The sequence below is a fragment of the Paenibacillus sp. FSL k6-2145 genome (genome assembly GCF_037976585.1).
Taxonomy (GTDB): Bacteria; Bacillota; Bacilli; order Paenibacillales; family Paenibacillaceae; genus Paenibacillus.
The window spans coordinates 2,998,691-3,056,361 of sequence record NZ_CP150267.1 but is presented as its reverse complement, the minus strand read 5'-3'; the positions used below and the strand labels follow the sequence as shown (position 1 = coordinate 3,056,361).

Annotated in this window: 46 protein-coding genes (1 of these 46 cut by a window edge); 17 read left to right on the top strand and 29 right to left on the bottom strand. The window is 45.6% G+C overall.

Going from position 1 to position 57,671, the window contains the following annotated elements:
• A protein-coding gene (locus NZ043_RS13570) for an RNA polymerase sigma factor (protein ID WP_240768323.1) crosses the window boundary here: on the bottom strand, window positions 1–151 show its beginning. 422 nt of this gene lie to the left of the window's left edge; only the first 151 of its 573 coding nucleotides appear in the window; the start codon lies at window positions 149–151; the stop codon falls past the left edge of the window.
• 238 nt (window positions 152–389) lie between these two features.
• On the opposite strand from NZ043_RS13570, the gene NZ043_RS13565 reads away from it, so the two are divergent.
• The gene (locus tag NZ043_RS13565; RefSeq protein WP_339312209.1) at window positions 390–992 is read left to right on the top strand and encodes a hypothetical protein; all 603 of its coding nucleotides are present in this window, start codon (window positions 390–392) and stop codon (window positions 990–992) included.
• A 240-nt stretch (window positions 993–1,232) separates the two neighbouring features.
• On the top strand, window positions 1,233–3,473 hold the full coding sequence (locus NZ043_RS13560) for an S-layer homology domain-containing protein (protein ID WP_165980440.1): 2,241 nt from the start codon (window positions 1,233–1,235) through the stop codon (window positions 3,471–3,473).
• Window positions 3,474–3,616: 143 nt separating this feature from the next.
• Here NZ043_RS13560 and NZ043_RS13555 read toward each other — a convergent pair whose 3' ends face one another.
• The 3 genes from NZ043_RS13555 to NZ043_RS13545 form a co-directional block, all read right to left on the bottom strand.
• On the bottom strand, window positions 3,617–4,603 hold the full coding sequence (locus NZ043_RS13555; RefSeq protein ID WP_339312206.1) for a phosphotransferase: 987 nt from the start codon (window positions 4,601–4,603) through the stop codon (window positions 3,617–3,619).
• Window positions 4,604–5,008: 405 nt separating this feature from the next.
• On the bottom strand, window positions 5,009–5,557 hold the full coding sequence (locus tag NZ043_RS13550; RefSeq protein ID WP_091038910.1) for a hypothetical protein: 549 nt from the start codon (window positions 5,555–5,557) through the stop codon (window positions 5,009–5,011).
• 4 nt (window positions 5,558–5,561) lie between these two features.
• Entirely contained in the window at window positions 5,562–7,145 is a 1,584-nt protein-coding gene (locus tag NZ043_RS13545) for a glycosyltransferase family 39 protein (RefSeq protein ID WP_339312203.1), read from the bottom strand.
• Between the two features lie 174 nt (window positions 7,146–7,319).
• On the opposite strand from NZ043_RS13545, the gene NZ043_RS13540 reads away from it, so the two are divergent.
• Window positions 7,320–8,771: a CAP domain-containing protein gene (locus NZ043_RS13540; protein ID WP_339312201.1), complete on the top strand. Its 1,452-nt coding sequence runs from the start codon at window positions 7,320–7,322 to the stop codon at window positions 8,769–8,771.
• A gap of 150 nt (window positions 8,772–8,921) precedes the next feature.
• Here the strand turns inward: NZ043_RS13540 and NZ043_RS13535 are convergent, their stop codons facing one another.
• Entirely contained in the window at window positions 8,922–9,320 is a 399-nt protein-coding gene (locus tag NZ043_RS13535; protein WP_091038905.1) for a DUF1801 domain-containing protein, read from the bottom strand.
• 140 nt (window positions 9,321–9,460) lie between these two features.
• Window positions 9,461–10,123, bottom strand: a complete 663-nt coding sequence (locus NZ043_RS13530; protein ID WP_091038903.1) for a SprT family zinc-dependent metalloprotease — start codon at window positions 10,121–10,123, stop codon at window positions 9,461–9,463.
• Window positions 10,124–10,276: 153 nt separating this feature from the next.
• On the opposite strand from NZ043_RS13530, the gene NZ043_RS13525 reads away from it, so the two are divergent.
• On the top strand, window positions 10,277–11,044 hold the full coding sequence (locus NZ043_RS13525; protein ID WP_091038901.1) for a GNAT family N-acetyltransferase: 768 nt from the start codon (window positions 10,277–10,279) through the stop codon (window positions 11,042–11,044).
• 114 nt (window positions 11,045–11,158) lie between these two features.
• Here NZ043_RS13525 and NZ043_RS13520 read toward each other — a convergent pair whose 3' ends face one another.
• The gene (locus NZ043_RS13520; protein WP_339312198.1) at window positions 11,159–13,537 is read right to left on the bottom strand and encodes a glycosyl hydrolase family 65 protein; all 2,379 of its coding nucleotides are present in this window, start codon (window positions 13,535–13,537) and stop codon (window positions 11,159–11,161) included.
• A 129-nt stretch (window positions 13,538–13,666) separates the two neighbouring features.
• The gene (locus tag NZ043_RS13515) at window positions 13,667–14,086 is read right to left on the bottom strand and encodes an ester cyclase (RefSeq protein WP_339312197.1); all 420 of its coding nucleotides are present in this window, start codon (window positions 14,084–14,086) and stop codon (window positions 13,667–13,669) included.
• A 305-nt stretch (window positions 14,087–14,391) separates the two neighbouring features.
• Here NZ043_RS13515 and NZ043_RS13510 point away from each other — a divergent pair, with 305 nt between their 5' ends.
• Window positions 14,392–16,914: a transglutaminase domain-containing protein gene (locus tag NZ043_RS13510; RefSeq protein ID WP_339312195.1), complete on the top strand. Its 2,523-nt coding sequence runs from the start codon at window positions 14,392–14,394 to the stop codon at window positions 16,912–16,914.
• A 126-nt stretch (window positions 16,915–17,040) separates the two neighbouring features.
• Here NZ043_RS13510 and NZ043_RS13505 read toward each other — a convergent pair whose 3' ends face one another.
• The gene (locus tag NZ043_RS13505) at window positions 17,041–17,943 is read right to left on the bottom strand and encodes an SDR family oxidoreductase (protein ID WP_017690578.1); all 903 of its coding nucleotides are present in this window, start codon (window positions 17,941–17,943) and stop codon (window positions 17,041–17,043) included.
• 279 nt (window positions 17,944–18,222) lie between these two features.
• A complete protein-coding gene (locus NZ043_RS13500) occupies window positions 18,223–19,602 on the bottom strand; it encodes an amino acid permease (protein ID WP_091019689.1) in 1,380 nt (459 codons plus the stop codon).
• A 377-nt stretch (window positions 19,603–19,979) separates the two neighbouring features.
• Here NZ043_RS13500 and NZ043_RS13495 point away from each other — a divergent pair, with 377 nt between their 5' ends.
• Both NZ043_RS13495 and NZ043_RS13490 read left to right on the top strand, forming a co-directional pair.
• The gene (locus tag NZ043_RS13495) at window positions 19,980–20,345 is read left to right on the top strand and encodes a DUF6713 family protein (protein WP_133387335.1); all 366 of its coding nucleotides are present in this window, start codon (window positions 19,980–19,982) and stop codon (window positions 20,343–20,345) included.
• A 205-nt stretch (window positions 20,346–20,550) separates the two neighbouring features.
• Window positions 20,551–21,543 (top strand): DUF4003 family protein, encoded by a 993-nt coding sequence (locus NZ043_RS13490; RefSeq protein ID WP_133387336.1) that lies wholly within the window; start codon window positions 20,551–20,553, stop codon window positions 21,541–21,543.
• 112 nt (window positions 21,544–21,655) lie between these two features.
• Here NZ043_RS13490 and NZ043_RS13485 read toward each other — a convergent pair whose 3' ends face one another.
• The 3 genes from NZ043_RS13485 to NZ043_RS13475 form a co-directional block, all read right to left on the bottom strand.
• Window positions 21,656–22,645 (bottom strand): phosphotransferase, encoded by a 990-nt coding sequence (locus NZ043_RS13485; RefSeq protein WP_133387337.1) that lies wholly within the window; start codon window positions 22,643–22,645, stop codon window positions 21,656–21,658.
• Between the two features lie 167 nt (window positions 22,646–22,812).
• On the bottom strand, window positions 22,813–24,588 hold the full coding sequence (gene sulP / locus NZ043_RS13480; RefSeq protein ID WP_133387338.1) for a sulfate permease: 1,776 nt from the start codon (window positions 24,586–24,588) through the stop codon (window positions 22,813–22,815).
• A gap of 165 nt (window positions 24,589–24,753) precedes the next feature.
• Entirely contained in the window at window positions 24,754–25,083 is a 330-nt protein-coding gene (locus NZ043_RS13475) for a metalloregulator ArsR/SmtB family transcription factor (protein ID WP_017690603.1), read from the bottom strand.
• Window positions 25,084–25,276: 193 nt separating this feature from the next.
• Between NZ043_RS13475 and NZ043_RS13470 the strand changes: the two genes are divergently transcribed.
• Window positions 25,277–26,221 (top strand): alpha/beta hydrolase, encoded by a 945-nt coding sequence (locus NZ043_RS13470; RefSeq protein WP_339312192.1) that lies wholly within the window; start codon window positions 25,277–25,279, stop codon window positions 26,219–26,221.
• Between the two features lie 123 nt (window positions 26,222–26,344).
• Here the strand turns inward: NZ043_RS13470 and NZ043_RS13465 are convergent, their stop codons facing one another.
• The 6 genes from NZ043_RS13465 to NZ043_RS13440 all read right to left on the bottom strand — a co-directional run bounded on the left by NZ043_RS13465 (window position 26,345) and on the right by NZ043_RS13440 (window position 35,181).
• Window positions 26,345–27,922, bottom strand: a complete 1,578-nt coding sequence (locus NZ043_RS13465) for a glycoside hydrolase family 43 protein (RefSeq protein ID WP_339312190.1) — start codon at window positions 27,920–27,922, stop codon at window positions 26,345–26,347.
• On the bottom strand, window positions 27,919–28,752 hold the full coding sequence (locus NZ043_RS13460; protein ID WP_081745822.1) for a carbohydrate ABC transporter permease: 834 nt from the start codon (window positions 28,750–28,752) through the stop codon (window positions 27,919–27,921). Before NZ043_RS13460 ends, NZ043_RS13465 begins: the two co-directional genes overlap by 4 nt.
• An 81-nt stretch (window positions 28,753–28,833) precedes the next feature.
• Complete coding sequence (locus NZ043_RS13455; RefSeq protein ID WP_289391167.1) at window positions 28,834–29,808, bottom strand: ABC transporter permease subunit; 975 nt, start codon at window positions 29,806–29,808, stop codon at window positions 28,834–28,836.
• Window positions 29,809–29,943: 135 nt separating this feature from the next.
• On the bottom strand, window positions 29,944–31,617 hold the full coding sequence (locus tag NZ043_RS13450) for an extracellular solute-binding protein (RefSeq protein ID WP_249913522.1): 1,674 nt from the start codon (window positions 31,615–31,617) through the stop codon (window positions 29,944–29,946).
• Window positions 31,618–31,792: 175 nt separating this feature from the next.
• Window positions 31,793–33,367, bottom strand: a complete 1,575-nt coding sequence (locus tag NZ043_RS13445; RefSeq protein WP_339312187.1) for a response regulator — start codon at window positions 33,365–33,367, stop codon at window positions 31,793–31,795.
• 11 nt (window positions 33,368–33,378) lie between these two features.
• Window positions 33,379–35,181, bottom strand: coding sequence for a sensor histidine kinase (locus NZ043_RS13440; RefSeq protein WP_339312185.1), 1,803 nt, complete (start codon window positions 35,179–35,181; stop codon window positions 33,379–33,381).
• Between the two features lie 373 nt (window positions 35,182–35,554).
• On the opposite strand from NZ043_RS13440, the gene NZ043_RS13435 reads away from it, so the two are divergent.
• Window positions 35,555–35,878, top strand: coding sequence for a hypothetical protein (locus NZ043_RS13435; protein ID WP_113055636.1), 324 nt, complete (start codon window positions 35,555–35,557; stop codon window positions 35,876–35,878).
• 137 nt (window positions 35,879–36,015) lie between these two features.
• Here NZ043_RS13435 and NZ043_RS13430 read toward each other — a convergent pair whose 3' ends face one another.
• The 3 genes from NZ043_RS13430 to NZ043_RS13420 form a co-directional block, all read right to left on the bottom strand.
• A complete protein-coding gene (locus NZ043_RS13430) occupies window positions 36,016–36,234 on the bottom strand; it encodes a hypothetical protein (protein ID WP_056692804.1) in 219 nt (72 codons plus the stop codon).
• A gap of 253 nt (window positions 36,235–36,487) precedes the next feature.
• The gene (gene gnpA / locus NZ043_RS13425; RefSeq protein WP_339312180.1) at window positions 36,488–38,662 is read right to left on the bottom strand and encodes a 1,3-beta-galactosyl-N-acetylhexosamine phosphorylase; all 2,175 of its coding nucleotides are present in this window, start codon (window positions 38,660–38,662) and stop codon (window positions 36,488–36,490) included.
• A 13-nt stretch (window positions 38,663–38,675) separates the two neighbouring features.
• On the bottom strand, window positions 38,676–39,695 hold the full coding sequence (locus NZ043_RS13420) for a glycoside hydrolase family 88 protein (RefSeq protein WP_339312178.1): 1,020 nt from the start codon (window positions 39,693–39,695) through the stop codon (window positions 38,676–38,678).
• A gap of 170 nt (window positions 39,696–39,865) precedes the next feature.
• Between NZ043_RS13420 and NZ043_RS13415 the strand changes: the two genes are divergently transcribed.
• From NZ043_RS13415 to NZ043_RS13405, 3 genes are all read left to right on the top strand, one after another.
• Window positions 39,866–40,813, top strand: coding sequence for an AraC family transcriptional regulator (locus tag NZ043_RS13415; protein WP_339312176.1), 948 nt, complete (start codon window positions 39,866–39,868; stop codon window positions 40,811–40,813).
• 231 nt (window positions 40,814–41,044) lie between these two features.
• Entirely contained in the window at window positions 41,045–44,176 is a 3,132-nt protein-coding gene (locus tag NZ043_RS13410; protein ID WP_339312174.1) for an ATP-binding protein, read from the top strand.
• A complete protein-coding gene (locus NZ043_RS13405) occupies window positions 44,173–45,291 on the top strand; it encodes a response regulator (protein WP_339312172.1) in 1,119 nt (372 codons plus the stop codon). The genes NZ043_RS13410 and NZ043_RS13405 overlap by 4 nt, the downstream gene beginning before the upstream one ends.
• A gap of 112 nt (window positions 45,292–45,403) precedes the next feature.
• Here the strand turns inward: NZ043_RS13405 and NZ043_RS13400 are convergent, their stop codons facing one another.
• Complete coding sequence (locus tag NZ043_RS13400; RefSeq protein WP_091038856.1) at window positions 45,404–46,588, bottom strand: DUF4317 domain-containing protein; 1,185 nt, start codon at window positions 46,586–46,588, stop codon at window positions 45,404–45,406.
• 222 nt (window positions 46,589–46,810) lie between these two features.
• On the bottom strand, window positions 46,811–47,518 hold the full coding sequence (locus NZ043_RS13395; RefSeq protein WP_249913532.1) for a DNA alkylation repair protein: 708 nt from the start codon (window positions 47,516–47,518) through the stop codon (window positions 46,811–46,813).
• Window positions 47,519–48,033: 515 nt separating this feature from the next.
• On the opposite strand from NZ043_RS13395, the gene NZ043_RS13390 reads away from it, so the two are divergent.
• Entirely contained in the window at window positions 48,034–49,197 is a 1,164-nt protein-coding gene (locus NZ043_RS13390) for a glycoside hydrolase family 27 protein (RefSeq protein WP_339312169.1), read from the top strand.
• Window positions 49,198–49,401 (top strand): hypothetical protein, encoded by a 204-nt coding sequence (locus NZ043_RS13385; protein WP_074093540.1) that lies wholly within the window; start codon window positions 49,198–49,200, stop codon window positions 49,399–49,401.
• A 2-nt stretch (window positions 49,402–49,403) separates the two neighbouring features.
• On the opposite strand, the gene NZ043_RS13380 is transcribed toward NZ043_RS13385, so the two are convergent.
• Complete coding sequence (locus tag NZ043_RS13380; protein ID WP_339312167.1) at window positions 49,404–50,213, bottom strand: AraC family transcriptional regulator; 810 nt, start codon at window positions 50,211–50,213, stop codon at window positions 49,404–49,406.
• 112 nt (window positions 50,214–50,325) lie between these two features.
• Between NZ043_RS13380 and NZ043_RS13375 the strand changes: the two genes are divergently transcribed.
• On the top strand, window positions 50,326–51,861 hold the full coding sequence (locus NZ043_RS13375; protein WP_339312164.1) for a carboxylesterase family protein: 1,536 nt from the start codon (window positions 50,326–50,328) through the stop codon (window positions 51,859–51,861).
• A gap of 129 nt (window positions 51,862–51,990) precedes the next feature.
• On the opposite strand, the gene NZ043_RS13370 is transcribed toward NZ043_RS13375, so the two are convergent.
• Window positions 51,991–53,334, bottom strand: a complete 1,344-nt coding sequence (locus NZ043_RS13370; RefSeq protein ID WP_339312162.1) for a HAMP domain-containing sensor histidine kinase — start codon at window positions 53,332–53,334, stop codon at window positions 51,991–51,993.
• Window positions 53,327–54,019 (bottom strand): response regulator transcription factor, encoded by a 693-nt coding sequence (locus tag NZ043_RS13365; RefSeq protein ID WP_339312159.1) that lies wholly within the window; start codon window positions 54,017–54,019, stop codon window positions 53,327–53,329. The genes NZ043_RS13370 and NZ043_RS13365 overlap by 8 nt, the downstream gene beginning before the upstream one ends.
• A gap of 159 nt (window positions 54,020–54,178) precedes the next feature.
• On the opposite strand from NZ043_RS13365, the gene NZ043_RS13360 reads away from it, so the two are divergent.
• A complete protein-coding gene (locus NZ043_RS13360) occupies window positions 54,179–54,940 on the top strand; it encodes a TVP38/TMEM64 family protein (RefSeq protein WP_133387356.1) in 762 nt (253 codons plus the stop codon).
• Between the two features lie 41 nt (window positions 54,941–54,981).
• Window positions 54,982–55,557: a GNAT family N-acetyltransferase gene (locus NZ043_RS13355; RefSeq protein WP_339312157.1), complete on the top strand. Its 576-nt coding sequence runs from the start codon at window positions 54,982–54,984 to the stop codon at window positions 55,555–55,557.
• Window positions 55,558–55,755: 198 nt separating this feature from the next.
• Here the strand turns inward: NZ043_RS13355 and NZ043_RS13350 are convergent, their stop codons facing one another.
• Both NZ043_RS13350 and NZ043_RS13345 read right to left on the bottom strand, forming a co-directional pair.
• Window positions 55,756–56,922, bottom strand: coding sequence for a 5-methyltetrahydropteroyltriglutamate--homocysteine methyltransferase (locus tag NZ043_RS13350; RefSeq protein WP_133387358.1), 1,167 nt, complete (start codon window positions 56,920–56,922; stop codon window positions 55,756–55,758).
• Window positions 56,923–57,092: 170 nt separating this feature from the next.
• The gene (locus tag NZ043_RS13345; protein WP_133387359.1) at window positions 57,093–57,662 is read right to left on the bottom strand and encodes a hypothetical protein; all 570 of its coding nucleotides are present in this window, start codon (window positions 57,660–57,662) and stop codon (window positions 57,093–57,095) included.
• Between the last annotated feature and the right edge of the window lie 9 nt (window positions 57,663–57,671).

Sequence of the window (57,671 nt, the reverse complement as noted above, 5' to 3'; positions counted from 1 at the left end):
ATACCTCTTGAGTGAGATCATAAGCAGTATGGTACTCTCCAGTTTTTCGGTAAACATAAGCAAATATCGACTTATAATGCCGTTTCACCAGTACTTCCATGGCAGCTCGGCTACCTTCACGAATTTCTTGAATAAGCTCTTCATCATTCAACGCTCCCTCACCCCCTCTACAAACAATTAACGAAATTTGGATTGTAAAAGATCAAAAATATAGAGTATATTTTTCTGAATATAACAAAATCTCAAATAAAGAAGTATTAATATACTGACTCTGATCTAAATTTTCTCAGGAGTGTGAACTACTGGCTCGATCTTTCATTTCCTTATTCTGGTGCAACTTTATTCTTACTCGTTCGTCTAACTACTGACCAACAACTAAGGAGATGACTATGCGAATAACTTGCAGCCGCGGTTTCCCAGGAAGCATGATTGGATCGATTGATCTTCAGCCATCGAAGTATTACACCCCACCTTCCAGTAACAGCCAGATTACAGATCATGTTGATCCTGAACTCGTTACCATTCCCTATGTGGAAGATCCGGAATTCGGATCACACTTTGACAACATGAAGGTCATGAACGGATCTTATAAAGATGAAATGCATGTGAGCTATGATGTGGAGTTTACGATTGATGTGGACAAAAAAGGTTATATTACGCAATTTGAGCATACGTTCCAGCTGGAACGTTATTTGGGTCTGGTGCGAACGCAATCCTATAAAGTGATCAAGACAAACTGGCGCGGACAAACATTTCACGTGATGACATACAGTTACCTGGAGGAAGTCATTCATCCGAAAAATGTTCTTTTTAAATGTAACAATGCCGAGGATGTCTTCGTCGTGGCTGAACTTATGCCCCATCGTGTTGGTAGCATTGTGGTACAGCACAATAATCTTTATCTACATTTCCGTGCATTAATCTCGGCCCGAGATGATCTGTACCCATTAGATTATATGTGTGAGCCTGATTTCGACCTGAGTCTTGACTGAAAAAGTAGATACATATGTAGAAAGAGCATAAGCTGTCCCGAATCAGCGGGGTAGCCTGTGCTCTTTTTTTTCACAAATGAATCACCAATTTCACTTATTTAAACGCCCTCCTTCACACGCTCGGCCTTATGCTCCCCATGCCTGGCTCTAAGCAAAACAAGCTGTAATGTCGATGAATATACCATAATGCTGTACATGCATATGTTCTTTGTACGTTCAGATATGAGAGGGGTTGGAAACATGATTTGTCGGAAAAATAAAATGCATTCGCTGTTCGCTCTGCCCTTGGCAGGCCTGCTGTTTCTGTTATGGGGTGCTCAAGATGCACATGCGGAACAGGTCGACAGTTTGTTGCCTGAGCGAAGTCAGCAGGAGATCGTTCAAAAGTGGAATCAGTGGATGAATGGCAATGATACATCTCCCCTGTATATAGAGACACCTTCGACAAGTGCTCCCTACTCTGCTGGTGTGGTAAGTGATGCCTATCTGGAACAAGGGCTGAACGCAGCCAACTTTTATCGTTTTATCACAGGGCTACAAGGCGATCTTGTCCTTGATCCGGCATTAAATCGTCAAGCCCAGCATGGGGCTGTTGTGGTCTCCACGGGTGGATACCTGTCCCATTATCCAGAGCAGCCAGGAGATATGCCAAAGGATTTCTTTGACACCGGTTCAAAGTCTGCCAGCAGCTCCAATCTGTACCTTACCAGTAGTGCCAAGGATAACGTCCTGACAAAAAGCATTCAGGCCTACATGAATGATTCAGACGCCTCCAATATTGATCGACTCGGTCATCGGCGCTGGATTTTGAGTCCACAACTGCAACGAATCGGATTTGGACTCGCCACTCGTAGTGGAGCAGGCAAGACATATGATCAGTACTATAGTGCCATGCAGGTATTTGATAAAAGCAGAACTGGGGGAACTTCGTTCAACTACAGCCTGTTCCCGAATCAGGGAGCTTTTCCAATCGAAGCCTTTGGCAGTACACAGGCCTGGTCTGTTCAACTGAATACAAATGTATTCGCGAAACCATCACTATCTGAGGTACAGGTCGAGATGACTCGGACTTCCGATCAACGTACGTGGACCTTTAATGCCAAGAATCAGAACAGTGGCTTTCCAACCGGTTATTACAACGTGGACCCTGCGGATAAACAATGGTTTAATCAAGCCTATTTCAATGTAGAGACAGGTGGATATGGATATGGCTACGCCATCATCTTCCGTCCCGACGATGTGCAATTGTTAAAGAACGGCGATACGTTCAACATTCGAATTACAGGTCTGCAAAAGAAAAACGGTACAGCAGCGGAAATCTCATACTCCACACGTTTCTTCCATGTTGACGGTGTTCAAGATACAACACTTACCCGTATAACGCCAGGACAACGGGACCTCAACGTTCGAGCAGGAGAACAGATTGATCTGCCCTCGATCACTGCCGTGAATGATAACGGAACATCCTATGTTCCACAGTCTAACGTTTCCTTCACCACAACGTCAGATCGCATTGCCATCAAGGATGGGAAAATCATTGGACTTCAGGCTGGTAAAGCCGAAATTCGGATTCGTTTTGAAGGGAAAGAAGCGGTTGTCTCAGTTACGGTAACGGGAATTCCCCAATTAACTGATGTCCGTACACATTGGGCGAAAGATGCCATTCAATGGGCCGTTCAACAGGAGATGGTCAGTGGATACGAGGATGGAACGTTCAAACCCAACAATCAGGTGAGTGAAGCCGAATTCCTCTCCATGTTGTTTAAGCTGTATGCGAATTCCCATGTCATTCAGAGCATCGATGCTGCACAGGGACAAGCTATCAAAGGAAACATCTGGAGTGATCGTTATTATACCTATGCTTCCGCGTTGAATCTAAATCTGGATGCCAGCAAACAGAATCCGAAGCTGCGCAATCATGCCTTGAACCGAACAGAAGTAGCCGTAATCGTGGCGGGGCTTGGCGGTAAAAATTATACCCAGGATGACGATGCCATCCGGTATCTGCTGAACATGGGATACTCTTCAGGAAAAACAGCAGCTACGGTGCAAGGTTATGCGGGACAAGAATCCTTGACCCGGGCAGAGGCCGTTGTATTTCTCCAGAACCTGAAGGAAAAAGGCTTCGAACTATGGAGCAGACCTAAGAATGCCACTGAAGCTACCGAGAATGAAAAGAACGGCGGATTACCGGATCAGACCATGAAAGCTGTATATTCTGCCGATCACACGCTGGTCCTTCAAGGTACGTTCCCGGCGTATGCCAACCAGACGATGCCGATCAAAATCCATGGTCCTTCGCCTGCTGTAGAGTATATCCAAACGCAGCAGGTTACAACAGATGCCTATGGCAATTTCAAATTAACGGTAAGTAACCTTGATGCAAAGGAACTTAACCTCTATGTGGACGTGCGCGAAGATTATGCCTACTGGATCAGTGTAGAGGCGGGGCGAACTGCGATAAGTGATTATACCGAGTAACATGTAAAAACCAGCTTAGGAATTCTACATTGAATTCCCAGCTGGTTTGTTTGTTATGAGGACTGATTTTGATATGAGACATGACATACGTTCAATGTTCAGTGTTCAATGTGTTGGTGGATATAACTTTTTACGTGTAGACTTTATATCGGATGACCAAATTGCCCTGCTTGTTCTGTCATCTTCCGACTCAATCTTGCTCTTAATCCATTCATCCAGTCCGGCTCATGCGAAAACTGCTCTGCAGCAGACCGAAGCACACGCACATATCCATATAGATTGGCAAAACGGCGACAAGCGGGGAACATACTCTCCAGATCATAACATTCTCCCGCCTTGGACCAATACCCGTTCAGGAACAATTGCTTCTTCTGCTCCCATTGTTCAGGCTCGATCTCCTCACGTAAACTATCCAGACTCTGTTCCACGTCCATCGCGTACCAGTGATACATCGAGTCATCAAAATCAATGGCATAACAAGACTGGCTACCTTCATCATAGAAGACATTATCCAGTTCAAAATCGTAGTGGATGAGTCCGAAATTTTGCTTGTTCACAGACCAGGCTGCAAAATATGTTCGGAGAAACTCCACCTCATTCAGAGCAGACGTCTCACCAGGAAAACCCTTCAGGATCTCCTGCATCCAATTCAAAACGTCTGTATAGGTCCAACGTTTCTCCTTCTGCTCAGGCATGAATGTACGTGATAAATGATGCAGCTCACCCAACGCCTGACCATAGCTGTACAGGATGGAGTCATTCAAATCAATGCTTCCTAACTGCGATCCGGGTACTCGCTTGAATACGGAAGCAAAGTACGTTCCCCATGGCGTGTGAGCCTCTACGAGTTCTGCCCCTGAATGGGCAGGTACAGGCTCCATGGCTCCATACTGTTTCGTTCGAAGATAACGGAGGAACTCCAGTTCAGCGCTGAGGTTGACTTGATTTTTCTCCTCTACCGGGGCAAATCGAAGTAATCTCACTTCTCCCTGATCTCTGAACGGATACACGGCATTGGAGGATATACGATAATACTGAAACATGTCCAGCGACTCAGGATCATAACTCCAATTCTTTAGAATCATCTCGGCAAGATCATTATGTTGAAATAAATATTTTAATGTTAACATGGGCATTTCTCCTTTTTAATCATTTCATGTGGATTGCTCGTAGCCAACGAAAGCCTATTTTTGCGCGCAAAAAGCCGCAGGCTATGCCTGCGGCTTTTAAAAATTCTGAGTGTATGAGAAATTTGCACAAGCAAATAAACCTCGCATACGCCAGAAAAAATGAGCAGTTATATCCCTATATATCGGCAGATCTCAGATCGACTGGGAAACTGGATGTGTCCCACACTGTATCTGAATGGTCTGCCGGAATTATTCAGTTTATGTTTACCTTCATTGTAGTGATAGAACATACCATCTTAGACCGTCGTTTCATGACGCTCACTCCCTTCAAAAAACCAGTTGTTACCATAATAGCCGATAAGCCAAATGTAAGCAATTACAAAATGACGATAATCCCATCGTTTTTTACTGGACAATCATCATCCGTTCGACTGTCTCGGTGTTGTCCTTATACCACACCATCACGATGTTTTCTTTTTGAAGATCAGACACTTGAATGGACGAAATCGCACGTGAGCTGGAATTGCCCGAGCGCGGCGTCCCCATGCCTTCCGTGATAGCAACATCATCACTTATATTTAATTTCATCTCCATTCCGGTATCCTTCCATTCCATGCTTGGGGATGAGGTGTCCTGCACCTCAAGTAACGCTAACGTGACTGTGTTTCCATTCACAGAAATGACTCTACCTATCATGTCGGCATTCATCATCCCCTGCGTCATGTCTGGACTGCCTGTACGGTCATTCATACCCGTGCCACCCCTTCCACCTCTAGGCGTTCCTCCATTCATGCCCAGGCCACCGCCATTCGGCATGCCGAATCCATTCATGCCTTGCACAGAACCGGTGTTGGTAATATTCTGGGCGGTTATAACATCGCAGGCCGTCAGCATAACCAAACAGCCCATCAGCAGGAGTGACGTAACCGATGTGAAATATTTATTTTTTCGCATATGATCACCTTTTTCTCAGGGAATATTGCTCCAAGGTACCTTTACGATGGAATATGAAGTCATACGTATCTTTGAACCCCATATAGGAGAGCACAACCAACAGTGGATATACAGGGTAGATATATCTGGACTTAATCTCCCACAGAATATAAAACCCAATGAATCCGAGAATAACCAGGATCAATGTAACTTCGTCATACCGTTTACGACGAATTCCAACGACCAACCGGATGAAAATAAAACAGTACATCAAGAAATTCATCACATATACGATCCAGAGTAACCCCGTCCGATAAGCCGAATCCCCTTGCAACAGTTCTGTTATCACATTCGTGTAACTATAGGAGCCTGCGATTCCACCTCCCCTTCCTCTTCCGGCACCCATGGAACTTTCATTGCCGATTCCGTAGCGGTCCATCTGGTATGTCCCTTCGGTCCAGGTCCATATGATCTTTTTGTAATACATCTGCACCAAGTCACTCGCACTTGCTTCAGACAGCTTCATGCCAATCTCTTGTTTGAATAAATCTGCGCTCTCAGCCTTATTGTAGTTGGCCTGCCTCTGATAGATCTGATAACTCTCCATATTGTCCCAGAAGCCAAAACGCTCAAGATTAATCCCCATATTCAGCCACATATAGACCGGTGCAGAGTTCTCTCCAACAGGTTCACTCACAGCTCCAGAGGATTGAAGAACCGCATTCTGAGTCCAGGTTGGGACATTAAACAACATACCCAACACACCGATGGAAATGATGACTTTCTTCATTCCGATGCTCCGCATATTCAGCAGGATAGTTATGATGGCAGCGATTAGCACGATCACGCCGATACTTCGGAAGTAATTACCCATCGCAAGAAAAACGGCGGCAATGACGATTGTTTTCCAAGACTTTTCACGTACAAAACGAATAACAAAGTATAAACAAGATGTCAGAAATGCTGTGGCAATCACATCGTTATAGATCAGGTTGTTAAGGAACAAGGAAGGCAGGTACGTTGCTGCAAAGATCAACACACCGTAATCACGTTCCGTAGAGCTGTCATTCACTTGTTTATAAATAAGATAAATCATGAACGTTGTTAACGTTGAAAACAAAATATTAAATAGTTTGATGACCAGATAGTTGTCCGGAAACAGGTACAGCAACGTCTTTAAGTACAATACGATCGAGTAGTTAAACGGGAACATGTGCAGATAACCACCCGTTTCAAACGAGGAGTAGTCTTGGTCATACAGCATGTTCATGGCCAGTGAAAGAACGGTCTGCGAATCATCGGTAGGCACTCTCGGAAATACAAAGATGATGATGATCTGAATGACCAGAGAACATAACAGCACAATCGGAATAACAACCTTCGGGCTGTATTTGTTCAGTTTCAGACACAGAGCATATAACCCGACACCTGAACCAAGAAGCAAAAGAATGACCGGGAGAAAAACACTCCACTGCTGCATGCCCAAAATGGGATTGTCCCCATACAAGGCGTAGTTGTACTGTGCCCTCACCAATAAGGACGAAGCAATAAACACCGCAACAAACACGAGCAAAATGAGATAAAACGACTTATGCAGCATCTTAGACATGCCAAAACTCCTTTTCCATTACAGGATTCCGTGAGTATTATAATGGCTCTGGCTGAAAAAACGCTGAATTCGAACAAACAATGGCATTCATAAAAACTAACGAATTATACCTTTAATGTCGATAATATACATCGAATACATAATAATATTTTTTTACTAGAAGGAGATTAGAACATGTTTATTCAAAAAAGGTACATCCGCTCGTTACTCTCTCTTCCTCTGGCAGGCCTCTTATTCATGCTGCTGGGGACCCAGCAGATCGCTGCTGCCCCTGTCGACAGTCTGCTGCCTGAGCGAAGTGAGCAAGAAATCAGTCAGAAATGGACGCAATGGATGAGTGGCAAGAACCAAACTGCCACATTCACACAGAATCCCTCGACCAAGGCACCTTATGTCGCTGGTGTAGTAAGTGATTCCACATTAGAGCAGGCCCTAGGTGCAGCCAACTTCTATCGTTATCTCTCCGGTTTGGATGGAGATCTCGTTCTCGATGCTGCTCTCAATCGTCAAGCCCAACATGGAGCAGTCGTTGTTTCTACCGGAGAATTGACTCACTTCCCAGCTCGTCCGGCAGATATGCCAAAAGACTTTTTTGATCTGGGAGCCAAATCGGCTTCAAGCTCCAATCTGTACGCTTCCTATAGTGCTCAAGGAAACCTTGCAGTCCAAAGTGTTGAAGCTTATATGGATGATTCGGATGCCAGTAACATTGCTGCACTCGGCCATCGCCGCTGGATTTTGAGTCCGCAACTGAAGAAGGTCGGATTCGGGATTGCATCCCGGGACAACAAAAACTATGCAAGCCATTTCAGCACCATGCAAGTGATGGATACGAGCCGGTCTGGAAAACTCAATTACAATTACAACTTGTATCCTAACAAAGGGGCATTCCCGATTGAGGCATTCAATGTGTCACAAGCTTGGTCTGCACAGCTGAATCCGGACGTCTTCGCGAAGCCTTCCAATTCGGAGGTACAGGTGGAGATCGTGCGTTCATCGGATCAGAAAACTTGGGTACTGGGAGCAAAAAAACCGGTTAGCAGTGATCCTGCAAAGGCCTATTTCAATGTAAATTCCGATGGTTATGGGTATAACTATGCTGTTATTTTCCGCCCAGATAATTTGAAATCCTTGAAGGCAGGCGACACGTTCAACGTTCGCATTACCGGTTTGAAAAAGAAAGACGGGTCCAAAGCAGAAATTTCATATCAGACACGTTTCTTCTCGGTTAGCAATCCTTCACAAGAGCCTGTAACCGATCCACAGAATCCTGGGACAGAACCACAAGACCCTGGAACAGAGCCCCAAGACCCGGATACGGAGAACGAGGATTACCTGGATAACCATCTAATGCAGTTCGAATATACAGCGGATCGTACGCTGAAAGTACGGGGAACACTCACGGCTTATGCAGGCAAAACATTCTCATTCCAGATTTACGGTCCTTCACCTGACGAAAAACATATTCGCACTGAAACGGTGAAGCTGGATGCTAATGGTCGGTTCAGCCTGACCGTTCCCAATCTCGGCGTGTCCGATCTGACCATATACTTGCAAGTGGACCCAAGCTTTATGTATCTGATTCCTACAGCAAGTAATTCAGACGTTACGTATTACTTTGAATAGAAGCGAAGCAAGAGCATAGGAATAAACTAAAGTAAAATAAAATACGACCAGAGTAAAACCTAGAATCTAAAAACAAAAACAGTCGGAATGCATAGGCATCCGACTGTTTTTTATAGTTTATGATACGAGCTTTTGTGATAGGAGCTTTAATTACTTCGGTGCTCCTTTTTTGCGTTTCTTTTCCAACGCGATCTCCACATTTTCTTTCACGCGATACTCCACAATCCGGCGAATGAGATCCTCGGGCAATGGCTGATCCAGCGGAAACTGGACAGACCCCTTTCCCCCTTTATACTTGGAGAGTTCCTCCTGGAAAGCTTGAATTCCCCTGGGAGCAGGGTAAAACCCAATATGATGCTGGTAAGCGGCAAAATGAACCAAATTCCCATGCTGTGCATACGTAGGCATCTTGTAACTGATCTTCTCTTCGGCGTTCGGAGCCGCTTCACGAATAATCTGTCTTATTGCCTGTAATCTCACCTGTACATCAGGTGCAAACTCCGAGATATATTCATCTACCAGCACCGAATAATGGTTACTCTCAGCCATCTTGGACTCCTTCCACCACGGATACATCAATGGATTCGTGGTACGGGATATTTGTTTATATTGTACTTCAAATGGACAAGTAGAACAGCTATTTTACAGCAACTGAGGGATGTATCGGTTGTGAAAACTTAAGCCTGAAATTATAGCGTCATGGCTCTACCATTTCGCATCAGGTAATCTTCTTTTGTTTTGTAATCCGGCATGATACTGCCGATCCGTCGCCAGAAGGAGCGATCATGATTCATGTGGTGAATATGGCAAAGTTCATGAATGATGACATAATCGATCACTTCCAGTGGCGCCATCGCCAGGCGATAATTGAACGTAAGTTTTTTGTCCCAGCTACAACTGCCCCACTTCGTGGGAGAATCTACGATCTCTATTGACTTCGGCTTCACCTTCAACTCCTGCTGGTAGCGTCCGATACGCTCCCCAATCATGCGTTTACACTCGGCAAAATAAAACTTCTTCAGATTCGCTCGCAGCTCTTCTTCTGTCAGACCCTCTACAGGGATTAAGTCATGCAGTGCATGCTCCTTGCCAAAAAGCAGAAACTTCCCCTTGCCCTCATCTTCGTATTCCTTGGCTTGAGGACCATCCAGCGCCCGCTGCATCAGAGCCGATTTCTTCAAAATCACATCCCCGTGCTGCTCTACAAGTTGCCGGATCATGTCTTCACTGGTACCATTCGGTGCTTTGATCGTTACCATGTAAGGCAAGTCCATCGTGATGGACACTTTCTTGCGTTTGCCGTATTGGATATGACAGTTAATGCTGTGATTATTTAATTCTATAGTTAACATAATGCGCTCCGCTTCTGAAGTTATTCATTCAACCAAATCAAATTGTATACCATCTCCGGCTATAATGCATACTGTTCGGCGATATATCTATTTCTGTTGTATTTTTATACATTATTATGTATTATTATTTAATCATAAAATCGGAGGTTGGATATGACGCATACAACGGATACCGAACACAAAACCATCGAGGAACTATCGCTTAACCACTGGCAGCCCTTGTCAACTTTACTTTATGACGGTTGGATACTCCGTTTTGCCAAAGGATATACCAAACGTGCCAACTCCGTTCAACCGATCCACTACTCCACTCTGGATGTGCATGAAAAGATTGAGGAATGTGAGCGTATCTATGCTTCCAATCAGTTAAGTACCATATTCAAAATCACGCCGTTTATTCAGCCGGATCATCTCGACCAACTTTTGCAAGAAAAAGGGTATGAAGTTGTCGATCTCACCCACCTCCAGACTCGGAGTCTGGAATATATCAAAGAGCCTGTACACCAAGCTGTACAAATCGACGAACAGTTGACCACAGCGTGGCTGGATCACTTTTGCAGGTTAAATCAGGTGAATGATCTGCAAAGGGCAACGACGGAACAAATGTTACATAACATCCGTACACAGGTAGGTTTCATCTCGCTGTTGATCGATGGGCAAGTCGTCGCTTGTGGGTTCGGTGTAATTGAACGTGGCTACATTGGATTGTATGACATCATTACAGACGCTAACTTCCGGAATCGGGGACTTGCTGAACAGATGATCCTGCACCTTTTGCATTGGGCAAAAAAACAGGGCGCCACGGCCAGTTATCTACAAGTTGTAGCTAATAATGCCCCTGCGTTAAAGCTCTACGCCAAGCTGGGTTATTCAGAGATTTATAGCTATTGGTACAGAGTCAAAGAATGGAATGAGTCCTGACCATGCTGAAACCAAAAACTGCCCTCCTCTTATAAAGGAAAGGCAGTTTTTAATTCGGCTTTCTTTAATGTACAAAACTCTTCACAACATACAACAGCTACTCCGTACGATTTTCTACAAAGGAATCTTCACCAGCACCTCATATTTCATACCAGCTTGTATGTTCTTGATGATGTCCCCTGCAATTCGTTGACCGTCAACATGCACTTCAATCGTCTGGACAGTTGCATCCTTCTTCATGTTTACATTCAGCTCAGCTCCGCGGAACAAACGTGTGACCGATACCTCGTTCCAGTCTTCAGGTAGTTGCGGACGCACTTGAAGTCCTTGTGCATGACCTTGCAGGCCAAACAATCCGTCGATCAGGCAGCGATACACCCACGGCACCGTGCCGGTGTTGAACAGATGACTGGAGCGCCCGGCTGTACGTGGGAATTGATGATAGGCTCCGCGATAATAATTCGGGATAAATACAGGTAGCTGACCCCGCTGGAGAATATCCTCGCCATCAGGGCCCGGAATCATTTTACGCAGCAAACGATACGCTTTCTCCTTCTCGCCCACCAGGTACAACGCGTAGATATAGAACGCCGCCGCGTGATTGTACACTGCACCATTCTCTGCGCTTCCCGGATGTTTCTGCGTGACACGACCTACATCCTCCCGCATGGCGGTGAAAGACGGCGCGAGCTTCTCGACACCATATGGCGTCTCCAATTGCTCCTCTACGGCACGGATTAACTTCTCCTGTTTATCCTGGTCCGCAGCACCGCTCATAAGTGCCCAGCTCTGAGGATTGATATAGATGCGCCCTTCCACGTCGTTGCTTACACCAAACACTACGTTATCATCCGTAATTCCGCGGGCATACCAGTCCCCATCCCACAGATACTCATTGGCTACCGCATTGGTCTGATTGGCTTCCTGACGGAATTCCTTCGCAACCTCGGCATGCCCTGCCTGTTCAGCAAGATCTGCCCACACATTAAATGCATATGCCGTCGCAATGGTCAGCCAGCCGGATACGCCTTTGCCTTTGTATCCCACCATGTTCATCGGATCACACCAGTCGCCCTGATTAATGTAGTTCAACCCACGCGCATCCCGCTCATGGATCAACCAGCGCATCGCAAGATTCAAATGTTCCAATACCGAAACCTTCTGTTCACTGTCTGTAAAAGCAACCTGTTCCTCCAAAATGCTATAGTCATTCGTTTCATCCAAATAGGTCTTCATACAGACAGGAAGCCAGATGCAGTGATCGGTATGAGGAACCTGGTTAATATATTTCAGTTCTGCGTCCGGGTGCAAAATAATGCCGTCTGGCATCGCGCCGCTTATATGCTGTTGAGACAAAGCGGTTAAGAACGCAGCCCGCGCAATCTGTGGCTGAATGTAACTCATGCCCATGTTGTCCTGCAAATAATTCCGCGTCTGCGGATCGGTTGTCAGACGATTGGTTTTGCCATGATAGTACATCTGGCGAGGTAACCAGTGATTTACGACATTATCTAGCCAGCTGTCCGGTGTCTCAATCTGGATGTTTCCTTGCCCTTCCGCAATATAACCAGCATACTCCTGCTCGGCTGCGGTGAACCCATCCTGTCCTTCCTTATTCTGCTTCACAAAATAATGCTGACGAATGCCCTCAATCTCTGTCTCATCATGAGCCGGGCCAAAGATGAATCGGTACGCCTGCTCAGCTCCAGCCTCCAGTTCTACTCTGTATTGCAATACAGCCACAGGTGTCTCATAGCGCGCATCTCCACCAGCGAGTGTCTCTGACTGAAGGGCCGAAGGATTATGAAGTCCGCCTTCGCCTTCAAAGCTCTCATGATTCACTTCCCATGCGGTCGGTTCGTGATCTGCAAGCAGATAGGTTTTGTCGCTGTAGTTTTTGATTTTGCTATAATCCTGATATTTCTGATACGGCGTAACCGCCGAGCAGACAATGCCCTTCAAATCTTCCACATATGAACCGGACTGGTTCATCCATGACATATAACCAACCGTAAAATACGGGTAGATACTAAGCTTGCGTTTTCTCGAAGACAGATTGGTTACCTTCACACGCCACAGCTCCATGACATCTTCCTTCGGCAAACGCAGGGACATTTCAATGCAAATGTCGTCCTGAATCACTTTCCAATGAATATCGTGTTTGCCTACCGCGAACGTATAACTTTCCGCCTGCTTGCGAACCGGTTCATACGGGGCTGAGAAGATTTCGCCGCTTATTTCATCTTTAATGTAGACAAACCGTCCCGGATGATGGGCATAGTATGGCTGCTCCGGTTGCATAAATGTCTTCGCTTCCAGGTTGGGCGCGTACGAATATTTGGCAGGTTCTGGCTGCATGAATTGGGCCACAGCGTACCCCCGGCAATTCACATGAATCATCATCTTTTCATTCCAAAGGAATCCGGATGCCTTCGGTAAACTTGTCGGGCTGGTTAGTTCAACATATTGATTATCTTCCGTTGCTTTAATCATCACTGAACCTCACTTTCAGATAATGGAGTCAAAAGACAGAAAACGTTTTAGGTAACTTGTATACAACTTTGTCCATTATAACACGGGAACGCTTACAAAGAACTGAAAACTAAAAAAGAGCTGAGAACCTCAGCTCCGATTACGCTCCAATTGTTTTTCGATGCCCAACCTGTCGATCTGAATCCAATACTCTGCAATTTGTTCGTTTTCCACTCGGTATACCGCACTGGCAATTTCAATCACCGGGAGGTTGGTTGGACTGTATCCGTCCACTTCGCCAATATGGGTACCTGTTTGTCTCCAGCGCACATAAACTTTATCGCCTTGCGTCAGCATCTCTTGAATTTCGAGTGAAAATTCCCCGTAAGCTTCAATCATCTCTCGCACATGATCCGCATAATCGGAAGGTGTTCGGGTCACCGTGACCTCTTCTTCAGATATCACTTGATGAGCCAGTACTTGTTCTGCCATCACGTTGCTTGCATAATCGGGATTCCGCCCTGTTCGGACCTCTTCAAAAAAGGTTCTGACAATCTGTTCTGCTGTCATACGCCACCCCAGTCTATTCAAATTATTCTGTTATATATATAAATATGATAGTAACTCTTGTATTTTAACATGGTCCCCTCGCTACGGAATTACAACTGTTCTATTGTTCTACAGGACTTAAAACCTACCCTCACACCTTGACAATGCGTCAATATGACCATAAACTAGCAAAGGATATTAGGAAATTAATAGGAGGTTTGGCCGTTAAGAGGTTCGAGTAAGGGTTTTAACCATATCTGATAATCTTTCGGTGTGTAGCAACGTAGCTATTAGAGCAACTCAGAAAAACAAGAAAGCGGTGTATCATGAAACGTCTATTTTTCATTATGTTTGCGCTCACCCTGTTACTGGCTGGATGCCAGAGTAATGAACAGGAAAGCAGTCCGTCCGAGAATAATCCTACCGAAGTAGTAGAAGGTTCTACCATCTTAAGTTTGAAGCAAAAATACGGCTCCGAATCGGAACAAGCAATTATGCCGATGTACAACGTAGCTCAAGATGAAGAATTTACGTTCAAGTTTAAAGCAGATTTACGGAAGAATAACCTGTCAGCTATTGACATTATAAGTGTACATACCGATATTAAAGCACTCAAAGCAAGCGATGTACATGCCCTTCGCGATACCAATGGCAACAACGTTTCCATTAGGCCTCTTGGGTGGGGCGTTTTAACCTCAGATTCCATGAAGAACAAGGATCAAGGCTCTTGGGGCGGTGCCCCCATTTATTACATTCGTCTGAATTATGATCCGGATGCGGAAAATCTAACACTGCTCGATCAACCCATCATTATTCCGTTTACAGTGAAATCGGAGTTGCCTGTGCCCAACCTAAGATACGAGATTGATAAAGACAGACGGTTATCGTTGGTCTGGGACAAGGTTGAGGGTGCCACCGAATATAAAATTTATGAACGTTCTGACCTAACCAAATTCGATACAAATGTACCTCTAACTGGCGCAGAGGACGCTTTCAGTAATAGTCTGCCTTTAGATATTGCGGTAACGACAGAGACGTCTTTCAATGATTTTATGAAAGACGGAAGAGGCGGGCTGGGCACTTATAGTGAACTGATAACTACTCATCAGAACCATGGTTTACGAGGAGAATATTACGTCACTGCAATCGGTGGAGGCAAAGAATCCAATTTTAGCAGAGGTGTCCCTACAGCTCCGCTTGCTTCCCAGTTACCAACATCTCTGAAAGAACAATTGTATAGGGAGAAATTAAAGAATATAGATGTACTTCCTCAGAAAGCAACAGTTGAGTACAATGACGGATCTCTAGCCCGTGAAACCATTGTTTATGATACCAAAAGCGTAGAGATTTCAGAGTTCAATGAAACAAATATTCCTTTTCACATTAAAGGAACAGCTCTGAAAAGTTACGTACGTGTAGAAAATGTGACCCAAGCAGACCTGGACAGACTCGCTCAGCAAACCGTAGCCGAGTCCAGCAACGGACTGGTGGAACCAAAGAATAACACACCTTACGTCCCTGCACCTGATGTGCCAACGATCATCAACAATCATGATGAACCTGAGTCTGCAACGGAAACAGAAGAAGCACCGGCTTCGGAAACTCCAACTACAGAGTCCACAACCGATACTGAGACTTCAGAGAATGCAGCTGAACCGGTATCCACCGAGGCTTCTAATGATACTTCTGATAATTCTTCAGATATGGCTTCTGAAGAAACTTCCACCGAAACACCTGCTCCAGCTCCCGAAGCTGAAGAAAACAATCTGGTAGATGAGCAGAAATCGAATACACAGCAAAATGTAGAACAAGGTAATCAGGAAACCGTGCCTCAGCCTGCTACAGGCGATGCAATGATCAATGCAGATTCCGCATTGGAAGAAGTTTTAGCCAAAAACATGATTGCGGCACAAGATAAAATTTCGTTAAAAGCTTTCCCCGAAGCTCAAAATTTCACGACACTCTCGGATGTTGTTCTGAAAGTGATGTACCAGAATCCCTTGATTCTTGGTGTGGAAGGTTTTGAATACAACTATGGTACGCTTACCCTTTCGATTCATTATAATGAATCGGCTAGTGGTATCCAGAAGAAGCAAGATGAGATTATTGCCAAAGCAAACGAAGTTGTGGCTTCCATTATCAAGGATGGCATGAACGAAGACGAGAAACGAAAAGCCATCTACGATTATCTGAACGATAACGCGAAGTATGATGATGCAGCGCTGGAAAATGCGGAGCAAAACAACTTCAAAAATGTCGATCCGCAGTTCAATGACTCGTTTACCACATACGGTATTCTGGTCAAAGGTGTTGGGGTATGTGCCAGCTATGCCTCCGTCTACAAATTGCTCTCCGATCTCTCGGGACTGGAAAGCATCGTTGTAACGGGCGCTTCCAGCGGTGTACCACATGCATGGAACAAGGTCAAAATCGGGAACGAATGGTTCCATGTGGATGCCACCAACAACCTGACAAACTCCGGCATCCCCTACTTCTTGTACAATGCCAACGATGAGACTGCTGCAAGTCAGAAAACAATAGCGGATAAGGATTACTGGCTTGATTCCGAGCTCGCGATGTTTAATGGCGAGAGCGATGCCAATGATTATTATGTGCAGAATGATCTCGAAGTCGCATCCCTTAATGAGTACAAAACCAAGGCTGAGAGTGAACTTAAAAAGGGAGAGAACCGGGTCATTCTCCGTTTTGCCTCACCTGTTGACTCTGATGAGCTGATGACAGCTGCCGGTGAAGCCCTTGCTGCAGTGGATGAAGCGCTTCTGAATACAGCACAATTAGCCACGCTAGGCAGTTATGCCATTCTGGACCCGAAACCAGAGCAGAAGTAACTTTATAATTTTAAAAAAATAGCATAACAACAAAGAACACCATTCACCTGCACAGGGAATGGTGTTCTTTGTTTAACTGGCCTATGATCACTGACCTAGGATTCATAGGCCTTTTATATCCAACGTTTACGGACTAACCGTACCACCATTCGCATTCAATGTCTCGCCGCTCACATAACTGGATTCCTGGCTTGCCAGGAACACAAATGCCGGAGCCATCTCGGCAGGTTGTCCTGCTCGACCAAGCGGTGTGTTGGAGCCAAAATCAGCCAGCTTCTCGACTGGTTGTCCACCCACGACCTGAAGTGGTGTCCATACCGGTCCTGGTGCAACAACATTGACACGAATCCCTTTGCTACCCACCTGTTGTGCTAACGCTTTGCTGAACGTGTTAATGGATGCCTTCGTTGTCGCATAATCCAGCAGGATTGGCGAAGGTTTATACGCCTGAATCGATGATGTGTTGATAATGGAGCTGCCCGGCTTCATGTGTTTCACAGCTGCTTTGCAGAGCCAGAACATGGAATAGACATTTGTTTTGAACGTAGCATCGAATTGCTCGGTGGTCAGATCTGCAATCTGCTCTACAAACTGCTGCTTACCTGCCACGTTAGCGAGGATATCAATCCCACCAAGCTCTTTTACAGCAGATTCAATGAGTTCCTCACAGTATTTCTCATCCTTCAAGTCACCTGGCATTGTGATTGCTTTGCGACCGGCTTCCTCAATCAGCTTCACAACTTCCTGCGCATCTGCTTCCTCTTCCGGCAGATAAGCCAGAACGACATCTGCGCCTTCACGAGCAAACGCAATCGCTGCCGCTCGGCCTATTCCACTGTCTGCTCCGGTCACAACTGCTTTGCGTCCTGTTAAACGTCCGCTACCTTTATAACTTTTCTCACCCGCATCAGGAACAGGAGTCATCTCACGCTGAAGCCCCGGCTCATCCTGTTGCTGCTTCCACTCCGGTGTAGCCTTCGGATATTGTGTCGTTGGATCTTGCATGGTGTGCTGGTCTTGATTAGCCATGTTCAATTTCCTCCTTGGTTATTTACATTGATCAATACGATCACAGAAGTTTGTTTTATAAAAGTTGCACTCTTTCCTTTGTAACCGAGTTGGGCGTTATTTAAACTAAGCTAACCAGATTCCATGACAACCGTCTAACATTGAATCTCCCCTAACCCCATGCCATTTTCCGAAAAAAAATGCATTCCCTGAATAACGCTGAATCACCTTCAGGTTCTCCAATCGTTTCAAGGAATGCATGTATGATATTACGATATAAGTTGATTTTTGAATATTAGACTAGCGATCTTCGCCACCATCTATGCGTTGTCTTTTGCCGATGCCAAATGCGAAATATCCAGCCACCACGATGGCCATGAACGTAGCTCCAACAATCAGAGGCAAGCGCGTATCCGGGTTAAACGCCATACCGATAATGACGAGGATCAGATACACAATAATAATGTAATTGCTGATCGGGAACCATTTGGACTTGAAGTTATGATCCGCCATTTCGTTGCCCCAACGCTTTCTGAATCGGAACTGGCTGAACGCCAGTGCGAACCATGGAACCATACCCGGAAGAACACTTGCACTGTAGATGTACAGGAACAATTTGGAGTCCGGCATCAGGTAGTTCAGCACAACCCCAATCAGCAGCAAGGAGATTGTGATGACGATACTATTGCGGGGAACCCCGCCTTTGGACAGCTTTTTGAAAAAGGCAGGTGCCTGCCCATTCTCAGCCAGCGTGTATAACATCCGTCCTGCACTGTAGATCCCGCTGTTGCATCCCGACATGGCTGCCGTCAGCACCACAAAGTTGATGATTCCCGCAGCAGCAACAATGCCGACCTTGGCAAAGGTGAGCACAAACGGGCTGCCCGTCTCGCCTACTTCGTTCCAAGGGTACAAGGTTACAATAACAAATATGGCACCAACGTAGAAAATAAGAATACGCCACACGATATTTTTGATCGCTTTACGCAAGGTATATTTCGGATTCTCCGCTTCGCCTGCTGTAATACCGACCATCTCCACCCCTTGATACGCAGCCGTTACGATACACAGTGCAAAGAGGAAACCTTTGATCCCTCCTGGGAAGAATCCGCCATGACTAAACAGATTCGACAACCCGATTGGCTGTCCTCCGTTCCCCCAGCCGAAGAAGATGAGCCCGGTTCCGATCACGATCATCGCCACAATAGCCGTCACTTTAATCATCGCAAACCAGAATTCGAATTCCCCATAGAACTTCACCGCCGCCAGATTCGCCGCCGCTATGATGAGCACCCCAGCAAGTGCCGGCAGCCACTGCGGAATATCCGGGAACCAATACCCGACATAGATGCCAATCGCCGTAACTTCCGCCATACCCACCGTAACCCACAGGAACCAGTAGCTCCAGGCGGTCAAGAATCCGGCAAGCGGACTAATATATTTGTGAGCAAATGTAGCAAACGAACCTGTGACCGGCTCCTGAATCAACATTTCCCCCATAATTCGCATGACAAAAAAGATAACGATACCAGCCAATAAATAAGCCAGCAGCACGGATGGTCCTGCCCATTTGATCGTACTTGCCGATCCCATGAACAAACCAACGCCGATTGTACCTCCGAGTGCAATCAGCTCTACATGGCGGGGCTTTAGCCCTCTAGATAGTTGCTTTGATTCCAAACGATTCTCCCCTTTTCTTGTGTACAGCTTCCTGATGTAATTTTAATTTTTACATTCACATTAACGCAATGCAGAATTACTTCACCAAATTGTACGAGATGTACCGCAGAAATACAACAAGGAATGTGAGGAAACGGATTCACTACACATATAGGTATAGGATAACCGCTTAATGAATATGGCAGACAGTTCAATAAACAATTCACTGCAGCGTTGTATAAACAAAGTGACAGAGACTTTCTAATACATGACTCGACAGGGAGGTTGCTGGAACCCCCAAAGGACAACTCACGTATTGTATATGTGGGTCGCAATACCGTAAGTGACTTGTTCGCTATTGACCTGCTTGTATAAAATTGAAAAATGGGAGACTTTCCATGCCTGACTTTTTACTGGTTTTATTTTTGTTTAACCTGTCTCTCTTTCTGCTTCACGAAATGGATGCCATCAGGCGGTCCGAGTGGAAATTGTTTATAGTGTTAAAAGATATGGAAGATGATAAAGCGTATAGGTATTTCACTTGGATTCACCTGCCAATGTATACCATCATCCTCTCTCTTCTTTTTAGCTCGTATCAGACCATTACATTTTGGGTGCTGGATATCTTTTTCATCATACATACCGTATTACACTTCTTTTTCGAAAAACATCCTCGAAATGAATTTAAAAACGGGTTCTCCAGATCATTGATCTACCCTATGGGAATAATCGCTTTAATTCATTTGATATTCCTAATTATCTAATCTCTTTACAACGACCGAATGAAGGACTGACAGCCTATTCATATATTCTGAAAATGGAGGTAATACAATGGATTACGCCAAATCAAAATATGCCATCGTAGACGGAGCAGCTTCAAGGCGTTGGAAGAGGTCATGTTGCAGCGTGAAGGTAATCTGATCATGAAATAGGGTATTGTAAAATAAAAGTAAAAATGGAGGTGTGCCTATGCAGCAACATCATGCAGAACGAGTTGAATTATTTGTTTCCAATACCCAGATCATCAAGAAGTCGTTCAAATGGCAACATGCGATGATGCACCGTCTGGCTGCCCTGCTCTATGCAGCGGAGAATAAAACAGCGGATGGGGAAGCCATTCGTCAAAGCCAAGAGTTGATTAAGCAAAACACAAAACTCTTCTCTGCATTCAGAGGTAATTCGGCCATTAGCATTGCTGCCATGCTCTCCCTTACAACGGATGAAGAGACGAAGCTGGCAGACACCCTGCATGTCTATGACTTGATGAAAGAGATCAAATTTCGCAACTCCGATTATCTGGTTATTGCCGCCTATCAGATCGCTACTCAGACATCACCTGACCAGTTTCAACCTACGGTGGAGCGGGCCAAATTATTTTATGACGGCATGAAAGCAGAGCATCGTTTCCTCACTGGACAGGATGACTACATTTTTGCTGCCATGTTAGCCCTTTCCGATCTCAACGTGGATACTGGTGTGGCACGTATGGAACAACTCTATAGGGAATTAAAACCAGAGTTCTCTTCCAGAAACAGTGTGCAGGCGTTAACACAGGTACTGGTTCTTGGAGAGGATAACCCGGATGCAGGTGCTCGTGTGATTGCCTTAAATGAAGCTTTTCGTAAAAGGGATCTCCGAATGGACAAAACATACACATTACCCTCTCTCGGGATACTTTCCCTACTGCCTTCGGACAGAGACGCGTTAGTGGATGAAGTCGCGGAAACAAATGACTGGTTACGGACTCAAAAAGGCTTCGGGGCTTGGTCGATCGATAAACAGGAGTTGCTCCTGTTCTCATCCGCGTTGATAGCCATTCAACATGTGGAGAATCTGCGAAACGGTGTGCTTACGACAACGATCTCAACCAGTATCACAAATATTATCATCGCTCAACAAGCAGCCATGGCCGCAGCTGCTGCAGCATCGGCTGCTGCCGCTTCTTCATCATCATCCAACTAATAAGTGACCCTGTTACCTTCAATATAAGATGAAAAAGACCCTCCCGAGTTTAAGTTGACTCGGAAGGGTCTTAAAACATTCAAACCTACACCTAAATAATGTTCATCATTTGCTAGGATATAATCCCTGTATCCCGGAATTCTTCCACGAAACTGTCCAGCCAATCCGAACCATAGTCCAGCGCACCCGTATCACTCTCAATAAAAGCAACATCCAGACCCATCACCCAGAATCGACGAGCAACAATAAAGAGATCAACAGCCTGCTCATCTTCCGAGGAAAAACTTCTGACTGAACGATAACCTGCCATGAGTGCTTTCCATAATACTGCCTTTCGATCTTCAGACTGTCTCTTTCGCACCTTCACTTGAGCCAGATCGTAAGCACGCCAGCTTTTGGCTGCCCACTCGAAGTCATAATGGATGAACTGATGCTCCTGTTGAAACGCATTGTTATTCCCATGCATATCGCCATGGCACAGACCAAAATCCAGATCTTGTCTGGAAGCGGCAACGATGCGTTCTTTTAACGTTGTGGCAAACGTATGGAGAAATGCTGCTGCTTCATTGTTCTCACCAATATAGTGGATAATTCGCTCAAGGGGTTCGTCAATAAGTAACTTCAGATCCAGCTCATATCGTGGCAGCTCCATGTTCACCTGATCCATAGCCTCATGCAATTCAGCCGCAGATTGGCCAAAGGCGTAACAAGACTCCTCATCCTCCAGGTTGTTCTCCGTACCCTCAATATACCGAAACATTACAGCAACCCGCTTGCCTTCCGCAGCCTCCAACACCGTATATTCCGTATGATCTTTCTTCTCGATGCATTCTCCAATGTCGGTATGTTCCGCAGAACCTAGAACGTTCTTGAGTTGAGACAATAATGAAAGCTCATACTGAACATCTGCCTCCGTGATTTCAGTGCGGTAGATGCGGAGAATATACATGCCACTGGATGTGCGAACCCGGTAGGTATCATTCAATCCCCTAAGCCAAAACAAACATTCTTCCCATGTTCCAATGTTATACTGATCCCTCAATGCAGACTCCAGATACCTGGGGTTAAGCACTGAACGTAAAGCAGTCGGTTGAATGGACATATGTACGCTCCTTCGGTTTAATATGATTATTTCTCATCTGATGAACGATGTAATCCTTTTCACCTATCAACCTATAACATAGTATATTTTTTATTTATTTTCCAGAATATATATTTTGATGAGTAAATACTCTTTAGACTCCTATAGTTCCATCTCTCATCAGCAGGTTAGATAGGGGTATTTGCATTGACTCGCTTTCCAGGTTTCAGCAGGTTATTACACGCTGGGTCGATGCCAGCACTCGACAATGCAGCACATTCACGAAAGGCAAAATGTTTGCACCCCCTACATTTCTGAACATCCAGATGCAATAATGCATAATTGATGGCTTCACCCGTGTGCTCAAACATATGATCCGAACCAATCCGTTCAATCAATCCTGTTCTCTTCAGCATCTCCAACGGTTGCGCCTGAATGCCTGAAAGTAAAACCCTGCCCCCGGATCTCTCCATATGTTTGACAACACGGGCCAGATTGGATTCACCTGTCGTATCCATAAAAGGCACCTTGCCCATGCGCAACAGCAGAGTGCCTGGGCGCCGATGAATCGAATCCATGACTGACTTCTCGAACATATCCGCTGCGCCGAAAAAAAGTGGCCCTTCAATTGTATACAGACTTATTTGCGGACAGTCATGTCCTTCCCGAACCATGTGGGCCATGACTTTCTCATGTTTATGATCGGGATCGGGCAGTACTTTGGCAACCTTCAACATCTCACTCATGCGTTTAACAAATAAAAGGACAGCCAGAATCAACCCAACCTCTACAGCCGTTGTTAAACTTGTAAATACGGTCAGCAAAAAGGTAATCAGCAGAACGAGTGAATCACTCGTTTTGGTTTTCATAACATGTACGAAGGATCTCCGTTCACTCATATTCCAGGCAACCAGCATGAGAACGGGAGCCATACTGGCAAGAGGAATGTGCGATGCATATGGCGCAAAGAGAACAAGTACCAGCAAAACCACCATACCGTGAATTACGCCAGACCATGGCGATACTGCGCCGGATTTGATATTTGTTGCTGTACGTGCAATCGCTCCTGTTGCAGGAATACCACCAAACAACGGCGTCACCATATTAGCAATCCCCTGCCCAATTAACTCTCGATTGCTGTTATGCCGACTTCCGGTCATGCCATCGGCAACAACTGCGGATAACAGTGATTCAATCCCACCCAGCATGGCGATGACAAAAGCGGGTTGCAGCAAGTTCACGATACGCTCCCAAGTGATCTCAGGCACATGAAACTGAGGCAAAGAGTTAGGTATTTCTCCAAAGGACGAACCAATTGTAGCCACCTGCCCTTCAAAAAAGAACGCCGCGACTACCGTCGAAAGAACCAGCCCCACCAGTGATGCAGGCACCTTTGGTGCAAACTTGGGCACAAGCAGAAGAACAGCCAGACAGATTCCAGCTGTAAGCACACTGTATATATTAATCGTCGAGATATGCATCCCGATTTCTTTCATATTGGACCAGAAATCCTCGTGTTTCTCGATGCCTCGAAGTCCCAGAAAGTTCGTAATTTGTCCGCTAAAAATAATGACGGCGATCCCTGCCGTAAAACCGATAGTCACCGGCTTTGGAATAAACTTAATTAATGCCCCAAGTTTGAATACGCCCATTAGTACAAGCATCAAACCGGCCATCATTCCGGCGATCAGCAGATTCTCATATCCATACTGCATCACAATGGCAAAGAGGATTGGAATGAATGCCCCCGTTGGCCCGCCGATCTGGAACTTGGACCCACCCAGCAAGGAAATGAGAATCCCTGCGATTACTGTGGTATATAATCCATACTCCGGTTTGACCCCGGAAGCGATGGCAAAGGCCATACCGAGTGGAATCGCAATGATACCTACAATCAGTCCCGATAACAGATCCTTGCGAAAAGCGGCAGCATTATACCCTGCATATCTCCCCATCCATTTCATGTACCAAAACCTTCTTTTCTTCATATATTTGAATATTTGAATATAATTAAAAGACTACTCCCCTGCATACGTCCTGTCAATCGGATTACGCACAATCCCAGCAGGAACATAACACAAAAAAACAAGAACCTCCGGTGATTAACCCAGTTGCTCTTGTTTATTGTGTCAGGACTCTTTACGAATATCTTCCAGCATGGAAATGGCATCAACCAGATGATTGTCAAAAATCTGTTTGGTGACTGCCAACAGGTCCTTAATCAGCGGATCACGCAGCGAATAGGTGACGGTTGTCCCTTCTTTGATTCCGTGGACAACGTTTTTGCTGCGCAATACAGCCAGTTGCTGTGAAACGGCAGAGCCTTCCGATCCCAGAATGCTTTGCAGTTCATTCACGTTTTTGGCTCCTTCACTCAGCAGTTCCAGAATCTGAATCCGCATCGGGTGTGCCAACGCTTTGAAAAAATCCGCTTTAAACTGTTGTATGCTCTGATTCATACGCTATGCCCCTTCAATCGAACTTTTGAAGATGCAAATATCATAACATAGAACGGGTACCATTCTTTACTCTAACCATAACGGTTTGATGGATAAATTAAGATTGACCTTGAAGTACACTTCAACCTTTATACTTTACTTATAGTCTCCACAGACCGTATATCTGAACTCCATCAGGAAGGGTGATTCCTCAATGAACATGTATATTCATAATCACAAACGCTCGTTGACGAGCTTTCTATTCGAGAAATATATCGGAACGTTAGATACCAAGAAAATTTTTTCAACACGCGAGCTTACCCGCAAACACCTGGATCATATGGGCTTGGAAAACATTAAACCTTATATCTTGGGTAAAACAAAACTGTCATCTTCCATCAAAGAGCGCTCCCATGAAGACATGCAGGTGTTCACCTTAAACGATCAGCATTCCCGTGAACAGAGGGTCATTCTCTACATTCATGGCGGGGCCCATACACACCAGCCGCTGTCTTTACACTGGAAATTCATGGACCGCATGGCTCAGGCTCTGAATGCCAAAGTTGTTGCTCCCATCTATCCAAAGGTTCCGCATTTTAATTATCAACACACATATCCGAAATTGCTCAATCTATATCGGGATCTCCTTGCCTCCGTGAACGACTCGGCACAACTCACCATTATGGGCGATTCCGCAGGCGGGAACATCTCCCTTGCCTTGGCCCATTATCTGAAGATGCATAATCTCCCGCAGCCCAAAGATATCATCTTGTTATCACCTTGTGTGGATATGGTGTTGGACAATCCGGTCATATTCGATTACGAGACCCGCGACCCTATGCTCGCTGTGGAAGGGTATGATGTCATCCGGCGGATCTGGGCAGCTGACAAACCGTTGAACGATCCGTTAATCAGTCCAATCTACGGAGATTTCGCCGGTCTGGGCAAAATCAGCATCTTTATCGGGACTCACGAGGGCTTGTTTCCTGATAATATGAAGCTCGACAAACTGCTGACGGATCAAAGAATCGATCACCAAACGTATGTTTATCCCAAAATGAACCATGTCTTTGTCCTCTATCCAATTCCGGAGGCCAAGGATGCTCAGCGTAAAATAGTTAACATCATTAAAAACTCAACATATGAAACTAATCAATAAGCTGTAACGCGTCCCCTACTCTCCCACAGTTTTCCCTTTAGCAAAAAAAAACGAAAAAAAGCTCAATCCCTGGAATACCGCCACTGGATTGAGCTTTCTTACTGTAATTCTGTCATCTAAATATTATTTATATGAACCATATTCAAACCAGTCAAAGTCAGCCACCTGATCAGATGATGTACCGTTGCTGCTGCTAAACATTCCGATACAGCAGCCAACAAAGCCACCAGCTACTTCAGTGCTCAAGCTGCTTGTATCCACCTGTTCCGCCACCACATGATACTGACTTCCATCCGTGCTGTAATAGAAGTTTAGTTGCTGACCTGTCGCGGCCATTTTGATATACACTCGCGATACTTCATCATCCAGCGCGATTTGCGCAATGTGGGTATCCCGACCATCTATAACGGTCACCACACGCAGCACTTGCTGGTTCTCGGTCAGAGCACGCTCAATCCGTATGTGATACTGATCGTTCTGAATGACGACAAGACCAGCAGTTTCGTTTGCATTCCCGGGCACAAATTCCATCGCTGTAGCTGCGACATAATCCATATGCCTTTGACGCAGACAAACAAAGCTGGAATTTTCTTTTTCCTTCAATGTTTGCGGTTTCAACTTCAGCTGCAAGTATCCTTTTCGTTCGGTTAATGAATAGAGATCCTCCTGAGGATTGCGCAGGAACATCCATTGCAAGCCCAGTTTATCACTGTCAAAATGGTCAAAACGCAGTTGCGGCTCTACCGGAACAGGCTTCAAATCCAACGTGCCCTGCTCCTCTAGGATTCCGCGGCCCTCATTGACAACAGGCCATCCGTCCTCCCAAACGATAGAAGCAAGGAACGTCTCCCGCCCCAGATTACTAAAGCTCCCTCCATATGGACGCGAAGCCAGCATGACCATGAACCATTGACCGTTCTCAGCCCGTACCAAGTCAGCATGTCCTACATTAACAACAGGGTAACGTTTACCTAAATGCCGATGTGTAATGATTGGATTATTCGGATTCCCGACGTATCCTTCGGTCAAACTTTTGCTACGAGCAATGGTCACGGCATGGTTTGGCCCTGTGCCTCCCTCTGCAATCAATAAATAGTAATATTCATCGATCTTATACAGATGCGGGCCTTCCGGCCAGATGACATCCACCATCGCCCCGCGCCACAGAACGTAACTGTCTCCCACCAGCTTCATACTGCCCAGATCCAACTCCCGTAGCCAAACTTCCCAATTGCCATTATAACGAACTCCCTCAGAGCAAGGACGTGTACCAAGGTAATACGCTTTGCCGTCATCGAAGAAAATCGTAGGGTCTATGCCTTCTGCGTCTTCAATAAAATAAGGATCTGACCATGGCCCAGCAGGGTCGGTAGCGGTTACAACAAAATTACCGCCATGTGATACATTGGTTGTAATCATATAGAAAGTGCCTTCATGATACCGAAGCGTTGGAGCGAATATCCCCTGTGAATGGCCTGCTCCCTGAAGATTTAATTGCGAAGGGCGGTCCAGCACATTGCCAATCTGTTTCCAATTTACAAGATCACGGCTCTGAAAGATCGGAACGCCAGGAAAATAGGCAAATGTTGATGTCACCAGATAAAAATCTTCACCCACCCGGCATACGGATGGATCTGGATAAAACCCGGGCATAATCGGATTGTTAAACGTGCATTGTTCGCCTTGATTTGCATTCTTCATTCTTTTACCCCTCCAATGGTTAGTCCAGTCACAAAGTATTTTTGCAAGAACGGATACAGTAAAACAATCGGCATTGCCGTCACAACCGTGATTGCTGCCCGAATGGATACAGGCGTCACCATGTTGGTTACATTTTTGAATGAATCCACGTTGACGGTTCCCCCCTGTGAGGTCGCAGAGGATAACAATTTCATCAGCTCATACTGCAAGGTGGTCAAATTCCGATTTCCCGCCGTGTACAACATGGAGTCAAACCAGGAGTTCCACTGACCTACAGCAATAAACAGTGCAACCGTAGCCAGAACCGGCTTGGATAAGGGAAGCACGATACGCATGAAAATCCGAAAATCTCCGGCTCCATCCATCTTCGCGGATTCAATCAATCCCTCCGACAGTCCCTGAATGTAGGTACGAATGACGATCATGTTGAACACCCCGATCAACCCGGGAATAATGTATACCCAGAAGCTGTTCAGCAGCCCCACTTGTTTGATCAGCATGTATCCCGGAATTAAGCCGCCGCTGAAATACATCGTCATGACAAACAGCGTCGTGACCAATTTGTTGAACATATACTCCTTGCGGCTCAGCACATAGGCCAGCATGGCTGTACAGAACAGCTGTACAACCGTTCCCACCACGGTTCTGGCAACCGAAACAAATGCGGCTTGTGTCAGATTCGGGTTCTGGAATACGGAGACGTAATTTTGCAGCGTCCATTCCCTCGGCCAGAGATAGATCCCCCCGCGGATCGTATCCAGCCCGTTATTGAAAGATACGGCAATAGTGTTTAAAAAAGGATATAACGTAACAACCATGACAAGCAACATAAATATGCCATTGGTGATGGAAAAAATAGAATCTCCCAAGCTTCGTTTTCTACTAAATCGCTTCACAGCTCTGCCCCCTTATCATATCAATCGCTCTTCACCAAGAGACTTGGCAATCCCATTGGCGATAAATATGAGCACCAGACTGACCACACTTTTGAAAATGCCTGCTGCGGTGGCAAGTGAGTAGTTACCGAGATTAATCCCGTATTTCAAAACAAAAATGTCGATTGTCTCGGATACATCCTGCACAAGTCCGTTCCCCAGCAAGTATTGAATCTCAAAACCTGCGTTCAGTACGTTACCAACGTTGATGATGAGCAGGATAATGATCGTTGGTTTGATGCTTGGAAGCGTGACATTGAACATTTTGCGAAAGCGGCCGGCTCCGTCGATGGAAGCTGCCTCGTACAAGCTCGGATTAATCGACGCCATGGCCGCCAGATAAATAATCGTGCCCCAGCCAATTTCCTTCCACATGCTGGACAGACCCACAATCCCCCAGAAGTATTTGGGTTCAGCAAAAAAATTGATCGGTGCATCAATCAGGCCCAATTTCGTCAGCAGTACATTCACAATTCCTGTTTCCGTTGATAATACATTCGCAACAATACCTGTTACGATGATCCACGACAGGAAATGTGGAAGGTAGGAAACCGTCTGTACCACACGTTTGAACAATACCATTCGCAGTTCATTTAATAACAGCGCCAGACCAATCGAGCCGACAAATCCCAGAAACAGACTGATCAGGCTCATCGCCAGCGTATTGCGAATGACACGTAAAAATGTAGGGTCCGTGAATAACGTTCGAAAATGATCCAGCCCCACCCAGTCCTGCTCCGTAAAACCAATGCCAGGTCTATAATTCTGAAACGCCATCAACCAGCCCCATAATGGTCCATACGCAAAAATAGCGATAAACGCAATAAACGGAAATGACATCCACATTAATTGTCGCTGACTTTTCATTCTGGACAGGTTGTACCCGATCCAGCTTGTTCCCGCTGGGATATGGCTGGTTTTTAACGAAGGCTGCAACTCCTTTTTGGCCATGTTTTTTCTCTCCTTGCTTACGAGTTATCTATATCACCCAGTCTGGGTGAATCGATTCCATTCCTATCCAATCTCCAAATCTAGCGTGTAAGAAAGGCTACGGGGTTCCCCATAGCCATTCTGTGTGACAGGCCTTTACCCCCACAGTTCCATACGTCTGCGGACTTCTTCCGTCAGCGCATCTTCATACGCTTTAATATCTGCACTTTCCTTGAGTGTGGCTTGATACTCTTCCCAGGCTTTATCAAATTCGGCAGGTGAAGTCATAATCACTTTTGGCAGCCATTTGCGTTTTACATCGTCCATTTTCTGTCTGGCAATGGTCTCCGGTTTATTTGGTTCGAAATTATAGGTATAGATTGGGAACCACGGTTCATTTTCCTCCGCAGGCTCAAGGAAGTCGGTAAACTTCGTATATCCATAAGCCTTCAGCACTTTTTTGTCGATGTCATTCAATGTGGCAAGATACTCCTCCGGCTGCTCCTTAGGGTCAAGTGCATTCTTCCCGTCAGCGGTCATGCCCTCATGATGCGGGAAATAGACCAATGGGCTTCCCGTGTTCGCCAGTACCCAGTCCGGATCTTTGGAATTCGCACGTTGCTCCTCATTTCTGGAGAACACGCCTTTGTCATCGACTTGATAATCCACGCCTTCCTGTCCCCAGGTTCTCAATACCTCCATCTCAGGGTCCAGCAAATCATTAATATATTGAAGTGCTCCCTCGATATCCTCGCAGCTCTTTGTAATGGCCAAGCCGCCATTCACGTTAAGGATTGGATTGTTCTGATAACGCCCTTTAACATCCTCGGAAAGTGTAATGGACAACGGTACATAGGTTTTGTCATACAATTTTTGCTTCACGAGTGATGCCTCGGCGTCAAGGAACTGCCATCCTTGATCCACCATACCCAGCACACGTCCGGTAGAAATTTTGGATATATATTGATCATAGTTTGCTGTAAAGGTTTCGTTATCAACCAGGCCTTGATGATATACCTCATTGATCTTCTTGAAATATGCTTTCGCTTCAGGAATGGTATTGTAGTTTTTGGCCGTCAGCGTTTCTTTATCAACGATGGCTGCGCCTTCGTTCGGATAACCAGCCATGAAGAGCGGAGGGTTCTCCAGTGCGAAATAACGCCAGTCATAGGAGATAATTTCAAATCCAATTGTTGGCTGACCATCAACGGTCGGGTGAGCTGCTTTATACCGTTCAATCAAGTCAAAGTATTGGTCAAGCGTTTTGATTGTCGGATAATTATCCCACTCCAGTACGGCCTTCTGAATCCAGAATGCTTCTCCGTCATGGGATACTTTCATCGATTTCTCTTGTATATTGCCGAATTGAGGAATGAAGTAGATATGTCCATCCGTCGTATTTTTCATCTTCTTCCAGTCTTCGCCCAGGTAATTTTTGATGTTGGGATATTTATCGATGTAATCCTCAAGTGGTACTAATGCCCCTGCTGCTACCAGTTGCTGAGTACCATCACTCCCATCGATAAAATCGGGATATTCGCCGCCTGCAATGAGTACACCAATCCGCTCTTTGGCCGTTTGGCCCGTAAGCCAGTCCATCGTTACTCTGACGCCTGTTTTCTCCTCAATAGCCTTTAACACCCGATTATCGTCAGGCGCAATTTTTCCCGGTACGGCAAAAAATGCGGAAAATTGTTTCAATTCCCTTCCATCTGCTGTCTTTTCCCCTTTCGAGGACGATCCCGGTGTACATCCAGCGAGTGCGATGACCAGTATTAAAGCGAGCAGAGCACTATACTTGATTCTTTTTCTAACATCCTTTTTCATCATGACCCCTCCATCGATTATATTGACAGAAGCTTTTTGGAAAGCGCTTTCCAAAGGCTGACTTAAAATTATCATGCTTCCATGCCCCTCTCAACGGGATAAACTATAGATGGAATCCCACTAATTCCAGCATCTGCGAAAAAAAATATCCCGCCGCTCCGTCAAGGAGTGCAGGATGTTAATCAAGAGAGTACGCAGCATGGGCACTTTTACGATATTGTGCAGGAGTCTCCCCCATGAGTTTCTCGAACCGGCTAATAAAGTAATCGGAATCCCGATATCCCACCATTGTTGCGATTTCGTATACTCTTTGATCTGTTCTGCGCAACAGCCGGGCGGCTTCCTCAATACGCAATTGATTCAAATAATCACTGAAGCTGATTGAGAAATGCTTTTTGAAAATCTGACCCAGATATGCACTATTCATGTAAAACTGCTCCCCGAGCAATTTCAGGCTGATATTTTCTCTGTAATGCTCGTGAATGAAAGCCTCAATTTTGGCTAATACGCCCATTGCATTCGACTTTTGCTGCTCCTTCAGTTTCTCTGCGCACATGAGCGAAAATTCGCATAAATGTTCAATGTTTTCCTCCATGGATAACATCGCGTAGTTCACCTTCAGAAAAGTCGATTCCATCAGCGTGGAATCTGGAGTAACCGTATCGTTATTCACGAGATCCAGCAATGTGTATGCCAAATAATGCAAGTGGATTCGAACCATACCAGGCTCGATTCTCTCATCCAGAAAAAATTGAAAAATCGCCTTTGCATGGCTGTAAAGCTCATCCGTCTGCTGTTCCTCAATAGACTTAATTAGCCCATCGAACAATTGTTTTTCGGACTGTCCCGGCCGATTAATAAATAGGTTCGTATCCATAAGCTCAAAGTAATATATGGGCCCAGAAGTGGTGAAAAAACGTAAGCTTTTCATTATGCCGCAGGATTGATAAGACTCATGCAGCGCCTCCAAACTATGTACTTCCTTCCCAACATAACAAGCAATAGCCGCCTCTTGGCCTTGGCTCAGCTCGGCATGTAATCGGGTCAAATATGGTTCCAAGGCCACTCCCTCACGGTTCACCATCAGGTCCGTAACAATGAGCAAAACCGCATTTTTATCACCTGTAAACGGCTTCAAAACTTGTCCCGGAAAGGGCTTGCCCATCCATGCCTCAACCTTGGCGCACCAATCCGCTCCCTGTTCTGGACCGCACTCCGCCTCAATCAGGATACAGCGCAGGTTGCCGGCATCTTGATAGTGGGGCTGCAGACTTGTAATAGCCTCCTCCTCGGCCACCCCAAGCAAGATCGACTGCATATGCTGGGCCATAATCATTCGATCCTTTTTTTGCTGATATCGCTTCTCTTCCATCCGCGCATTAAATGCGTCCCTGAACTCCTCAAGCACCTGAACCAGTTCGGTCTTCACAATAGGCTTGAGAATATAATCATCCACTTGATATTTTATTGCCTGCTTGGCGTATCCAAACTCATAGAATCCACTAAGAAGGATCAGCTTGATGTCACCGCTATATTGCTCGTACAAGGTTTTGGCAAGCTGCATTCCGTCCATTTCCGGCATCTTGATGTCGGAAATAACCAGATCAGGCTGTACAGCGCGTATGCACTCCATTGCCTGTATGCCATTGGAAGCCTGACCGCAAATCTGAAATCCGTAAGACTCCCAATCAATTAACAAGAGAAGTCCTTGGCGAATAAATGGCTCATCGTCCACAATCAGCACGTTGATCATATCCTCGCTCCTTATTCTTGAGATGCCTGCATAAGAGGAATTTGAATACCAATCGTTGTTCCCTTCCCCTTCTCACTGAATATGTGCACCTGAACGAAATCATCAAAATACATCCGCAACCGAATATATGCATTCATCATGCCAATGCTGCTAAGCTCGCTCATCCGATCCATACTCGGGTCTTGCATCATTTTGCGGAGCGAGGCGAGCTTGTCCTGCTCCATACCGACTCCGGTGTCTCGAATGGAAATGTACAGCTCCTTGCTTCGAATTTCAAATAATACCTCCACGACCCCATCATTTGAAGTCCCCTCGATGCCATGGATGCAAGCATTCTCCACAAAGGTGAGAACGGTTAGCTTGGGTATCATCATCGCAGCAATGGATTCGTCTGTCATCCTGATTGCGAATTGCAGCTTTTCGCCAAAGCGATACTGCTGGATACTCAGATAACTCTCCACGAAATTGATCTCTTCTGCGATTGTAATTAAATCGTCGCCCCAATTGATCGTCTGACGCAGCAGCAGTGCCAGTCTATGAATGACATCGGAGGTTTCAAGTTCATCCTTGATCAAACTCCGCATACGGATCGTTTCCAACGTGTTGAACATGAAATGGGGATTCACCTGACTCTGAAGGGCTTTCAGCTCCGCCTGCTTCTTGGAGAGTTCAAGGGCTTGCCGCTCCACCTGACCTTTAAACACAATCTCAATCAGATTCTTGATCTTGATGACCATCATATTATAACTATGGGTCAGGCTCCCGATCTCGTCCTTGCCCACAGATCCCGATATGACCTCAAATTTCTCATGCTTCACTTGATCCAGGTGCTTCGCTATCCGATCCACTCTGCTGACCAGTGATCTGGATATCAACCAGATGAGCAGTGTGGGCACCAACAGATTAAGAATGATCAGCAACGTCAAATTAAACTTGGAATTAACAATCTCCGACAGCACGTCCAATTTCTCCGCGCTGACGATAATCTGCCAATCCTCGGATACAACAGGAATCGATTGCATGGATTGAACAGGGTCAATTGGACTGTCCGCAATCAGATGAAATGGCTTGCGCGTCTGATTCATTTTTGAATCGTTCGAGAAAATGACCCTGCCATCTGAAACGACATACACCTTCCCATTTGCTCCCTCATTTTTAAGCGATTTGTTGATAAAAGCGTAGTCCAGATCAACCTTTAACACCTTTTCAACCTGCTGCTCCCCAAAGTAATCCAGCTTACGAATAATGCTTACTTTGCGTCCTCCCTGACTTTGCGACATCACCGCCTGCTGTTTGTCAAAATACGAATAGATCATGATATGGTCGCTCGTGTTCAGCAGCGCCTGATACCAATCACTTTTCTTCACCTCATCATCCAGCTTAATAAAGTTTCCTCCATTAACGAAGGTATCATTGCCAACATAAAACGTAACTTGATTCACCTGCTGGTAGCTGTAATAGTACCTGACCAGATTGTTGTTGCTAAGCATATCATAGTAGGCAGAGTAATAGTCTTCCTGATCGCGATATTTGGACTCCATGAACCGGTTCAGCGTTCCATCTGTATAGAGAAAATTGGACACATACAAGCTATTGTCTATACTGTTCCGCAGGTTGAACTTGATCCTTTGCTGCATTTCATTGAATCGGCTGTGCTCCTTCTCCTCAATGTTACCTTTGATGCTTTGGTAAAACACGGTATTGGTGACCAGGACCGGCACCAGCACACAAAAAATGAACAATATGTACAACTTGGTCTTGAGACTCCAATCATCCAGAAACTGAATACGCTTACAGTATGTCTTGCGGCTCATGTCTTATCGTTGTCTCCTCTAACCATTACATAACATCAACGTTATTACTCAAAGTCATATTGATTACATAACAAGAGCTCCGGATATTTAGGGTTGAGCAAAGAACGTCCCCCTTCATCTGTCCACCTATAACATAGTATATTTTTAATTTATTTTCCAGAATACAAATTGGATGAAGTGAAATACTGCAGAGGAACTCATGAAGGTTTATTTCCAGAAAACATGAAGCTCTACAAACGGCTTGCCGACCAGAGCAATGATCATACCACCTATGTTTATCCCAAAAAATTCTATAATCCACTTGTAAATTATATTATTCCGGGTATAATACTCGGTATATAGAAAAGTGAAGCTGACTGGAGTGAATAACGCCATGAGTTCTTGGACACAAGCTTGGGTTAACGATTATTTGGATTTATATAATTATGCCCGTACCATCGGAGACTCGGAATGGGCTGAAGATATTCTCGAAAAGCTTCAAGAGCAGAAGGATGAATTGCTGCAGAAAGAACGAAAGGTTATTATGCTGCGTGAATTGCTTGCCAACTATGACCGGATCAACAACCAGCTATTGGAAATATTCAACAAACTGCGGGTTGCTTCCGAAGGTTCTCAGACCGATTCCCTACAGGAGCAATGGTTCAAATTAAAGCTTATGCGTATCGATGTGTCGAGGAAGATTCTTCAATATAAATAAAGAAAAAGCCGGTCTGCAGTTTGTCTGCTTAACCCGCCTTGATTAAGGCTTACTATGCTTTTGTTGTGATGCGTACAGTCAACTGTTCCGCACCTATGTAAAGCCCGCCAGCTTTACATTAAATCAATGATCAATAATTACATGGATGCTTTCTTCATGTTGCTCATCATGCCCATCATGGTAGTCATCATTTCGTCGCACTCTTGCATGCAGGACATCATTTTATTCATATCCATGCCTTCCATCATGCTTTTGTCTTCCATGCATTCCATCATCATCTTCATGGATTTCATCTTGCACATCATTTCTTCCATACACATGTTCATCATCATGTTCATCATCATCATATTTTCCATCACCCATACCTCCTATTAAAATGTAGTAGACTTCCTTTTTTTAGAATAAACGATAGCCTTCATAAAAGCAATCTTTTTCCTCTTGCGTTTCCATAAAATTTACTGTATAATACGCATTTAACTTATCAATCCAGTCGGGAATACAGGCTTTAAGAGATACTGAATACAACAAAAGCTCAAGCTTTGGCTGATCGCCGCTGACTTGAGCTTTTTCCGTTATGAATCCGTTATGAAATAGAACCCCTATCCGTTCCTACACAGATTTGATTAAGCCAATCTTGGTGATTACCGTATCATACGGATCTAATTCCACAGTATGTTTCCCATACTCGGTATCGATCGTCGTGGACTGAACCTGATCGCTGTTATTGATCACTACCAATATGTTGCTCTCAGGGTAGTAGGCACATTCGGTATACAAGTTATCCGGAATATACTTCGTGTCCTCCATCTCATTCCCGGCAAAACGAATCAGATTCTGTAGTAATCTCGTATTTTCCCAGTTAAATTCGAATGAAGACAGATAGATCCCTTTTCCTTTTCCAAAAGCATGTGTGGACAGTGTGATCTGACCATCCGTTTCACTCACTACAGCTGCTGATCCATCAGTAAGATAAATGTTATTTTTCAAAAGTATGCTGGCCCCCTCAGGCACCAAACCATACTCATCACTAACCTCATACGACCATTTTCCATGAACAACTCTGGCGCCTGTATCCTCATCCACCCCAAGCACATGAGCCATTCTAAAATAGCTGTCATACCCGTCCAATGCCGAAGGCTGGTTAATGCCAATAAAGGTACCACCCTCATACACCCACTGGGTCAATAAGTCCACAGACTTGTGGTCACTCCAGTGCTCTCCACCGCTCCATGCTGAACCTGCAGAGCCGGCATTGATGACAACATCTACATCCTTCAATACGCCCTGACGAACATCCTCAAAATCAATAAACTGTACGTCAACAGGCAACCCGGCTAATGCCTCATTCACATGAATCAGATCATGCATATGTGTTTCATGAAAATGACCGGACAAGGTCCACGATCTTAACTTGCCCCAGCTATGCAGCACGGCTACCTTTGTCTTGATCTGATACGGTTTTCCCTCTTGATGCAGCTCTTTCATTTCCCTGAATTCATGGGCAATCTTCTCGATATAATCCACAAAGTCCGGATAAGGCTCAACCAGATGCAAATATCCACCCAGTCCAATCCGGTCAATCGACTCCCGCAGCAGCGCACGCCGGATATTAATCCAATATTTCTTGGCATCCAGGGTAGGGTCGCCTCCCTCTTTGAAGGTAGGAAGCCCGCCTAAGCCAACCGGAAACAAGTATGGATGCAAGCGAATCTCATGGGTATCAGCCTTAACGCCTGAGCACATTCTTGCCTCATAACCGGAGAACACACATTTGATCATGCCGTCGAATCCAAATTCCTCAAAGCGATCATTGTAAGGCTCCATGCCCACCCAGCTGTCATCATAGAAGACATACGCCAGCTTGTTATGTTTGTGGACAATATCAATTAATTTCTTACCGAATTCAATTACAAAATCATTGATAAATGCCATCCAGTCCAGTTTGCGCTGATCCGCAGGCATATGAGTGACCTGATATTTACCGCCATTTACAAAGTCCTCGGCTGAGAGTGAATACCCAAATTTTTGAGCAAACAGATCCAGCGCTCTCGAACTTACTGTGAAATCGTATGAACCCCAATCCGAGAACAGATGGCGATTCCGCTCATCGCTGCCCCAGATCCAGGCGAAGTTATAAAATAGGGACGTAAAACGTACAACCGTTGTTTCCGGGTGGTCTTGGCACCACTTTTCCATCCAATCCAGCAAATAGGTTTGTGTGTCGGTATAGATCGGGTCAATCTGCATCAGATGCTCTTTGTCCCAGTTATTCGTCGTATGGTTGTACATGGAAATCTCTTCCCATATCCGATAAACCATGAAACTCACCGTGTATTTATGCCAAGGAGCAACGCCAGTAATGACAACATTGCCAGATTCCCTTTCATAATTCCACTGTCCTCTAGGTACCTCTTCCCCAGTCGTTCGGTCATACACCTGCCAATATTTAAACGCTTCTTTGGAATCATTCACCCTGAATTGTTCAGCGAAGAAGTCCTCCATCAGATAGATGGAGACATAATCTTGCACAGCGACCTTAGGATTCGTAATGAGAAAACATTGCTGCAGTTTATCCAGATTACGGGATGCCCACTCATTATGATCACGAATAATGCAAATGGTTGAATAGATGCCGTATCCGGCATTGATAATCTCATCGGACAATTTTGTACCGTCACTGTCACGGATCACATCGGCACCCCAGCGATCGGCAAGTTCCAGCGTCAGTGCTTCATAACCGGATTCTCCCGGTAGTGTAAAGGAGCCTTTGGTTGGTTTGGACAATGTGGTTCCCTCCCTATCTCAACATATCGGACAGAAAAGCGAGTGCCAGGCCCTGACCCCAGCCCTGAATCCAGTCTTTTGGAATATTGCGATAACCATCCCGATCTTTCATCACCGCCGTACCGCCAGAGACACCAAGCACGCGTCCATCTTCGCTAATATTGTTCAGGATGCCCTCCAGTGCCTTTTGCACGTATTTGGTATGCAGTGGATTGCCGTTATTGATCATTGCTGCTGCAATACCCGCGGAAGCCGACACCTCTTCATACGAATCTTCGTCATCCAACACCGTACGCCACAAGCCGTTCTCGGTCTGCACCAGCTTGAGAGCCGCCAATTGATCGCGAAGGGCACATTCTACATCCATACACTGCGGATACAAATACCAGTCGTTCAATTGCGGTTTCACCTGAGACATCGTATAGGCTCCCCAAGCGTTTGCTCTTCCCCAGTAAAATCCGGACATGTGGTCCTTGTTAATATTGTTATAACCGTGGTACCAAAGACTGCTGGTCGGATCTTGAAGATATTTGATATGCCAGTAATACTGATTCAGCGCATCCTGAATCATGGCCTCATCTTTTAATTTGCTACCTACGCGGAGCAGGAAAAATGCCGCCATAAACAAGGTGTCCGCCCAAGCCTGTTCCGGAAAATCATTGGAAACGGATACCGTATGCTGAAGCACATTGTCTCCAAAGCGAAGCGCATGGTTCTGGAGATAATCAACTTTGCTGAGGACAATATCCCAATATTTCTGATCTCCGGTTTCTTCATATAAAGTGATGAGCACATGACCCATGGCACATGTATTTACCGTCCAACTTGGGAGACCCAGCTCGATGTATTCGTCTGCCCACTTCACCAGCCTGTCCAGAATCTCTTGGTTGCCTGTCGTCTGATAGGCTCTGGATACGCCATAATAAGCCACACCGCCGGGCCAATCCCATGTCAGATCCATATCCAGTGTTTTCTTGGTAACGTTCTCGATTACGTTTAGAATCTGTTCCCTGTCATATTTCACTTGAAGCATTGTTATTCCCCTCTCCCTGCGCACACGCCCCCAAGTGCGCCCTGAGAGGTGTCCGTCCATTTTTGTAAACGCTTTACTTATTCCATTGTACGCAGTAAAATAGTCTCAATCTAAGCATATTCACAACAAAACTGCGCAATTTCAATCATTTATACATAGGAGTCTCGAAAATGCCCAAACCGAAGAAACCGGTCATTGAATATCGTCACTACAGCCTGCCCATTGATTTCCCTGTCCTGTTACTCAGTGGAGACCGCTGGAGAATATCCGATATCAAGAGTGAGCATCTTCATTTCCATAACCACATGGAGATTGGCATCTGTTATTCCGATGGAGGAATCATGGAGATAAAGGGAGAATCTGTGCCTTTTCGGGCAGGCGACATCACCTTCATTCCCCGATACCTTCCGCATACCACATACAGTTCACCTAATAACGCCAGCCTGTGGGCTTATATCTTTTTTTCACCGGAAGAACTCTTCCATCATTCGCTCAAAACAGCACAAAGTCACATTGAACCGAATTTATGGGCGATTCAGGGAGCCAATTGTATTCTGAATAAGGAACAGTATCCCAAAATTCACATGCTCGCAACATCAGTGGTAGAAGAGATCAAGCAGCAGTCTCCCTATTATCGGGAGAGCGCGTACGGCTTGTTGATGTCTCTATATATCGAACTGCTTCGAATTCATGCGAGCAGCGAGCGCTTGTCATCTCAGGATCAGGAACGGGAACGAGACCTCCAAGGGGACTTGGTCATCTCACCCGTGCTGGAGTTTATCACCCAAAATTACATGATGCCCGTAACCATCGATTATCTCGCTGATCTGTGTCATCTGAGTACAACGCATTTTCGCCGCAAGTTCCATGAAATTATGGGAACCACACCACTCGATTTTCTGAATAGTACCCGGGTCGAAGAGGCATGCAAGCGATTGAAAAGCACGGAGGCCTCCATCCTGTCCATCTCTGAGCAGGTCGGCTTCCGATCCATCTCCAGCTTTAACCGTTGCTTCGCTAAACTGATGGGAGAATCACCCAAAGCCTGGCGCAAAGGGGCTCATACCGAAGCACAGTCTGCAAAAGCGTCGATATTGGAATTCACGGGTTGGGTATGAATTCACGTACAACATATTGAAATAACCTTTCTCATAAAAAAGGTACAAAAAAGCCCAAAAGTCGTGATGACTTTCGGGCTTTTTCCTCACAATAAACAAATAATAAACAGAAAAAAATGTCGAAATTTGATTGCGCCCCCTAGAGATATTCGCTACAATGCCGATAGAATACAAGAGATTTTGTCCGAATCTACCAAAGGTTTTGAACAAACTCTAAAGGAGCAGCATTTCGTGTTATTAAAAATTTCAGGCGTTGTCCTGACTGTTGTACTCGCTATTACCGTACTGCTCCTGTCAACGATCAGAGAACCCCAATCTGCGGCTCTTCATGCCCGTCAAGGTGTTATGGACCTATCGGACTGGAACCCAGAACAGGACAAGCGGATCAAGCTGGACGGGGAGTGGGAATTTTACTGGGAGCGATTGCTTCCTGACGAATCTGCAACTCCGAATCAGGCTGGTCCAACGAAAGCACCCGATACCTATGCAACCGTTCCCGGCTCCTGGAATCGACTTAAAGTGGATGGCAAACGACTGCCAACCCACGGCTTCGCCACGTATCGACTGGTGCTGCGTAATGCACCTGTTGAAGGAACACTGGCGATCAAAAAAATGAACATTCGTTTTGCCAGCGAAATCTACATCAATGGCAACAAGCTGCTGGAAGACGGGCATGCCGTGGCAAAATCCGCAGGTTACCGACCAGGAAACTCCCCCCAGATTGGCTTTTTCCCCTATCATGGCGGTGACATTGAGATTTTGATCCGGGTGGCTAATTACGATTACACGGACTCTGGCATTCCGGGTCCACTCTTTTTTGGCGAACAAGCAGCCATGCTGAAAAAACATCAATTCAACACAGCTATCGAATTTGGCACGCTTGCTGTACTGGGTACCATTTCGATCATATTCCTCATCAGTTACCTAGGGTCTGCACTCTACCGAAACAGGGACGATTCCCTGCTGCTGATTGGTCTAATCTGTCTGTTATATGCACTCTATAACGGCATGATCAGCGAACGTGTGTTATCCATGGCGGGCACGGAAATCTCCTTTAGCACGCTCTATAAATTAAAAGATTTCTGCTCTGTGGCATGTCTGGGTCTGCTAACCTTTTACTTCTACCGATTCAAAACAGGCATCCTGTCCAGTATGCTCACAGCGGTGATCCTCATCATCTTCGGAGCATACTTATGCATGGTCGCGCTCCTGCCTATTTCCATCTATGGGCTGGCTGCACCTTACGTCGTCGTGATGTACACGTTGCTGCTGCTCTGGTTGCTGTATCAATGTGCAAAACAGTTCCTAACCAGTGAGAAGGGCGAACGGCTGTCTACTTTTCTGTGGTACGCAGCTCTCTTAAGCATCATGCTGTACTGTCTGGACATTAATCTCTTCTCGATCTCGCTCAAGGAAAACATGAATATCGGGCAGGCTTCCATTGTCCTGTTCAGCATCCTGATGCTGTTTCTGGCGGTGCTTCGGTTCTTCGAGGCCTATCGTACGGTTCGCACCCTCAAAGATCAGTTGCTCTTACTCGACAAAGTGAAGGATGACTTCCTGTCCAATACTTCGCATGAGCTCAAAACACCGCTGAACGCGATTGTCAACATCAGTGAAAGCCTGCTTAAAGGCGCAGAAGGTCCCCTTACCGATGAGCAAGCGCACAATCTGGCGATCGTGACGGGAAGTGGAAGACGATTAACCTATCTGGTCGATGAATTGCTGGATTATTCGAAAATGAAACATGGCGACATCCCGCTCCACCGGTCTTCGACCGATCTGTACTCGTTTGTCGAATCGGTCATGCGTATGCATTCCTTCCTGCTTGGCACGAAAAAGGTGGAGCTTATCAACCGCATCCCGGCGCATTTCCCGCCGATCTATGCAGACGGCAACCGACTGATTCAGATTTTGCATAATCTGATCGGCAATGCAGTTAAGTTCACGGAACGGGGCACGGTAAGCATCAAAGCTACAGTTGTGCAAGGCAAAGCCGAAATGCGCATTGTGGATACTGGTCGTGGCATCGGCAAGGACAAGCTGGAGCACATCTTCCTGCCATTCGAGCAGGAAGCAGATACCGGTCCAGCCGTTGCTGGAGGCACCGGTCTTGGACTAAGCATTACGCGCAAGTTGGTCGAACTGCACGGAGGAACCATTCATGCGGAATCAGCACCCGGCATGGGTGCTACGTTCATCCTGACCTTTCCGCTGGCAGAGAAAAAAGGAGAGAAACGTTCCAACGTTATGCCGCTTACCATCGCTCCTACAGGTCCTGGTAATCGGCTACTCCGGTTCGAAGAACCAACAATTGTAGAAGGGAATAAAGACGAATGGATCATCGTTGTGGATGACGACTCGGCTAATTTGCAAACAATAGTAAATCTCTTGAAGCTTGAAGGATACAGTTACGCGGTTACTTCACGCTCACCTTCGGTACTGGAGCTGCTCGACCAGCTTCCCGCCGTGCATCTTGTCATTGCTGATATCATGATGCCCGACATGTCGGGTTACGAATTGCTGGAACGGATCAGGGAGCGCTTCTCTCCTTCCGAGTTGCCTGTACTCATGCTGACAGCGAGTAATAAAGCTAATCAATTGAAGTTGGCCTTGGAGAAAGGCGCCAATGATTTTGTATCCAAGCCGTTCGAATCGGAGGAACTGCTGGCACGGATCGGCGGTTTGACTCGGATGAAAACATCCGTCCAAGCTGCGCGAGATGCGGAAATATCTTTTTTGCGGTCACAGATGAACCCACACTTTCTGTATAACGCTCTGAACGCCATTGCCGAATTGTGTATGGATGCGCCGAATCGGGCAGAACAATTGATTTTGCAATTATCGAGTTATTTAAGACGCAGTGTGCACTTCAAACATCTGGACTCAAAAACCAGCCTGATGAACGAACTGGAGATGATCGAGGCATACGTAGCGATTGAGCAAGCCCGCTTTGGGTCAAGGTTGGAGGTCATTATCGATGTGGATGCGGATGTGAACCGGAACATGGACATTCCGCCCCTCACGTTGCAGCCTCTGATCGAAAACGCGATCCGGCACGGCCTGATGTCCAGCATTCATGGGGGCCGCGTCATGTTGTCTATACGTAATCTGAATGATACGGAAACACGTTTCACCATTGAGGACAACGGAATCGGCATAACCAAGCAACGGATGGACGAAATTCGGCAATCCACGGACGGCAGTAACGGCGTTGGACTATGGAATATCTCCAGCCGGTTGAATCTGCTGTATGGCATACACCTTCAGATGGAAAGTCTGGACGGCGAGGGAACGCGGATTACATTTGATCTTCCAAATCAACGTCTAAGCACAGATGGGAATGGGGGTTATGAAACATGATGAAAGTCATCATCGTGGATGATGAGGATTTGTCGCTCAAGCGATTGAATCGCATTTTGACAGAAAGTGGAGAAGTTGAGGTGTCTCGCGCATTTCACGACCCGGAGGAAGCCAGTGAATATGCAGCAGAGAATAGCTTCGATGCGGCATTTCTGGACATTACGATGCCTCGCATCTCGGGTATGCAACTCATTGGTGAATTGCGTAAACATCATCCTTCACTTCCAATCGTGCTGGTGACTGGATATGAGGAATATGCGGTGCAGGCCTTCGACAAAGAGGTGATTGATTACGTCATCAAGCCTGTCACGGCAGAGCGACTGAACCGCAGCATCAAGCGGTTGCAGGAAAAGCTTCACGAGTCCATGCCAACACCTGAACCAGCGGTGCCGGAACCCAAACTGAACGTTCGTCTGTTCGGTGAATTCACCGTGTTTGGTGGAGCCGGAGCAGACAGTCCCATCAAGCTTAGAACGCCCAAGACGGAAGAATTGCTGGCATTCTTGCTGTATACCAAATCGACCACCCGCGATGCCTTGGCCGATACGTTGTGGAAAGACCTCAGTCCGCAGAAAGCCTGGACCAACATCAACTCCACACTGTACTACGTGCGACGTGCCATCGGTGATAACAGTGACGTGCCGATCATTCTCAAGGACAGAAACGGTATCCGTATCGACCGGGAAGCCATTAACTGTGATCTGTACGAGTTCGAGGCTTTGTTCCGGCAGATGCGTCAGGCATCGGCACATCGCCCCGAGCTCTTTGAGCGGATGGACACGTTGTATACGGGTGAACTCCTGAGAGGAAGGCATTATGAGTGGGCTTTCGCGTGGTCCAGACAGCTGGAGCTGGATTTCATCATGACAATGGAAACCGCGGCGCACTATCACGCGAAGGCAGGCGAGCCGTTACGGGCGCTGTATTATTTTGAACGTATCCTCCAGATTGATTCGATTCGGGAAGATATTCATCGCGAGATCATCCTCTTGTATCTGTCGCTTGGACGAAGAACCGAAGCGCAGCGCCAGTATCTGGTACTGGAGGAATTGCTCCAAGAGGAGCTTGGCTCCAGTCCGGCAGCGGATATCAAACAATTGTTGCGTCAATCATGAAATATCAAGAAAGCCCAAGCTTTGGCATAATGCCTAGGCTTGGGCTTTTTTTCAACATATATGGACGTTCATTCGTCATGGTCTGATGATTTTACATCATCATGGTCTACAATCAATCCTCATTTATAAGTTTTTCGGTATTGAGCGTAAACCCTTCAATCACGACATCTTCATCCACTTCAATCATGATGCAACGTCTGCCTTGATAGTTCACCTGTTTTACATATCGCAGGTCTTGTGGGCTAACCGAAATCGTAGCAACCTTGGTTTCGATTTTAATAGACTTGGACGTGAACTTCGGCATAACACTGGTTGCCTTCATCTCATAGTTCTTGTTATCAACGATCGTTTCGAAGGCACGTTCTACTTTCTCCGTTGTCAGATCCTCTATACCACTTGCGGTCAGTACACGTTCCAGATCTTTATAATCCAGCTTCGGAGGTTCTTCCTCATGGGACTCTTCGTTAATCTCGATGACTCGGTTGATCTCCTCATATACATGTGCAATAGTGGCTGAGTCAAGCTGTTCACCGGCCACTTCCTTGACGATATCTTCGAAGATCGCCCGTTCTTCCAGTGCGGTTACGGATCTTTCTCCATTCAATACATTTTCAACAAAATGCGGGTCCGGGAAATTCGATTTCCCTGTACAATATAGAACACGATTCACATCGGAGTAGTTGTCCGTTACGCTAGGGTACAGGAACCCTTGCTCTGGCGTGCTTAATTTGATAATCGGATCGACAATAATGTTGTATTTGAATTCTCTCTCCACGTAATCAAACAAGAGTGTCTTCCGCTGCTTCTCCGTGGAATTTACGCTGCACAGAATGAACGGATGGGCGAACACCTCATTCTTCTCACTCTCTTCCGTAGCTTCGTTTCTAGCCTTGGTTGGCAGATAATACTGTCCACGCACGAACGTAGCTACCATGTCCCGCTCAAACTTTGTATCTACCAGCATTCGATCCACGAGCAGCAGCATCAGATCCTGCCATTCATCCGGATCACCTGTTACCAGCGCCTGGTGAAGCAGTACCTGAGCCGGGTCCTCCGCCGCTTCCTGGAACTTCAATTCAAACAACTTCTGATCCAAATCACCTGTCAGCAATTTTTTGAAATTGCCCATGTACAGCTCCTGCTTCTCTCTGTCCACCAGTTCGAACGGGTGACGCTCCCAGTGATAGACCTCATTGGTTTCCTTCGTAATATACACGTTGAGAATATCGTAAATATTCAGTAGATCGTGATCGAGTTTAAACTGCTTGCGTATATGCGCGACTTCTTTTTTATTCATATTGGATTCGGCAACTCCTTAGATATGTTTCTGGCTTTATTAGTATAAAGGATCGACAGAAAATTTGTTGACTAACTTGTAGCTTGACGGTTACTAGATTTCAGTTACCCAAGTACGTGATACTCACAACAACACAAAAAGGGAGACACTCTCTACGTTCATACGAGCACCTCCTGCATGTGTTACATCTCCTGATGTTCTAGTCTATTACAGTGATTCCCATTAACATCTTACATATTTACGTTTGAACCCCGTCCGCCCTTTATCCACTGCCTTTTGGATATTCTCAGAGGCATTCAGCAGCTTGCTCTTGGGCATGTCCTTGTTCACTTCGACAGGTCCCACAGTCTTGGCTATCTCCACTGCCTGATCGTGCAACGGTTGATAGGATGTTGCAACGGTATACAGGAAGTTGTTCATCGAATATTTCGTTCGTTCCGGAGATTCGTGAATGGTGTTCTTCACCTGTTCCAGCATCTCCATCAGTTTATTTTCCGAAAACTCAGCATCCTTTCGACTGCCGAGCAACCAACAGTAACAGCTCCATCCTGCTGACATTTTCAGCTCATCACCGCTCGCGATCCACTTATCCGAAACTTCTTGAGCAATATCCGTCTCTGCCAATGTGACGGCAACGATGAAGTCAGAGATCATGTAAAAATAAGCAGCATCAATCCAACGGTCAAAATCTGCTTCCGTCATCGCTTGAGGATCGGCAATCACACCAGCAAAGTACATCGCATCATAATTCCCCGTTGCGTATAGTTGCTCTGCCAAAGGTTGATCCTTTTTGATCCGCTTCGCCATTGGTTTCATCGCCCCGGTTGCCACGCCAAATAACGGTTCATGCGCACCATTGGAGATATAGATTTTTTTCGTTCGTTCTTTGCCCAGCGCTTCTAGCTCTTGCATCACTTCGTCTAGATTCATTTGGCAACACTCCCAATCCTATAAATTATATATCTGATCATATCAAACGGACACTTATGTTTAACGAAAAACCGATGGAAAATCGCACATTATCCAATTGGAACCCTTCTGCCATATGCATAATCGTTACGGCGGGATTGTTACCTTTCCTATGAGGGATTCCCCACTGGGGTATTTTTCCTAAAAAAACTGAATACTATTCAAATTTCCCTGTTGCTCTGACAACCTGTTCGAGCATTATCACCGATCATAACATCTATACCATGTTTCGCACAGATCCCTGAAAAGATAGATATAACTTCTTCGCAGACAGACACTTTTCCTTTCTTATGCTTCTATCGGCAACTTCTGAAAACCTGCCGAGAGCCTGATTGGAAGAGCTAATTTCCCCAGCACAAGCGGAGCAACATATGTCCATGTCCAAGCAACGTTAAGCTATGGCAGGATACGTCGCTCATCGTTTATGTTCAGTTTAGTGTTGTTAACAAAACCGAGATGAGGAAGGATGCGAGAGCATGAGCAACAATCAAGTGTTAGGCTTTGCCCCTGCCCTGGGCTGGAATTCGTGGAATACCTTTACGTGGGATATTAACGAACAATTAATTCGGGATGTCGCTGATGTATTTGTATCGGAAGGTTATCTAGCCGCTGGTTACGAGTATATTGTCATTGATGATTGCTGGAGCCTGAAGGAACGTGATGCGAGCGGCAATCTGGTGGCTGACCCGGATAAATTCCCGAGTGGAATGAGAACGCTTTCCGATTATATCCATAGCAAAGGACTAAAATTCGGCATGTATTCATGCGTAGGTACGCATACATGTGCCGGGTATCCAGGCAGCTTTGAGCATGAATTCCAGGATGCTGCCCTTTTTGCCGAATGGGGCGTTGATTATTTGAAGTATGATTACTGCTTCAAGCCGCGCCATATCTCAGGAGAGCTGCTGTACAAACGGATGAGCCTTGCGCTCAAAAACTGCGGACGCGATATCCTGTTCTCCGCCTGCAACTGGGGAGCCGACGATGTATACGATTGGATTCGGGAATCGGGCGCTCATATGTACCGCTCCACCGGCGATATCCGTGACAATTGGGATTCAGTGAAGGAACTTGCCCTGTCTCAATTGGGAAAACAAAGCTACACCGGCTCCTTCTGCCATAACGACATGGATATGCTGATTGTAGGTATGTACGGTGGAAGCAACAATGATTATATTGGCAGCATCGGTGGATGCAACGACATCGAATATAAAACCCACTTCTCACTCTGGTCCATGATGGGGTCCCCATTAATGATCGGATGTGACGTGCGCAAGGCTAACCAGATTACAAAGGATATTCTCCTGAATCCTGACCTGATTGCCATTAATCAGGATGTAGAAGCGCGCGGAGCTTACCGCATTAAACCAGAGCCGCAATGGTTTCACACAGACGATGTATTTATGCTAGTGAAGGTACTCACAGATGGTGATCTAGCTATTGGCTTCTTCAACCTGAGTGACAGCCAGCGGGAATTGTCTTTGCAATTTTGGGATATGGGTCTGCCTTACGCTGCCGGTTATGCTCTGTCCCTGTATGATTGCTGGGAACATAAAGAGCTTGGCGTATTCCGCGAACGCTTCGCTCCCGTTGTCGCAGCACATGACTGTTTAGTTGTGCGTGCCAAACTGGTGAAATAGATGGCTCAACATCGCCTGTGCACCTCGTGTCAGGTTCCGCTCTCTTCAGACGATGTGGGCATCTACCTCAAATTGATCTCGCGCTCTGCCCAGCAATTTCTGTGCATCGATTGTATAGGAGTGAAGCTGAACTGTGGACGCGAGCCTATTGAGAAGCTGATCCGTTATTTCCGAGAGTCCGGGAACTGCGCCCTGTTCCGTTAACGTTATGTCTTTGTCCGATGCAGCATCATGTACAATGTTGGCGTGTGTGAAGTTGCTTTCTTGAATACTTTGGAAAAATATAACGGATCATTGTATCCGACAGAATAGGCTACCGATTGAATCGGCAGGCCCGACGTTTTCAGCAGTTCACAGGCGCGCTCGATTCGGCAGGATGTAATATACTCCAAAACAGACTTGCCGGTTGCTGCCTTAAACAGACGAAACAAATAACTGCGCTCCAGATTAACTGCTTTTACAATCTCGGTGACGGTCAATGTCGGTTTCCAGTAGTTCTGCTCGATGTACTTTCTCGCCAGCCAGACATAATCCTTGGCGTCCACCTGCGGCTCCTTCGGATAATGCTCCATATAGTAGGAGAGCAGCAGACGCAAACGTGCATCCGCCCGCAGTAATTCATAAGATGATGCACTCGCGTTCCAGGCAAGGTGGAAAAAAGGCTGCAATGTCTCCGGAGAGACCGTCACCACGGGTTGTACCTCTGAGAGCTGTGTCAGCCCCAGCAACCGCCCGGCATCCTCACCGCTAAACTCCACCCAGACGTACTCCCATGGATCTTGCAGGTCTGGATAATAGTAAATCTCCTTTTGCGGAAATATGATAAAGCTTTCCCCCGTAACGAGCCGAAAAACGCGGCCGCCCGTCTCCAGCGTCCCTTGACCGCGGATAATATAGTGCAGCGCATAAACGTCACGCACGCCTGGCCCCCATTGATGAGCGTTGGCCGGCTTGTGACCACCGCTGATAAAATACAAATTACTGGCTCTACTGCTCTCATGCCAAATCGGATTCAACCTCGATCCCCCCTTTCTAAGACGCCCTGTTCTGGCGTTAGGTTTATCTTATATATCGTTGATCAGATGCTCGGTAACGCTTACATGCTAAATCCAGAGAGGAGAATGTTGTATGCTTAGAATGGTTACGGTAGAACATGGACAAGTGCAAGGACTGCCCGCGGCGGACCCGCGGATTACCAGCTTCAAGGGAATTCCTTTTGCCGCACCTCCTGTAGGTGAGAACCGCTGGCGCGCTCCGCAACCGCAGTCGAACTGGGAAGGTGTACTGCAAGCTTTTGATTTTGCCCCCATCTCCATGCAAGCCCCAACAGTCATCGATGATAACAATATCTATACCCGCGAATGGGCCGTTGATCCCGACCTGCCCATGGATGAGGATTGTCTGTATCTGAATGTCTGGACACCCGCCAAGCGTACGGACGAGAAGCTGCCTGTTTTTGTCTGGTACTTTGGCGGGGGCCTGCAAGTCGGCCATACGGCCGAAATGGAATTTGATGGCGAGCGAATCGCTCGTAGAGGTATCATCGTTGTGACGATTAATTATCGGCTGAATGCCTTCGGCTTCCTGTGCCATCCTGAGATTAGTGCCGAATCCCCCCATGCACCCGCCAACTTTGGTCATCTTGATCAGCAAGCAGGTACCCAGTGGGTCAAACGCAACATTGCCGCCTTTGGCGGTGATCCAGACCAGATCACCATCGGCGGACAGTCGGCAGGCGGAGGAAGTGTACTCAGCCAGATGACCTCTCCGCAAAATAAAGGCTTGTTCCAGCGAGCCGTCATCATGAGTGGTATAGCTACCGAGTTGTACCCGAAGGTCCGCGTGCCTTCTGTCCGTTCCACACTAAGGGATGCAGAACAATCAGGGGTTGAATTTTTTGGCTTCCTGGGCGTATCTTCCCTGGCTGAGGCGAGACAACTGGATGCTGAATATCTCCGTGACAAAGCACTCGAATACAAAAGCTTCTGGGGAACTGTCATCGACGAACAATTCTGTGCAGGCGATCCGTTTACTCGTTTTGTTCAGCAGGAGCGCGAGGCGATACCCGTAATGCTGGGGCATACATCTTCCGAATTTTGGACCCGTCCCGCCGCAGCCAATCTGGAAGAACTGAAGCAGATGGCTGTGGAGTTGTTTGGCGAGGATGCTCCTGCCTTTTTACAGCTATGTGAGGCTATTTCCGGCCAATTAGAGCATGCGCTGCAACAAGCATCGGTCCGCATGATCCAACATGCCATTCTGCTCGCCATCCGCGCAAACAGCGGTCATCCGTCTGAAACGCCTCTCTACTATTATAACTTCGACGCCGAGATTCCGGGCTGGGACCAGCCAGGCACTTTTCACTCCGTCGATCTGTGGTTTTTCTTCGAAACACTCGCCAAATGCTGGCGGCCTTTCACAGGCAAGCATTATGATCTGGCCCGCCAGATGTGTAATTATTTATCCAATTTTATTGCTACAGGTGATCCAAACGGTCCGGACTCCACCGGAAAGCTGATGCCTCATTGGACTCCTTGTACTACGGAACAGCCGTATCTCATGGAATTTGGCGATCAGGCTCAATTACAGAAGGCTGAGCCCGGACCGATGCTCGCGTTTCTAATTGAACAATATTTCAAGAAACAGAATGCACCTTTTGTTTAAAAAATGAGGCTTGCCCTCTCACGATATATGTAAGAGCCATGCTGTCGCATGGCTCTTTTTGTATAGTGTGAATGGCAGAGCGATGTTCATTCGCCTATGCCTATTTAGCGCATCATTTCAAGAGATCCGTTAAATATGAGTCTGTGTTGGTTTATTAAAGATGACAGGTAACGTAATCTGTAGAGAAAAGATATCCTTTTCCTGCGATACCGTCAACGTCCCGTTATGCTGCTGAATCATTTTCTGACAACTAACAAGCCCGATTTCGTTGCTATCATTCTTTTTGCCAACACGTTTAATCTTATTCTTCACCTCAAGAATCACCCATTGTTGCTTCAAAGAAATCTGGATATGAACGGGGTGCCCTGGATCGGCGTATTTTCCAATATTTGAAAATATGTTATCCATTACGCGACGCATAGCGACCAGATTAATTTCCAGTAAAAACTCCTCATGATGTGAATCTGTCTGAACCTGCACATCTATATCGTCCAAAACTACTAATTGCTCATCTATAAGTTGATCGATAAGTGCTCTGCCCTCATACATTTCAAATTCTACTTCCTCTTCTTCAGCGGCAGAGGATACCGTAAAATATTCGAATAGTTTGTCCGACAGCACTTTGATCTGATAGGCCTTCTCCCGGCTATTATGAATATACTGCAACAGATCCTCATGTGTCTTATATTTGTTGAGCTCTATGATATCCATATATCCTAATAGAATCGTGAGTGGTGTTCGCAAATCATGGGAAATCGCCGTGATCAATTCACGGTTGGCCATCCTGACCCTCTCCTCGCTGCCCAGCCGCTCCACAAATGATTTCCTCATCTCATCAATACTCTGGGCCAGAGATGACAGTTCATCCTTTCCCGATATCGTAATCGAATAATCCAAATTTCCACCTTCGAGTATTTTGATCTCTTGTTCAAGCACGCCAATATAAGATGTTTTCTTATTAATCATCAGTAGAAATGAAACAAGGAACACAATGGCCGCTATGAAAACACCAATAATCAGAATGAGGTTGTAGTATTGATACTCATAAAAGCTAACCAAGTATATCTGGGCATCCTGATCCGCAAAATGGATGGTGGTGATGGGTATTTTCGATGGCACGAATTGAGTTAACAGTTCTTCATTAATGGCCGGATCAATCTCCGTGTTGGAGGAAAATATCAATTTGTCTTTTGCAAAAATATACAGATTTAAGTAGCGCTCATGTCTTATCCAAGCAGACAATTGCTCATGATCACGGGATGACACGTTCTGGTTATCCACAAATGCTTCGAATCGATCGAGCGCATCTTGCTGCCTGTTCTCTACAAAAGTGGATTTGCTTAAATAACTATCTAATACAGTCTCACCAACAACTTGTAAAATAACGAGTGCACTTATGGAAATGACCAAAGAAATGATAACCGCCAGAACCAGTTTAATCTTCAGCTTTTTTCCGATTAATAATCTATTCAATTTTGTACCCCTTCCCCCAAACGGTCTTCACATATTTAGGGTTCTGCGGGTCATCCTCCAGTTTGCCTCTCAAGTTACGAATATGAACCATGACCGTGTTATTACACGTATAAAAGTAGGGTTGCCCCCAAACACTCTCATATATATTTTCTGCCGAGAACACCTTTCGTCGCTTCTTAGCCAACAGCAGCAAGATCTGGTATTCAATTTCAGTTAGAGCAATCTCCTTCTCTCCAACAAACACGGCTTTTGAATCCTGATGGACGGTAAGATCCTTAACGATAATCTGGTCCTTTTCTTCGGACTTCTCCTTGCCCCGATAAACATAATACCTCCGCAGTAAAGCCTTCACCCTCGAAACAAGTTCTGTATAGGAAAATGGTTTGGACAAAAAGTCATCACTGCCTGAGGAAAAGGCCAATTGTTTGTCAGAATCCTGCGTTTTCGCCGTGAGAAACAGGATCGGTGCACTTGTTTTTTCACGAATCTCCAGACACGCCTTCAGCCCCGATTTATTGGGCATCATCATATCCAAAATAATGAGATCCGTCTCTTCGTTCACTTTATCAATCGCATCTTGGCCATCTATCGCTTCAATCACTTCATAATTTTCACTCTCTAACAGAATCCTTACAATTTCACGAATCTCACTGTTATCATCAGCAATTAGAATTTTCTTGCTCATCTGATCCCTCCGTCTAATTTCAGTATAATATGCGCTATTAGCGACTACCAGCAAATACAATCGACTTAAGAATTCTTCAGAAGTTATGTAGGTATCTCTTAATAATTTCGTCTTATACTGTAAATATGTAGAAGTTATTACACAAAGGGGTCGTCAGGAATGCCACAAACTTCGAAAAAAGTAATGATTAACATATTGTTGGGTCTGTTCATCATGTTGTCCATTGGTCTACTGGTGTATTATTCTCCTGCCCTTATTAAAATCATGTCTTCCATGGACAATTTCAGAGCGTATATTCATTCAACAGGCCATTGGGGTCCGGTCATGTTTATTTTATTCCAGATTCTTCAGATCGTGGTTGCACCTATCCCAGGAGAAGTTGTACAAGTCGCAGGCGGATATATTTATGGTACAGCCATTGGTTCATTGTATACAACTGTAGGTTTGATATTAGGCTCAGCGATCGCCTTTTATTTCACTCGTTACATCGGTCGCGCCTATATTTCACGGCTAATGCAAAAGAAAAATAATAAGTGGATGTCGTTAATTCATGATGAGAAGAAATTCTCCGCATTTTTATTTATCTTTTTTGTGATTCCCGGCTTACCCAAAGACATGCTTGTATTTGTCGCCGCACTTACATCGATTAGTTCGTTTAGGTTCTTCACGATCCTTATTGTCGGTCGTCTGCCGTGGATCATTGCATCTGCTGCTGTGGGGTCCACAATTCATATGCAACAATACACGATCGCCATTATCATTTCTGTTATCGCTGTGATCGGGTTCGTACTTGGTTATATCTATAGGGAGAAATTGGTGGGATTGTTCTCCCGGTCAGACAGAACCAAAGCCAAACCCAAGGCTATAACCAGTTATAGTACGAATAGGGAATCTCGTAAAATAAAAAGAGATACAACATGAACAAAGCCAATCTATTGATATGAAAACCGGAGGTATATCTTATGCAAATACTTAAAACCAATCGATTAATCCTGCGAAATTTCACCGTAACAGACGCAGCCGGACTATTGGAATACACGGCAAATCCCAGAGTGAATTGTTTTATGGATCAACAAATTTTAACATTGGAAGATGCGGCAGCAGAGGTCGCAAAAAGAAGCAGTGACGATTCCCACATCGCGGTTTGCCTGAAGGACAGTAACGAGTTGATCGGTGAGCTGTTTGGTATGAGGGAAGATCGGGATTCCGATACAGATAAGGATTCGAATTCAGATACGTATAGTATTGGTTGGAATTTTAATGGCAGATATGAAGGGAAAGGATACGCCAGTGAGAGCGCCAATGCTTTCATCGAAAATCTCTTTATGGAACAGGGAATAAGAAGACTGTACGCCTATGTCGAGGATGATAACTTCCGTTCTCAGAAACTGTGTGAGAAGCTGGGCATGCGACGGGAAGGTCTTTTTTTGGAGTTCATTTCATTTGTCAAAAATGAGGACGGCACACCGAAATACGAGAATACGTATCAATATGCTTTGTTGAAAAAGGAATGGCTGGCACATCGTGAATCGCAGTAATAAAGAAAGACATGCCTGCCTCATCATTAGTTTAAAAAAGTTATAGAAATGAGCACGTATCCATGTGTACGTTCCACAACAAATACGGCGGCTTCTCCCTGGATAGATTCCAGAGGAAAAGTCGCCGTTTTATTATCGCACAGAACACTATTGATCGAGCAATGTGTTTATAAGGTCACAATATATTCAGCTTGAATTCTAGACGGTGCTGCCCCAATATTGTTTTGCAATCTTCTGCCCTTGATCAATCTTCGCCCATTGCTGAGCTTCGCTTAATTCGTTACCGCCATCACAAGATGCAAATCCGCATTGGTGAGACAACAGCAGCCGATCCTTATCGATGATTTTGGATGCTTCGTCCAGCAAACGGACAACACGCGCTTCATCATCGAGTGTACTCGTTTTGGATGACAACAGACCCAGTACAATTTCCGTTTCAGGTCTGTCCTTGAACACTTCCAGAGCTTCAATTGAACCCGCACGATCATCATCCCACTCCAGGAAGAAACGATCATACTTCAATTGCTTCAGGAACAGATTAGCGATTTTCACATATGATCCACCGCCCATGTTGCGGGAATCATAATTGCCGCGGCAGTTATGTGTCCACATTTTCAAGCCAAGACTGTGACCAAAGTCAATCACGGTATTGTTAATATCAATAAATTCGGTAGCGAGACCTGATACTTCATCTTGATTAATATGTTCCCCTGTAAACGGAGAGTTCGGGTTGTCGTCTGCAAACAGTTCCCACAAGCAATCATCGAATTGCAGGATTTTGCCGCCTATAGCAGCGAATTCTTCGACAAACTCCTTATACGCGATCACAAGACCCTCTTTGAGCTCCTGTTTGTTCTTATATACAGAATCCGTTCCACCAATGTTATCCGACCAGGAAAGCTCACCGAAAATATGGGAAGGAGACGGTACGCAAAGTTTCGTTTGTTGCTCGCCAGCCGTGTCTTGCAGTTGTTGGAACAGTTGAATGAAATGATGGTTCTTTCCACTCAATTTATCAGTGATGCGCAGTCCAATATCTTTGCGTGTTTCATACTTCGAAGTTCCATCCACATCTCTGAAAAAATAGCCGTGATCCGCGATGTAACGCTTCACTCCGCCAAATCCCCATACAAAGTCCAGATGCCACATCGATTTGGAGAATTCGCCATCGGTAACCACGGACAAGTTATGTTCGATTTCCTTTGCGACAACTTGTTTGATTGCCTCTGTCTCACACTTCTCATATCCTTCGTAGTTTTCATAGAACGGATATTGGATATCATCATTATGTTCAATTTGCGTTTTATATTTCAGCAGCTCATCTGGCCGCAATAAACTTCCTACGATCTGGAACTTATCAGTCATGTAAAAAACCCCCTCGTTGTATACAATGATCATATCACGCCGAGAGCAGTTAGAAGGGATACTAAAAAACCATAACTGGTTATAGTTAAAAGCTATATCCACTTGTTAGGCAGATTTCAGTGAAACCGTCACCGACACAGTGTACCTCTATCCATGAATGTTATTAAATTTCACAACGTACGACGACGCAGCTCATAAAAATATTGTACCGCTGGATGCTTTAATTTGACCTGCTCAGACATGTTCAGAATTCGCTTTTTGCCAACTCGTCTGTCCATTAAAGCCAGAATATTAAACAAGATATCCTTGCTATCCAGATTATCCTCTATAGAAGTTGATAAATACGTCGTGGCTGCAACGGTAAAATTTGATTTACTAAGTGCGGTCTGAGCCAACAAAAGCTCTTTGGCATGTACGGAGATTTTTCTACTTCTTGCCATGACTTGAAGGCGATCTTCGGGAATGGGTCCTTTGGAATCTTTTCGAATAACTTCAATCTCTTCATCGCTCACAGGAATCATGATCTCCGGGTCGCTCTTGATCTCCTGCTCTGACTGATACCATCGGATTGGGGTTGTTGTATCACTCATGTTGAGTACATTCTTTTTATCTACAGTAATATAACAATTGCCTGATTTATCAGGTGAATAGCTATAGCTGGTGGCACGGTACTCCACACTTCCAACTAACGCAGGACTAAGAAAACTCTCCAGTTGTTGCTTCAATTTACTCCAGGACATAAATCCTCC

Bases quoted from the DNA above. Each gene is read 5' to 3' on its own strand.
- NZ043_RS13565 (WP_339312209.1), top strand. From the start codon at position 390: ATGCGAATAACTTGCAGCCGCGGTTTCCCAGGAAGCATGATTGGATCG.
- NZ043_RS13560 (WP_165980440.1), top strand. From the start codon at position 1,233: ATGATTTGTCGGAAAAATAAAATGCATTCGCTGTTCGCTCTGCCCTTG.
- NZ043_RS13555 (WP_339312206.1), bottom strand. From the start codon at position 4,603: ATGTTAACATTAAAATATTTATTTCAACATAATGATCTTGCCGAGATG.
- NZ043_RS13550 (WP_091038910.1), bottom strand. From the start codon at position 5,557: ATGCGAAAAAATAAATATTTCACATCGGTTACGTCACTCCTGCTGATG.
- NZ043_RS13545 (WP_339312203.1), bottom strand. From the start codon at position 7,145: ATGTCTAAGATGCTGCATAAGTCGTTTTATCTCATTTTGCTCGTGTTT.
- NZ043_RS13540 (WP_339312201.1), top strand. From the start codon at position 7,320: ATGTTTATTCAAAAAAGGTACATCCGCTCGTTACTCTCTCTTCCTCTG.
- NZ043_RS13535 (WP_091038905.1), bottom strand. From the start codon at position 9,320: ATGGCTGAGAGTAACCATTATTCGGTGCTGGTAGATGAATATATCTCG.
- NZ043_RS13530 (WP_091038903.1), bottom strand. From the start codon at position 10,123: ATGTTAACTATAGAATTAAATAATCACAGCATTAACTGTCATATCCAA.
- NZ043_RS13525 (WP_091038901.1), top strand. From the start codon at position 10,277: ATGACGCATACAACGGATACCGAACACAAAACCATCGAGGAACTATCG.
- NZ043_RS13520 (WP_339312198.1), bottom strand. From the start codon at position 13,537: ATGATTAAAGCAACGGAAGATAATCAATATGTTGAACTAACCAGCCCG.
- NZ043_RS13515 (WP_339312197.1), bottom strand. From the start codon at position 14,086: ATGACAGCAGAACAGATTGTCAGAACCTTTTTTGAAGAGGTCCGAACA.
- NZ043_RS13510 (WP_339312195.1), top strand. From the start codon at position 14,392: ATGAAACGTCTATTTTTCATTATGTTTGCGCTCACCCTGTTACTGGCT.
- NZ043_RS13505 (WP_017690578.1), bottom strand. From the start codon at position 17,943: ATGGCTAATCAAGACCAGCACACCATGCAAGATCCAACGACACAATAT.
- NZ043_RS13495 (WP_133387335.1), top strand. From the start codon at position 19,980: ATGCCTGACTTTTTACTGGTTTTATTTTTGTTTAACCTGTCTCTCTTT.
- NZ043_RS13490 (WP_133387336.1), top strand. From the start codon at position 20,551: ATGCAGCAACATCATGCAGAACGAGTTGAATTATTTGTTTCCAATACC.
- NZ043_RS13485 (WP_133387337.1), bottom strand. From the start codon at position 22,645: ATGTCCATTCAACCGACTGCTTTACGTTCAGTGCTTAACCCCAGGTAT.
- sulP (WP_133387338.1), bottom strand. From the start codon at position 24,588: ATGAAATGGATGGGGAGATATGCAGGGTATAATGCTGCCGCTTTTCGC.
- NZ043_RS13475 (WP_017690603.1), bottom strand. From the start codon at position 25,083: ATGAATCAGAGCATACAACAGTTTAAAGCGGATTTTTTCAAAGCGTTG.
- NZ043_RS13470 (WP_339312192.1), top strand. From the start codon at position 25,277: ATGAACATGTATATTCATAATCACAAACGCTCGTTGACGAGCTTTCTA.
- NZ043_RS13465 (WP_339312190.1), bottom strand. From the start codon at position 27,922: ATGAAGAATGCAAATCAAGGCGAACAATGCACGTTTAACAATCCGATT.
- NZ043_RS13460 (WP_081745822.1), bottom strand. From the start codon at position 28,752: ATGTTGCTTGTCATGGTTGTTACGTTATATCCTTTTTTAAACACTATT.
- NZ043_RS13455 (WP_289391167.1), bottom strand. From the start codon at position 29,808: ATGGCCAAAAAGGAGTTGCAGCCTTCGTTAAAAACCAGCCATATCCCA.
- NZ043_RS13450 (WP_249913522.1), bottom strand. From the start codon at position 31,617: ATGATGAAAAAGGATGTTAGAAAAAGAATCAAGTATAGTGCTCTGCTC.
- NZ043_RS13445 (WP_339312187.1), bottom strand. From the start codon at position 33,367: ATGATCAACGTGCTGATTGTGGACGATGAGCCATTTATTCGCCAAGGA.
- NZ043_RS13440 (WP_339312185.1), bottom strand. From the start codon at position 35,181: ATGAGCCGCAAGACATACTGTAAGCGTATTCAGTTTCTGGATGATTGG.
- NZ043_RS13435 (WP_113055636.1), top strand. From the start codon at position 35,555: ATGAGTTCTTGGACACAAGCTTGGGTTAACGATTATTTGGATTTATAT.
- NZ043_RS13430 (WP_056692804.1), bottom strand. From the start codon at position 36,234: ATGGAAAATATGATGATGATGAACATGATGATGAACATGTGTATGGAA.
- NZ043_RS13420 (WP_339312178.1), bottom strand. From the start codon at position 39,695: ATGCTTCAAGTGAAATATGACAGGGAACAGATTCTAAACGTAATCGAG.
- NZ043_RS13415 (WP_339312176.1), top strand. From the start codon at position 39,866: ATGCCCAAACCGAAGAAACCGGTCATTGAATATCGTCACTACAGCCTG.
- NZ043_RS13405 (WP_339312172.1), top strand. From the start codon at position 44,173: ATGATGAAAGTCATCATCGTGGATGATGAGGATTTGTCGCTCAAGCGA.
- NZ043_RS13400 (WP_091038856.1), bottom strand. From the start codon at position 46,588: ATGAATAAAAAAGAAGTCGCGCATATACGCAAGCAGTTTAAACTCGAT.
- NZ043_RS13395 (WP_249913532.1), bottom strand. From the start codon at position 47,518: ATGAATCTAGACGAAGTGATGCAAGAGCTAGAAGCGCTGGGCAAAGAA.
- NZ043_RS13390 (WP_339312169.1), top strand. From the start codon at position 48,034: ATGAGCAACAATCAAGTGTTAGGCTTTGCCCCTGCCCTGGGCTGGAAT.
- NZ043_RS13385 (WP_074093540.1), top strand. From the start codon at position 49,198: ATGGCTCAACATCGCCTGTGCACCTCGTGTCAGGTTCCGCTCTCTTCA.
- NZ043_RS13375 (WP_339312164.1), top strand. From the start codon at position 50,326: ATGCTTAGAATGGTTACGGTAGAACATGGACAAGTGCAAGGACTGCCC.
- NZ043_RS13365 (WP_339312159.1), bottom strand. From the start codon at position 54,019: ATGAGCAAGAAAATTCTAATTGCTGATGATAACAGTGAGATTCGTGAA.
- NZ043_RS13360 (WP_133387356.1), top strand. From the start codon at position 54,179: ATGCCACAAACTTCGAAAAAAGTAATGATTAACATATTGTTGGGTCTG.
- NZ043_RS13355 (WP_339312157.1), top strand. From the start codon at position 54,982: ATGCAAATACTTAAAACCAATCGATTAATCCTGCGAAATTTCACCGTA.
- NZ043_RS13350 (WP_133387358.1), bottom strand. From the start codon at position 56,922: ATGACTGATAAGTTCCAGATCGTAGGAAGTTTATTGCGGCCAGATGAG.
- NZ043_RS13345 (WP_133387359.1), bottom strand. From the start codon at position 57,662: ATGTCCTGGAGTAAATTGAAGCAACAACTGGAGAGTTTTCTTAGTCCT.